Annotated in this window: 53 protein-coding genes (2 of these 53 running past the window's edge); 35 read left to right on the forward strand and 18 right to left on the reverse strand. The window is 67.6% G+C overall.

The window, feature by feature from the left end; translation table 11 throughout:
• Together ACZK4H_RS02065 and ACZK4H_RS02070 are read left to right on the forward strand one after the other, a co-directional pair.
• On the forward strand, positions 1-863 hold the 3' portion of the coding sequence (locus tag ACZK4H_RS02065; RefSeq protein WP_099552538.1) for a serine hydrolase domain-containing protein. It extends 316 nt beyond the left edge of the window; only the last 863 of its 1,179 coding nucleotides appear in the window; its start codon lies beyond the left edge, outside the window; its stop codon occupies positions 861-863.
• Positions 860-2,044, forward strand: a complete 1,185-nt coding sequence (locus tag ACZK4H_RS02070; RefSeq protein ID WP_099552539.1) for an MFS transporter — start codon at positions 860-862, stop codon at positions 2,042-2,044. Before ACZK4H_RS02065 ends, ACZK4H_RS02070 begins: the two co-directional genes overlap by 4 nt.
• Positions 2,045-2,365: 321 nt before the next feature.
• Here the strand turns inward: ACZK4H_RS02070 and ACZK4H_RS02075 are convergent, their stop codons facing one another.
• Complete coding sequence (locus ACZK4H_RS02075) at positions 2,366-3,982, reverse strand: EAL domain-containing protein (RefSeq protein WP_099552540.1); 1,617 nt, start codon at positions 3,980-3,982, stop codon at positions 2,366-2,368.
• Positions 3,983-4,213: 231 nt separating this feature from the next.
• Here ACZK4H_RS02075 and cycA point away from each other — a divergent pair, with 231 nt between their 5' ends.
• The gene (gene cycA, locus ACZK4H_RS02080; protein WP_099552541.1) at positions 4,214-5,587 is read left to right on the forward strand and encodes a D-serine/D-alanine/glycine transporter; all 1,374 of its coding nucleotides are present in this window, start codon (positions 4,214-4,216) and stop codon (positions 5,585-5,587) included.
• A 217-nt stretch (positions 5,588-5,804) separates the two neighbouring features.
• Positions 5,805-6,581: a lytic transglycosylase domain-containing protein gene (locus ACZK4H_RS02085; protein WP_099552542.1), complete on the forward strand. Its 777-nt coding sequence runs from the start codon at positions 5,805-5,807 to the stop codon at positions 6,579-6,581.
• 62 nt (positions 6,582-6,643) lie between these two features.
• Here ACZK4H_RS02085 and ACZK4H_RS02090 read toward each other — a convergent pair whose 3' ends face one another.
• Positions 6,644-8,164, reverse strand: a complete 1,521-nt coding sequence (locus ACZK4H_RS02090) for a tetratricopeptide repeat protein (RefSeq protein ID WP_099552543.1) — start codon at positions 8,162-8,164, stop codon at positions 6,644-6,646.
• A 165-nt stretch (positions 8,165-8,329) separates the two neighbouring features.
• On the opposite strand from ACZK4H_RS02090, the gene ACZK4H_RS02095 reads away from it, so the two are divergent.
• Entirely contained in the window at positions 8,330-10,411 is a 2,082-nt protein-coding gene (locus ACZK4H_RS02095) for an NHL repeat-containing protein (RefSeq protein WP_099552544.1), read from the forward strand.
• Here ACZK4H_RS02095 and ACZK4H_RS02100 read toward each other — a convergent pair.
• Positions 10,389-10,796, reverse strand: coding sequence for a YciI family protein (locus ACZK4H_RS02100; RefSeq protein WP_012479004.1), 408 nt, complete (start codon positions 10,794-10,796; stop codon positions 10,389-10,391). The genes ACZK4H_RS02095 and ACZK4H_RS02100 overlap by 23 nt on opposite strands.
• A 738-nt stretch (positions 10,797-11,534) precedes the next feature.
• Here ACZK4H_RS02100 and ACZK4H_RS02105 point away from each other — a divergent pair.
• The 12 genes from ACZK4H_RS02105 (at position 11,535) to ACZK4H_RS02160 (ending at position 23,620) form a co-directional block, all read left to right on the forward strand.
• Positions 11,535-11,948 carry a YciI family protein gene (locus ACZK4H_RS02105; RefSeq protein WP_099552545.1) on the forward strand — a complete coding sequence of 138 codons (414 nt, stop codon included), beginning with the start codon at positions 11,535-11,537 and terminating at the stop codon, positions 11,946-11,948.
• A gap of 67 nt (positions 11,949-12,015) precedes the next feature.
• Positions 12,016-12,438 (forward strand): VOC family protein, encoded by a 423-nt coding sequence (locus ACZK4H_RS02110; protein ID WP_099552546.1) that lies wholly within the window; start codon positions 12,016-12,018, stop codon positions 12,436-12,438.
• Positions 12,439-12,472: 34 nt separating this feature from the next.
• Complete coding sequence (locus ACZK4H_RS02115) at positions 12,473-12,883, forward strand: VOC family protein (RefSeq protein WP_005415091.1); 411 nt, start codon at positions 12,473-12,475, stop codon at positions 12,881-12,883.
• A gap of 23 nt (positions 12,884-12,906) precedes the next feature.
• Complete coding sequence (locus tag ACZK4H_RS02120; protein WP_099552547.1) at positions 12,907-13,263, forward strand: DUF1428 domain-containing protein; 357 nt, start codon at positions 12,907-12,909, stop codon at positions 13,261-13,263.
• A 45-nt stretch (positions 13,264-13,308) separates the two neighbouring features.
• Entirely contained in the window at positions 13,309-14,571 is a 1,263-nt protein-coding gene (locus tag ACZK4H_RS02125) for an RNA polymerase sigma factor (RefSeq protein ID WP_099552548.1), read from the forward strand.
• 107 nt (positions 14,572-14,678) lie between these two features.
• Positions 14,679-15,875, forward strand: a complete 1,197-nt coding sequence (locus tag ACZK4H_RS02130; protein WP_099552549.1) for a hypothetical protein — start codon at positions 14,679-14,681, stop codon at positions 15,873-15,875.
• Positions 15,866-16,966 carry a hypothetical protein gene (locus ACZK4H_RS02135; RefSeq protein WP_005407892.1) on the forward strand — a complete coding sequence of 367 codons (1,101 nt, stop codon included), beginning with the start codon at positions 15,866-15,868 and terminating at the stop codon, positions 16,964-16,966. The genes ACZK4H_RS02130 and ACZK4H_RS02135 overlap by 10 nt, the downstream gene beginning before the upstream one ends.
• Before the next feature lie 89 nt (positions 16,967-17,055).
• The gene (locus tag ACZK4H_RS02140; protein ID WP_099552550.1) at positions 17,056-17,733 is read left to right on the forward strand and encodes a hypothetical protein; all 678 of its coding nucleotides are present in this window, start codon (positions 17,056-17,058) and stop codon (positions 17,731-17,733) included.
• Between the two features lie 16 nt (positions 17,734-17,749).
• Positions 17,750-19,399 (forward strand): CsgG/HfaB family protein, encoded by a 1,650-nt coding sequence (locus ACZK4H_RS02145; RefSeq protein ID WP_099552551.1) that lies wholly within the window; start codon positions 17,750-17,752, stop codon positions 19,397-19,399.
• Positions 19,400-19,775: 376 nt separating this feature from the next.
• Positions 19,776-21,425, forward strand: a complete 1,650-nt coding sequence (locus ACZK4H_RS02150) for a M28 family metallopeptidase (RefSeq protein ID WP_099552552.1) — start codon at positions 19,776-19,778, stop codon at positions 21,423-21,425.
• A 175-nt stretch (positions 21,426-21,600) separates the two neighbouring features.
• Positions 21,601-22,860: a sensor histidine kinase gene (locus tag ACZK4H_RS02155; RefSeq protein ID WP_005407896.1), complete on the forward strand. Its 1,260-nt coding sequence runs from the start codon at positions 21,601-21,603 to the stop codon at positions 22,858-22,860.
• Positions 22,850-23,620, forward strand: coding sequence for a LytR/AlgR family response regulator transcription factor (locus ACZK4H_RS02160; protein ID WP_099552553.1), 771 nt, complete (start codon positions 22,850-22,852; stop codon positions 23,618-23,620). Before ACZK4H_RS02155 ends, ACZK4H_RS02160 begins: the two co-directional genes overlap by 11 nt.
• A 79-nt stretch (positions 23,621-23,699) precedes the next feature.
• Here the strand turns inward: ACZK4H_RS02160 and ACZK4H_RS02165 are convergent, their stop codons facing one another.
• Positions 23,700-24,314, reverse strand: coding sequence for a hypothetical protein (locus tag ACZK4H_RS02165; protein ID WP_049432369.1), 615 nt, complete (start codon positions 24,312-24,314; stop codon positions 23,700-23,702).
• 309 nt (positions 24,315-24,623) lie between these two features.
• Here ACZK4H_RS02165 and ACZK4H_RS02170 point away from each other — a divergent pair, with 309 nt between their 5' ends.
• Positions 24,624-25,553, forward strand: coding sequence for an oxygenase MpaB family protein (locus tag ACZK4H_RS02170; RefSeq protein ID WP_099552554.1), 930 nt, complete (start codon positions 24,624-24,626; stop codon positions 25,551-25,553).
• 111 nt (positions 25,554-25,664) lie between these two features.
• Here the strand turns inward: ACZK4H_RS02170 and ACZK4H_RS02175 are convergent, their stop codons facing one another.
• Entirely contained in the window at positions 25,665-26,252 is a 588-nt protein-coding gene (locus tag ACZK4H_RS02175) for a TetR/AcrR family transcriptional regulator (protein ID WP_099552555.1), read from the reverse strand.
• A gap of 133 nt (positions 26,253-26,385) precedes the next feature.
• Here ACZK4H_RS02175 and ACZK4H_RS02180 point away from each other — a divergent pair, with 133 nt between their 5' ends.
• Together ACZK4H_RS02180 and ACZK4H_RS02185 are read left to right on the forward strand one after the other, a co-directional pair.
• Positions 26,386-27,600: an MFS transporter gene (locus ACZK4H_RS02180; RefSeq protein WP_099552556.1), complete on the forward strand. Its 1,215-nt coding sequence runs from the start codon at positions 26,386-26,388 to the stop codon at positions 27,598-27,600.
• Positions 27,597-28,769 carry an MFS transporter gene (locus ACZK4H_RS02185; protein ID WP_099552557.1) on the forward strand — a complete coding sequence of 391 codons (1,173 nt, stop codon included), beginning with the start codon at positions 27,597-27,599 and terminating at the stop codon, positions 28,767-28,769. The genes ACZK4H_RS02180 and ACZK4H_RS02185 overlap by 4 nt, the downstream gene beginning before the upstream one ends.
• Before the next feature lie 141 nt (positions 28,770-28,910).
• Here the strand turns inward: ACZK4H_RS02185 and ACZK4H_RS02190 are convergent, their stop codons facing one another.
• Positions 28,911-31,022, reverse strand: a complete 2,112-nt coding sequence (locus ACZK4H_RS02190; protein ID WP_099552558.1) for a M13 family metallopeptidase — start codon at positions 31,020-31,022, stop codon at positions 28,911-28,913.
• A 176-nt stretch (positions 31,023-31,198) separates the two neighbouring features.
• Between ACZK4H_RS02190 and ACZK4H_RS02195 the strand changes: the two genes are divergently transcribed.
• Positions 31,199-34,261: a bifunctional diguanylate cyclase/phosphodiesterase gene (locus tag ACZK4H_RS02195; RefSeq protein WP_099552559.1), complete on the forward strand. Its 3,063-nt coding sequence runs from the start codon at positions 31,199-31,201 to the stop codon at positions 34,259-34,261.
• A gap of 95 nt (positions 34,262-34,356) precedes the next feature.
• Here ACZK4H_RS02195 and ACZK4H_RS02200 read toward each other — a convergent pair whose 3' ends face one another.
• Positions 34,357-35,238 (reverse strand): LysR family transcriptional regulator, encoded by an 882-nt coding sequence (locus tag ACZK4H_RS02200; RefSeq protein WP_099552560.1) that lies wholly within the window; start codon positions 35,236-35,238, stop codon positions 34,357-34,359.
• Positions 35,239-35,334: 96 nt separating this feature from the next.
• Between ACZK4H_RS02200 and ACZK4H_RS02205 the strand changes: the two genes are divergently transcribed.
• From ACZK4H_RS02205 to ACZK4H_RS02215, 3 genes are all read left to right on the forward strand, one after another.
• Positions 35,335-35,745 (forward strand): DoxX family protein, encoded by a 411-nt coding sequence (locus tag ACZK4H_RS02205; RefSeq protein ID WP_099552561.1) that lies wholly within the window; start codon positions 35,335-35,337, stop codon positions 35,743-35,745.
• Positions 35,746-35,776: 31 nt separating this feature from the next.
• Complete coding sequence (locus tag ACZK4H_RS02210; protein WP_099552562.1) at positions 35,777-36,568, forward strand: dioxygenase family protein; 792 nt, start codon at positions 35,777-35,779, stop codon at positions 36,566-36,568.
• Between the two features lie 118 nt (positions 36,569-36,686).
• The gene (locus ACZK4H_RS02215; RefSeq protein WP_099552563.1) at positions 36,687-38,336 is read left to right on the forward strand and encodes a Na+/H+ antiporter; all 1,650 of its coding nucleotides are present in this window, start codon (positions 36,687-36,689) and stop codon (positions 38,334-38,336) included.
• 81 nt (positions 38,337-38,417) lie between these two features.
• On the opposite strand, the gene ACZK4H_RS02220 is transcribed toward ACZK4H_RS02215, so the two are convergent.
• Positions 38,418-38,666 carry a DUF3297 family protein gene (locus ACZK4H_RS02220; protein ID WP_012509930.1) on the reverse strand — a complete coding sequence of 83 codons (249 nt, stop codon included), beginning with the start codon at positions 38,664-38,666 and terminating at the stop codon, positions 38,418-38,420.
• A 90-nt stretch (positions 38,667-38,756) separates the two neighbouring features.
• On the opposite strand from ACZK4H_RS02220, the gene ACZK4H_RS02225 reads away from it, so the two are divergent.
• The gene (locus tag ACZK4H_RS02225) at positions 38,757-39,299 is read left to right on the forward strand and encodes a DUF6630 family protein (RefSeq protein WP_099552564.1); all 543 of its coding nucleotides are present in this window, start codon (positions 38,757-38,759) and stop codon (positions 39,297-39,299) included.
• 122 nt (positions 39,300-39,421) lie between these two features.
• Here ACZK4H_RS02225 and ACZK4H_RS02230 read toward each other — a convergent pair whose 3' ends face one another.
• The 5 genes from ACZK4H_RS02230 to msrB form a co-directional block, all read right to left on the reverse strand.
• Positions 39,422-39,697 carry a DUF4031 domain-containing protein gene (locus ACZK4H_RS02230; RefSeq protein WP_099552565.1) on the reverse strand — a complete coding sequence of 92 codons (276 nt, stop codon included), beginning with the start codon at positions 39,695-39,697 and terminating at the stop codon, positions 39,422-39,424.
• A 13-nt stretch (positions 39,698-39,710) separates the two neighbouring features.
• Entirely contained in the window at positions 39,711-40,205 is a 495-nt protein-coding gene (locus ACZK4H_RS02235) for a hypothetical protein (protein WP_099552566.1), read from the reverse strand.
• 100 nt (positions 40,206-40,305) lie between these two features.
• Positions 40,306-41,274, reverse strand: a complete 969-nt coding sequence (motB, locus tag ACZK4H_RS02240; RefSeq protein ID WP_099552567.1) for a flagellar motor protein MotB — start codon at positions 41,272-41,274, stop codon at positions 40,306-40,308.
• A 3-nt stretch (positions 41,275-41,277) separates the two neighbouring features.
• Positions 41,278-42,132: a flagellar motor stator protein MotA gene (gene motA / locus ACZK4H_RS02245; RefSeq protein WP_099552568.1), complete on the reverse strand. Its 855-nt coding sequence runs from the start codon at positions 42,130-42,132 to the stop codon at positions 41,278-41,280.
• Between the two features lie 91 nt (positions 42,133-42,223).
• Positions 42,224-42,691 carry a peptide-methionine (R)-S-oxide reductase MsrB gene (msrB, locus tag ACZK4H_RS02250; RefSeq protein ID WP_049432331.1) on the reverse strand — a complete coding sequence of 156 codons (468 nt, stop codon included), beginning with the start codon at positions 42,689-42,691 and terminating at the stop codon, positions 42,224-42,226.
• Between the two features lie 140 nt (positions 42,692-42,831).
• On the opposite strand from msrB, the gene ACZK4H_RS02255 reads away from it, so the two are divergent.
• Both ACZK4H_RS02255 and ACZK4H_RS02260 read left to right on the forward strand, forming a co-directional pair.
• Complete coding sequence (locus ACZK4H_RS02255) at positions 42,832-43,203, forward strand: classical arabinogalactan protein 4 (protein ID WP_099552569.1); 372 nt, start codon at positions 42,832-42,834, stop codon at positions 43,201-43,203.
• Between the two features lie 119 nt (positions 43,204-43,322).
• Complete coding sequence (locus tag ACZK4H_RS02260) at positions 43,323-43,502, forward strand: lana protein (RefSeq protein WP_099552570.1); 180 nt, start codon at positions 43,323-43,325, stop codon at positions 43,500-43,502.
• Between the two features lie 107 nt (positions 43,503-43,609).
• On the opposite strand, the gene ACZK4H_RS02265 is transcribed toward ACZK4H_RS02260, so the two are convergent.
• Positions 43,610-44,089 carry a winged helix-turn-helix transcriptional regulator gene (locus tag ACZK4H_RS02265; RefSeq protein WP_005407919.1) on the reverse strand — a complete coding sequence of 160 codons (480 nt, stop codon included), beginning with the start codon at positions 44,087-44,089 and terminating at the stop codon, positions 43,610-43,612.
• Positions 44,090-44,238: 149 nt separating this feature from the next.
• On the opposite strand from ACZK4H_RS02265, the gene ACZK4H_RS02270 reads away from it, so the two are divergent.
• Both ACZK4H_RS02270 and alr read left to right on the forward strand, forming a co-directional pair.
• On the forward strand, positions 44,239-45,543 hold the full coding sequence (locus ACZK4H_RS02270; protein ID WP_099552571.1) for a D-amino acid dehydrogenase: 1,305 nt from the start codon (positions 44,239-44,241) through the stop codon (positions 45,541-45,543).
• A complete protein-coding gene (gene alr / locus ACZK4H_RS02275; protein WP_099552572.1) occupies positions 45,522-46,589 on the forward strand; it encodes an alanine racemase in 1,068 nt (355 codons plus the stop codon). Before ACZK4H_RS02270 ends, alr begins: the two co-directional genes overlap by 22 nt.
• A 169-nt stretch (positions 46,590-46,758) precedes the next feature.
• On the opposite strand, the gene ACZK4H_RS02280 is transcribed toward alr, so the two are convergent.
• Positions 46,759-47,325, reverse strand: coding sequence for a DUF3016 domain-containing protein (locus ACZK4H_RS02280; protein ID WP_099552573.1), 567 nt, complete (start codon positions 47,323-47,325; stop codon positions 46,759-46,761).
• Between the two features lie 243 nt (positions 47,326-47,568).
• Here ACZK4H_RS02280 and ACZK4H_RS02285 point away from each other — a divergent pair, with 243 nt between their 5' ends.
• Together ACZK4H_RS02285 and ACZK4H_RS02290 are read left to right on the forward strand one after the other, a co-directional pair.
• Complete coding sequence (locus tag ACZK4H_RS02285) at positions 47,569-49,557, forward strand: hybrid sensor histidine kinase/response regulator (RefSeq protein ID WP_099552574.1); 1,989 nt, start codon at positions 47,569-47,571, stop codon at positions 49,555-49,557.
• Between the two features lie 43 nt (positions 49,558-49,600).
• Entirely contained in the window at positions 49,601-49,891 is a 291-nt protein-coding gene (locus ACZK4H_RS02290) for a DUF3247 family protein (protein WP_099552575.1), read from the forward strand.
• Positions 49,892-49,973: 82 nt separating this feature from the next.
• On the opposite strand, the gene ACZK4H_RS02295 is transcribed toward ACZK4H_RS02290, so the two are convergent.
• Complete coding sequence (locus ACZK4H_RS02295) at positions 49,974-50,237, reverse strand: hypothetical protein (protein ID WP_005407925.1); 264 nt, start codon at positions 50,235-50,237, stop codon at positions 49,974-49,976.
• A 158-nt stretch (positions 50,238-50,395) separates the two neighbouring features.
• On the opposite strand from ACZK4H_RS02295, the gene ACZK4H_RS02300 reads away from it, so the two are divergent.
• Genes ACZK4H_RS02300 through ACZK4H_RS02310 form a run of 3 tightly spaced genes read left to right on the forward strand, consistent with a single transcriptional unit; the run spans position 50,396 to position 52,838 of the window.
• A complete protein-coding gene (locus ACZK4H_RS02300) occupies positions 50,396-51,460 on the forward strand; it encodes a class I SAM-dependent methyltransferase (RefSeq protein ID WP_099552576.1) in 1,065 nt (354 codons plus the stop codon).
• On the forward strand, positions 51,457-52,158 hold the full coding sequence (locus ACZK4H_RS02305) for a pseudouridine synthase (protein ID WP_004154003.1): 702 nt from the start codon (positions 51,457-51,459) through the stop codon (positions 52,156-52,158). The genes ACZK4H_RS02300 and ACZK4H_RS02305 overlap by 4 nt, the downstream gene beginning before the upstream one ends.
• A complete protein-coding gene (locus ACZK4H_RS02310) occupies positions 52,155-52,838 on the forward strand; it encodes an HAD family hydrolase (protein ID WP_099552577.1) in 684 nt (227 codons plus the stop codon). The genes ACZK4H_RS02305 and ACZK4H_RS02310 overlap by 4 nt, the downstream gene beginning before the upstream one ends.
• 132 nt (positions 52,839-52,970) lie before the next feature.
• Here ACZK4H_RS02310 and fabB read toward each other — a convergent pair whose 3' ends face one another.
• Together fabB and fabA are read right to left on the reverse strand one after the other, a co-directional pair.
• Positions 52,971-54,179, reverse strand: a complete 1,209-nt coding sequence (gene fabB, locus ACZK4H_RS02315; protein WP_099552578.1) for a beta-ketoacyl-ACP synthase I — start codon at positions 54,177-54,179, stop codon at positions 52,971-52,973.
• Positions 54,179-54,694 (reverse strand): 3-hydroxyacyl-[acyl-carrier-protein] dehydratase FabA, encoded by a 516-nt coding sequence (gene fabA / locus ACZK4H_RS02320; protein ID WP_005407930.1) that lies wholly within the window; start codon positions 54,692-54,694, stop codon positions 54,179-54,181. The genes fabB and fabA overlap by 1 nt, the downstream gene beginning before the upstream one ends.
• A gap of 191 nt (positions 54,695-54,885) precedes the next feature.
• Here fabA and dinB point away from each other — a divergent pair, with 191 nt between their 5' ends.
• Positions 54,886-55,084, forward strand: partial view of a DNA polymerase IV gene (dinB, locus tag ACZK4H_RS02325; protein ID WP_099552600.1) — the beginning only. It continues 890 nt past the right edge of the window; 199 of the gene's 1,089 nt are visible here — the first part of the coding sequence; its start codon is at positions 54,886-54,888; its stop codon lies beyond the right edge, outside the window.

Below are 55,084 nucleotides of genomic sequence, written 5' to 3' on the forward strand. Positions count from 1 at the left end.
ATGGCAGCACGCCGCCCATCAGCCTGCGCCAGCTGCTCAGCCACAGCAGCGGGTTGGGCTATCGCTTCCTCGAAGCCGATGCGGACGGCCCCTACGCGCGGGCCGGTGTCAGCGATGGCATGGACGCCAGGCCGTTGAACCTGGCCGAGAACGTGCGCCGCATCGCGCAGGCGCCACTGCTGTTCGCACCGGGCAGCCAGTGGATGTATTCGCTGGGCGTGGACGTGGCCGGTGCCGTGGCCGAAGCGGCGACCGGGGAAACGTTGCAGGCATTGTTCGCACGCTTGCTGGCTGCGCCCCTGGGCCTGCGCGATACCGCCTTCGCTACCCACGATGCGTCACGGTTGGCCACGCCCTATGTCACCGACACACCGCAGCCACACCGCCTGCGCGAAGGCGAGGTGGTCGCCCCGTTCGAGGGCACGGTGGGCATCGAGTACAGCCTTGCCCGCGCAACCGATGGCAGCCGGTTCCCTTCGGCCGGCGCGGGCCTGGTGGGTACCGCCGATGAAGTGGTGCTGGTGCTGGAGGCGTTGCGCGACGGGCAGCACGCCGGCCTGTTGCCGCCCCACCTCGTGGCAGAGATGGCCACCCCGCAGGTCGGCGAGCAGGGACCACCGGAGCCGGCTGGCTGGGGCTTCGGTCTTGGCTTTGCGGTGCTGCGCGATGCGGCCGCCAGCGGCACGCCGCAGAACACAGGTACATGGCGCTGGGGCGGTGCCTACGGCCATAGCTGGTTTGTCGACCCTGCGCGCGGCCTGAGCGTGGTGGCGCTGACCAACACGCTGTACGAAGGCATGGACGGTGCCTTTGTCGATCAACTGCGCGATGCGGTGTATGCCGATCTGGGGACTGCACGATGAGCGGCCATGCCATCGATGCGGCCAGCCCGGCCGGTGAAGCCACGCGTCTGCCATGGGCCGGCCTGCTGGCACTGGCCGGTGGTGGCTTCATCACCCTGCTGACCGAGACCTTGCCGGCCGGTGTATTGCGGCCCATGGGCGACAGCCTGGGTGTGAGTGATGCGGCGGTGGGGCAGTTGGTGAGCGTGTATGCGTTGGGCTCGGTGATGGCCGCGTTGCCGATGACCGCGCTGACCCAGCGCCTGCCACGACGCCCTCTGCTGCTGGCAGCCATCGCCGGCTTCGTGGTGGTCAATACATTGACCGCGTTGAGCGGCAGCTATCCACTGATCCTCGCCGCACGTTTCCTGGCGGGCGTGAGCGGCGGGCTGCTGTGGTCACTGGTGGCTGGCTACGCGGCGCGCATGGTGGTGCCCTCGCTGCAGGGCCGGGCGATTGCGGTGGCGATGGTCGGATCGCCGTTGGCGCTGTCGCTGGGCGTACCGGCCGGCACGTTGCTGGGCCAGCAGATCGGCTGGCGCTGGGCGTTCGCAGTGATGAGCGTGCTGGGCGTGGGGCTGCTGACGTATGCGCGTTGGGCACTGCCGGCCTTGCCCGCCGCCGGTGCCGGCCAGCGCACCTCGCTGGGCACGGTGTGGCGCACGCCCGGCGTGCGCAGCGCACTGCTGGTGATGGTGCTGTACGTGCTCGCGCACAATGTGCTCTACACCTACATCGAACCGCTTGCAGTGGAGGCGGGGGCGGGCCCGTGGCTGGATCGCCTGCTGCTGGCCTTCGGCCTGGCGGCGATCGCGGGTATCGGTATTGCCGGCTGGGGCGTTGATCGCCACCTGCACACGCTGGTGTGGGCAGCGGTGATCGGTTTCATCCTGCCGGTGCTGGCGCTGCTGATGTGGCCGGGCAACGCGACCGCACTGCTGCTGGCGACGGTCCTGTGGGGCGTGGCCTTCGGCGCGGTGCCGACCCTGTTCCAGACCGCACTCGCACGCCGAGCCGGGGCCGCAGCGGATCTGGCGCAGTCGATGCTGGTGACCGGCTGGAACCTGGCCATTGCGGCGGGAGGTGTGGCGGGTGGTGTGCTGCTGCAGACCAGTGGGCCCACCCAGTTGGGATGGTTGCCGTTGCTGCTGCTGGCGGTGACTGCTGCATGGTTGCTGGCACGGCCGAAGGCGTGGGCGTAGGCGCAGACCAGACGTTACGGTAGTGCCGGCCAGCGGCCGGCACTACCGTGGTCCACGCCATCCACGCATGGCGTGGATCTACCGGGCGCAGCGACCCGCGTTTGCCTTTGCTTTTGCCTTCTTCCGTTGATTCCGTGGCGGGACGCCGCCGGACCCTGTCAGAGGCCGGGGCGGTCGGGTTCGCGGGGGTGTCCGCGGCATGGATGCCGCGGCCAAGCCCCCATGGATGGGTTTACGGCGTCCCCCGCGAACCCGACCGCCCCGGCCAACTCCGGGATAGCTGTACGCGACCCACCACGAGGGGCTCCGCCGTTCGCCGTCCTATTCCACTGGCTCACGCTCGATCGGCACGCTGCGCGGGTTCTGCATGTCCTCCCGCGCTGCGCCATAGCGCTGCTGCCGTTTGTGATGGAACGCCACGAATTCATCGCGTGGCAACGGCCGCGAGAAAAGCCAGCCCTGTCCGAATTCCACCTTGCGGCTGTGCAGGTAGGCCAGCTGGGCTTCGGTCTCCACGCCCTCGGCCACCACCCATAGCCCCAGTTCCTTGGCCATGTCGATGATGTGCGGGGTCACCGGGCTGGTGGCGCTCTCGGTGCCGATCGCATCGATGAACGACTTGTCGATCTTCAACGCATCCAGCGGCAGCTGCTCCAGGTACTGCAGGCTGGAGAAGCCCACGCCGAAATCATCGATGGCCACGCTGTGGCCGGCGCGGCGTGCCTGCGCCAGCATCGTGCGGGCGCGGTCCAGATCGAGGAAGCCGCGCTCGGTGGCCTCCATCCAGATCTGTTGCGGCAGGATGCCGCTGCCGGCCATGTGCCTGGAGATCATCTTCAATGCACGACCGCTGCTGATGTCCTCGGCAGCGAGATTGATCGCGATGTGCGCGCTGCGATCGGCCACCAGCAGCTCGCGCATGTCGCGCACCACGTTCTCGATCACCAGGTCGGTGACGTCGGCGATCATTCCGGCTTCCTCGGCCAACGGAATGAACAGGTCCGGGCGCACCTGGGTGCCATCCGGGCGCTGCCAGCGGATCAACGCCTCGGCGCCGACGCAGATGCCGGTATCCAGTTCGATGATCGGCTGGTAGTGCAGGTACAGCTCGCGGCGGCGGATGGCGGTGGCCAGTTCGCCGCGCAGCGACAGGCGGCGCCGCGATAGCCAGATCACCAGGCCGGCACCGGCAGCGGCCAGCAGGACGCCCAGTGGCACGAACAACCACGCCTGCTGCCGGAACGTGGCAGCCAGTGCGGCGCGCGGTGTGGTGGCGATCGCCAGCCATTCCTCGTTGCGTGCGGTCGCGTACAGCGTGTTCTGGTCCAGGCCTTCGCCCGGTGTTCGCAGCAGCGCTTCCAGCAGCGCCGGTTCCATGCCCTCCTGCCTGGCCAGCAGGCGGCCGTCGGGGCTGGCCAGGGCCAGGCGCACGTGTGGATCGACGATGACGTCGACGAAGCGGCGTGGATCGACCAGTACATCGTAGTTGCCGTACAGGATGGCCAGCATCTGCCTCCGGCCACTGGCTTCGGGCCGGATATCCACCGCAATCCCCGCACCGTCACTGGTGACATGGTCGGCCTTGGGCTGGTTCACGTCGGATGGGAACGGCCCCCACGACGTGCACCGCAGCTTGCCGCCCTCGAAATAGCCCATCTGGTCGACCGACGACGTGGTCATCACCAGAGTCTGCATGCGCCGGATGTGGTCCGGCCCGCACGGATCGTAGGCGCCGGCCTCGGCGGACTTCAACGCGGCCAGCGCTTCCATGTAGGACTGGTCGGAACGGCGCAGGGTGCGGCCGGCGATGTCGCGCAGGCGCTGCTGCTCGACGCTGACCGCACGGTCCCAGGTGGCATAGGCCATCACCGCGATCGGCACAGCCGCAGCCAGCAGCGCCAGTGCGGTGGCGCCAATGATCACGCGCAGCCGGCTCATGGCCGGGGCTCCAGCAGGGCGGGCAGGGCAGGGTGCATGGACTGGGCCGATCCTTGGGCAGGTGCGGCTATCTGAGCATGGCGCCGGGCCGGGCGGAATGGGCGCGACCCGGCATTTCGTCACATTGTGATGAAAGCGGCCAAGTTTGACGGGATCGGCCCATCCAGCGCTGGCGCTCCGGCCTGTGGAGGACTACCGTCGAACGCTTCGCCCGCCCTTTTGCCCGCGCCCATGACCGAGCCCGCAACGCCCCCCGAGCACCTGCGCCGCAGCCTGTCCAACCGCCACCTGCAACTGATCGCCATCGGTGGTGCCATCGGCACCGGCCTGTTCATGGGGTCGGGCAAGACCATCAGCCTGGCAGGCCCATCCATCGTCTTCGTGTACCTGATCATCGGCGCGATGCTGTTCTTCGTGATGCGCGCGATGGGCGAGCTGCTGCTGTCCAACCTGAACTACAAATCCTTCATCGATTTCTCCACCGACCTGCTCGGTCCCTGGGCCGGCTTTTTCTGTGGGTGGACCTACTGGTTCTGCTGGATCGTCACCGCCATCGCCGATGTGATCGCGATTGCCGCCTATGCGCAGTTCTGGTTCCCCGGGCTTGAAGCCTGGAAACCGGCGCTGGCGTGCGTGATGCTTCTGCTGTCGTTGAACCTGGTGACGGTGAAGCTGTTCGGCGAAATGGAATTCTGGTTCGCGCTGATCAAGATCGTTGCGATCTGCGCGCTGATCATCACCGGTGCCGGGCTGGTGGCGTGGGGCTTCACCTCGCCCAGTGGCCACACCGCGGCGCTGTCGAACCTGTGGAATGACGGTGGCATGTTCCCGATGGGCCTGGTGGGCTTCTTCGCCGGCTTCCAGATTGCGGTGTTCGCCTTCGTCGGCATCGAGCTGGTGGGTACCACCGCCGCCGAAACCGCCGATCCGGAGCGCAACCTGCCCAAGGCGATCAATTCGATCCCGGTGCGCATCATCATCTTCTACGTGCTGGCGCTGATCGCGATCATGGCAGTCACGCCGTGGCGCCAGGTGGTGCCGGACAAGAGCCCGTTCGTGCAGCTGTTCGTGCTGGCCGGCATTCCCGCTGCCGCCAGCCTGATCAACTTCGTGGTGCTGACCTCGGCCACCTCGTCTGCCAACAGCGGCATCTTCTCCACCAGCCGCATGCTCTACGGCCTGGCCGAGGAAGGCCACGCGCCGCGCGGGCTGTCGCGCCTGTCGCGCGCGGCGGTGCCGGCCCGCGGCCTGCTGTTCTCCTGCCTGTGCCTGCTGGGTGGCACCCTGCTGATCTACCTGATCCCGAACCTGGTGACCGCCTTCACCCTGGTGACCACGCTGGCCACCGTGCTCTTCATCTTCGTCTGGTCGCTGATCCTGGTGGCCTACATGGTCTACCGCCGCCGCTACCCGGAGCGCCACGCTGCCTCGATCTTCAAGATGCCCGGCGGCGTTGCCATGTGCTGGGCCTGCCTGGTGTTCTTCGCCGGCGTGCTGGTGCTGCTGAGCCTGCAGGGCGACACCCGCCAGGCGCTGATCGCCAGCCCGGCGTGGTTCGTGCTGCTGGGTGTGGGGTATTGGGTGCGCCGGAGGACCGCGAAGTGATCCAACGTCTCCGTTCCATCGATTGGCCCATCGTCTCCAGAGAGTTACATCCACGCATGGCGTGGATCTACTGTCAGCCACAGGAAATCGGCCGTTGCCGTTGCTGTTGCTGTTGAGGTTGCCGGCCAGCGGCCGGCACTACCACGGGTGCAGGGCGCAGCCCTGCCGGCCCCCATTCACCCGGCGTTAGCGGGCGCGGCCGGATCATCCGGCCGCCATGTCCCGTCGCTCCCTCCTGCTCGCGCTGTCGCTGCTGTCCAGCCTGTGGCCGGGGCTGGCCGCCGCGCGCACCGTCTACCGTTGCGTGCAGGGCAACACCGTGAGCCTGGCCACCGCCCCGGAACCCGGTTCACGTTGCACCCCGAAGGAAATCGACGACAACGCCATCCAGGCCCCGAACCTGTGGGGCAACATGGGTGTGTTCAGTGGTGTGCTGTACGAGCGCGAGCAGGATGGCGTGCTGGTCTATTCCACCCGCAACCTGCCCGGTTCGCGGGTGTTCCTGAAGTTCACCGTGGCCACGCCGCCGGGTGAGCCCGCCCACGAGGGCCTTGGCAAGGTCGGCAAGCCGCAGCTGGCCCAGCATGCCAGGCAGTTCAAGGCCGCCGCCAAGGCCACCGGCGTCGACGACGCCTGGCTGCGTGCGATCGCCCATGCCGAGAGCAATTTCGATGCGCTGGCGGTCTCGAGCAAAGGTGCGCAGGGCGTGATGCAGCTGATGCCAGAGACCGCGCAGGAATTCGGCGTGCGCGATCCGTTCTCGCCGCAGCAGTCGATCGAGGGTGGCGCGCGCTACATGCGCGCGCTGCTGCGCCGCTACAACGGCGATCGGCCGCTGGCCGCAGCGGCCTACAACGCCGGTATCGGTGCGGTCACCCGCTACAAGGGGGTGCCGCCGTATGCCGAAACCCTGGCCTATGTGGACAAGGTGATGGCGCTGTACGCGCGTTACCGCGAAGCGATGGGCATCCGCACCGAGGTGCCTGCACGCTAGGCTGGCGGTGCTGGATGTGTCGTGTAGCGCCGAGCCCATGCTCGGCTCTACAAGGCGTCTGCTCAGCGCGAGGTCGAGGTGCTGACCAGTTCGTAGCGCTCGACGCGGCCCAGGCGGGCAACCTCGGCCTGCACGTCGGCACGTTGCTTCAGCGCACGCCAGGCTGCATCGATCTTCACGTCGCCCGGCAATGACGGATAGGTGCGCATGTCCTGCAGGCTGGCCAGCGTCTCGCCACGGTCGGTGGGGGAGCGCAGCTGTTCGATCAGCACTGCGGCTGCGCCGTCCAGGTTGCCTTCGTCCAGCAGCATCTCGCGATGGAACAGGCGCGCGTCGTCGCGCTGGGCAAGGATCACCGAGCGTGCGGCTTCCATTGCCTGGGCATCGCCGCGTTCGCGGGCGGCAGCGAACTGCACCAGGGCTTGTGCGGCTTTGCCGTAGCCACCGAGGTCGGGGAGATCTTTCACGGCCTGCGCTGCATCCTGCATGCGGCCGAGCGAGGTGAACACGAAGCCGACATTCAACCGGTGCTCGATGTCGTCCGGGCCGAGTGCTCCGATGCGGGCCGCCTGTTGCGCCGCCGCCAGGGCATCGTCGGTGCGGCCCAGCCGGCGCAATGCGGTGAACCGGCTGTTGAGCAGCCACGCCACCCATTCGGCTTCCTCCGCCGACGGCGATTCGCCTTCGGCAGCCGCCCGGGCCATGCCGTCGGTCAGTGCCAGCACTTCCTCATTGCGGTCCAGCATCAGCAGCGTGACGCTGAACTGGGCCATGCGCGCGTCCAGCTTGCGATCAAGCAGGCCGGACACCCGCAGGTCGTCCAGGTGCTTCTGCGCGACCTGTACCGGGTCGAAGCGCGGATCGGCGCGGTCGACATAGCGGTCGAAGCGCTTGTCGCTGCGCAGCTGGATGATCTCGGTTGGGCTGTCGATGCGGGCCAGCGTGGCCGGAATCGCGTCGCCGAGGCCGTTCTCGGCCTGCAGCGTGGCCAGCGTCAGCCACAGTCCGGTCGGTTCCAGGCCACCGCTCTTCCAGCCGTTGTCGAACAGCGCCTGCAGCAGGTCCATGCGCTGCCGCGGCTGATCGCGCAGGCGGTACTGCAGGTAGCCGATCGTCTGGTGTTCGAGCGGCAGCGGCGCTTCGGCATGTTTCAGTGCCTGCACCAGATGGCGGGTGGCCGCTGCAGGCTGGTCCTCGGACAGTTCAACCGACATCAGGGTGAGCAGGACCTGCGCATCCTCCGGCAGTGCCTCCTGCGCCCGCTGCAGGTAGCGGCGGGCCTGGGCCGGCTTCTTCTGCATCAGTGCGGTCCAGCCGGCCACCTGCGCGGCACGGCCGCGGTGCTCGGCATCGAAGTCGTCCAGCAGCGGGTCTTCCATCAGCCGCTCCATCGCGATCAGCGCGCCCAGTGTGTTGCCACTGCGCGACTGCTGGATCGCCTCATCCCATCGCGTGGCATAGGCCATGTGTACTGCGTCGCTGGTGACCGACGGCTTCTGCGGCGCCACCGTGATCGAGGCGGAGGCGGATGTGCTGGCCAATGCGGCAATCAGCAGGGCGGCGAGGGGGAGGATGCGGGGCATGGAGGATCTCCATCCGTGGGAACCGCATTGAACCTGCTGGAGCCAGCGAGAACAAGCGCGATGGATGGAACTCTGGCGTTTGACCGCACGATTGGCCATGGCGGATCGTGCGGTCAGCGTCTATTGTCGGTGCCTCTTCAGACAGCAGGCAGGCAGCGCAGCACGATGGCACGGTGGCAATGGATGGCGGCAGGCGTAGCGTTGGCGACGGTAGTGGCATTGGCCGCAACCTGGTGGGAGACACCGCTGCATACGCTGGCTGAACCGGCGGGTCCGGCTCCAACGCCGTTGGCGTGGACCGCGCAGATCGAACCACTGGCCGGCGATGGCCACCCGGGTGACCGCGATGGCGCGTCCGCACAGGCACGTTTTGCGGATCCGTACGCGTTGCTGCGCGGCGCCGATGGCAGCGTCTATTTCACCGATGCCGGTGACAACAACCGGATCCGCCGCCGCTTGCCCGATGGCCGCGTTGAAACGGTGGCCGGGCAGGGCGAGGGGCGCGTTGATGGCCCGGCACTGCAGGCCAGTTTCAATACGCCCTCGGGCATCGCCGCCGACGCGCAGGGCAACCTGTACGTGGCCGACACCGGCAACCATGCGATCCGCCGCATCGGCATCGATGGCCAGGTGAGCACGCTGGCCGGTGGCGAACAGGGCCACGCCGATGGCCCGGCCGCGCAGGCACGCTTCGATGCGCCGATGGGCATCGCAGTGGATGCGCAGGGCCAGGTCTACGTGGCCGATACCTTCAATGACCGCATCCGGGTGATCGGTACCGATGGCAACGTGCGCACCCTGGCTGGTGGTGATCGGCCGGGCTTTGCCGATGGCGTGGGCGCCGCTGCGCGTTTCGATACGCCGGTGGCGTTGGCCTTCGATGCGCAGGGCGCGCTGCTGGTGGCCGATCTGTTCAACAACGCGGTACGCCGCGTAGGCGCCGACGGCACGGTCAGCACCGTGGTCTCCGCCGGTGGCGTGATCAATGGGCCGCTGTCGCTGGCCACCACGCACGACGGTGTGCTGTACGTGGGCGATCTTGATGGCCGCATCGTGCAGGTGACGCCGCAGGGCCACCAGATCGCGCTGGTCGGCAATGGTCGCCTGCCGCGCCTGGCCCGGCCCAGTGGCCTGGCAATGGACGCCGATGGCAGCGTGCTGGTGGCCGACGCCGCCAGCTACCGTCTGCATCGCCTGCGCCCGCTGCCGGTGGGCGAACTGCCGGCACCGGCACTGGTCGGCCCGGCTGCCGATGCGGCGTTGCCGAAGACGGGCGGCCGCTGGCCGCTGGCACCGCAGGACGGTTGGCATGAGGTGGTCGGTACGTTGGGTGAGGTGCGCGGCAACTTCACCGGCGAGAGCCGCCACCACCTGCATGGCGGCTTCGACGTGCGCGGTGATGTGGGCCAGACCGTGCTGGCGATTGCCGAAGGCAAGATCAGCAGCCCGATGGCGGCATGGAGTCTGGGTGAACAGGCCGAGGGCCTGGCGGTGGACCGCCTCAAGTACATCCACATGCGGGTGGGCCGCACCCCGCGCAATGAACCGTTCGATGCGCGCTGGCAGGCGCTGTACGACGAGCAGGGCAAGCTGCAGCGGATGCGCGTGCGCCGCGGCATGCGCATCCACGTCGGCGATCGCCTGGGCAGCATCAACAACCAGGCGCACGTGCACCTGGCCGTGGGTACCGGTGGTTTCGAGACCAATGCCGTGGCGCTGGGCTTCCAGAACTACGCCGACCACTTCGCACCGCGCATCACCGATGTGGCGCTGCTGGACGACAACGACCAGTCGATGGCCGCCGGCAGCGATGGCGTGGTGATGGTGGCGCGCCAGGGGCGCGGCGTGCAGATCGTGGTGGAGGCGTGGGACCAGGTCGACAACAACCTGCCGCGACGCCGTCTGGGCATGTACCAGGTGGGCTACCAGATCCTCGATGCCGGCGGACAGCCGCTGCAGGGCTATGAACAGCCGCGCTGGAACATCGTGTTCAACCGCATGCCGCCGCAGAAGGAAGCGGTGCGCGTGGCCTACGCACCGGACAGCGGCATCACCGTGCATGGCAGTGCGATGACCCGTTTCCGCTACCTGGCCACCAACACCGTGCGTGATGGCCTGATGGAAACCGGGCGCTGGCAGCCGGCGTCGCTGCCGCCGGGCGAGTACACCGTGCGCGCCAGCGTGCGCGATTACAGCGGCAACGAAGGCGTAGGCCCGCGCGAGATCAGGGTACGGCTGCTGCCATAGCCGCAGCCGGGGCGCCGCAGCGTTCGCGCTCGGCGTCCATGTCTTCCAGCGGCCGCACCTCGATGCTGCCGAAGCGCGCCCACGGGAAGTCGCGGGCGATGCGCATGGCTTCGTCGCGGTCGCGGGCGACGATCAGGTTGAAGCCGGCCAGCAGTTCGCGGGTTTCGGCGAACGGGCCATCCAGTACACGGCTGTTGCCATCGCGCACGCGCAGGGTCTGCGCGGTGTCGACCGGCTGCAGCTTCTGCGCGGCCAGCAGTGTGCCCTCGGCCTGCAGCTTGTCGGCATGGGCGAGGCAGTCGCGCATCAGCGCGTTGAATTCTTCGATGGGCAGGGCCTGCAGCAGGGCAGGCTCGATATAGATCAGAAGCAGGTATTGCTGCATGGCACGGTCCAGGCGGGGACGGGTGCTCATGATGGCGCAGGATTGCGCGTGGGCATGTTGCAGCGCGGGAGGCGGCGCCTTTCGGCGGGGATCGGCGAAAGGCGGAGCCCCTCCGTGGTGGGGTTGGGTTGGTCGCTGAAAGCGGGTTTCCTGAGGGTGGGCCGGGCGGGTGGGATTGGCGGGGACGCCGTGAATCCGTCCTTGGAGGCTTAGCCGCGCCATCCATGGCGCGGATACCCCGCCAATCCCACCCGCCCGGCCCCAGACAGATTCCGGCGGCCGATCCACCACGGGAAATCAACAACAAGAGCAAAAGCGGGTCGCTTCGCTCGCAAAGCAGAGGCCGCCAGCCAGCCGCCGTTGCTGTTGCTTTTGCTGTTGCTGTTGCGTTTGCCTTTTCTCTTGATCTTCCCGTGGTGGGTACCGGAGGCAGGAAACTGTCCAGGGCCGGGTGGGTAGGCGGGGCGGGGGTGTCCGCGGCATGGATGCCGCGGCCAAGCCCCCATGGATGGGTTTACGGCGTCCCCCGACCCGCCTACCCACCCGGCCAAACCCATGAACCCGAGCTTTCAGCGACCAACCCAACCCCACCACGGAGGGGCTCCGCCGTTCGCCGACCTCCGCCGAAGGCACGCTTTCCGCGGAAGAAAAATTTCCAACAGACGTGTCGATTCCCAGCCCCCTGGTTCGTTGTACCCAGTGAAGGGCACGCACCACGCGTCCCCACGGGAGACTGCAATGAAAGTGATGGTGATCGTGAAGGCCAACGCCGACTCCGAAGCCGGCCGCATGCCCAGCGAACAGGAACTGTCCGAAATGGGCGCCTTCAACGAACAACTCGTGGCCGCCGGCATCATGCTGGCCGGTGAAGGCCTGCACGCCACCCAGCGCGGCCGTCGCATTCATTTCGGCAGCGGCGCACCCAGGGTCGAGGCCGGTCCGTTCGGCCCCGCCAGCGAGCAGATCGCCGGCTTCTGGCTGTGGGACGTGCGCTCGCTGGACGAGGCCGTCGAATGGGCCAGCCGCGCGCCGTTCGGCAGTGGCGGCACGCTGGAACTGCGCCCCCTGATCACCGCCGAAGACTTCGGTGAAGCCTTCACCCCCGACTTACAGCAGCAGGAACAGCGTCTGCGTGTACAGCTGGAAGGTTGATCCGATCCATTTCTCCGCCGGGCACTGCCCGGCGCTACCGTCCTGAAACCCTCAACGGAGCAATGCCATGAAACTGATTCCCTTCCTCGGCTTCAGCGGCCAGGCCCACGACGCGATGGCGTTCTACGCCAAGGCACTCGGTGGCCAGGTGACGTCGGAAATGAAGTACCGCGACATGCCGCCCTCCGATGGCTCGCCGGGCTGCAACGAAATGCCGCCGGAAACCCTCGACCACGTCGCGCACAGCCAGCTGGAGATCGGCAACGCCATCCTGATGGCCGCCGACGGCCCCGGCGGTGGCGAGGGTGGCTCGACCACCATCAATGTCGATGTCGACAGCATCGAGGAAGCCGAGCGCGTGTTCGCCGCGCTGGCCGAAGCTGGACAGGTGCAGATGCCGATCGCCGAAACGTTCTGGGCGCATCGCTGGGGCATGTTGATCGACCGCTACGGCAAGCCGTGGATGGTCAACTGCATGAAGCAGCCTTGATCCCTCTTCTCTTCATCCACAAGGAGCTTCACCGATGAGTGCACCACAACCGCAGATGATCTTCGTCAACCTGCCTGTGCAGGACCTGGAGAAGTCGAAGGCGTTCTTCACCGCGTTGGGATACAGCTTCAATCCAACCTACACCAATGACGATGCGGCTGGCATGGTCATCAGCGAGAGCATCTACGTGATGCTGCTGACCCAACCTTTTTTCCAGCAGTTCACCAACAAGCCGATTGCCGATGCGCACACCCACACGGAAGTGATCAATGCGCTCTCGGCACCCAGTCGCAAGGCAGTTGACGAGTTGGTGGACAAGGCGCTCGCGGCGGGTGCCAGCGAACCGCAGCCGGCTCGTGACTACGGCTTCATGTACCAGCGCGGCTTCCAGGATCTGGATGGCCATCTCTGGGAAATCGCACACATGGACGGCGAGCCGGGCTGACGGCCGCCGCAGGGAGAACCCTCATGGCTTACGTGGATGCTTACGTTCTGCCGTGCCCGCAGGACAAGGTGGCGGCCTACCGCCGCCTTGCCCGCAAGGCCGGCACGGTCTGGAAGGACCATGGCGCGCTGCAGTACATGGAGTGCGTGGCCGACGACGTGGAACCAGGCAAGAGCACGTCGTTCCCGCGCGCGGTGAAAGCCAGGCCCGGTGAAACGGTGATCGTCGCCTTCGTGCTGTTCCGCTCGCGTGCGGCACGCGACCGCATCAACGCGAAAGTGATGGCCGACCCACGGTTGGCGTCGCTGGGCCCGAAGGACATGCCGTTCGATACCAAGCGCATGTTCTGGGGTGGCTTCAAGCCCATCGTCGAAGCGTGAGCTGTGGCGCTTGTGCGGGCCGGGCGTGCGTGCTGTGATCGGCGCATGCTCGATCCCGCACTGACGCAGCGTCTGGAAACCCTCTGGCGGATGGAGTCGCCGGTGTTGATCGCGCGCCTGGCGCGGCTGCTCGGGGGCGATGTCGGCCGTGCCGAGGAGCTGGCCCAGGACACCTGGCTGGCCGCGCTGGAGCGCTGGCCGGAGCAGGGCATCCCGGACAATCCCGGAGCCTGGCTGATGACCACTGCGCGCAACCGCGCCATCGATGTGCTGCGCCAGCACCAGCGCGTGGCGCAGCAGCATGCGCAATGGGGTGAGGAACTGCATCCGGCACCCCTGCCAGCGCCGGATGACAGCCATGCGCTGGAAGATGACCTGGGTGACGATCTGCTGCGCCTGATGTTCGTGGCCTGCCACCCGGTGCTGCCTGCCGATGCGCGGGTGGCACTGACCCTGCGCCTGCTCGGCGGCCTGACCACCACCGAGATCGCGCGTGGTTTCCTGCAGCCCGAACCGACCATCGCCCAGCGCATCGTGCGCGCCAAGCGCACCCTGGCGCAGAAGCAGGTGCCTTATGAAGTGCCGCGCGCGGAGGCAATGCCCGAGCGGTTGGCTTCAGTGCTGGAGGCGATCTACCTGGTCTTCAATGAAGGCTATGCGGCCAGCGCCGGCGATGACTGGATGCGACCGGCGTTGTGCGAGGAGGCACTGCGGCTGGCACGCGTCCTGGCCCATCGGCTGCCGGTCGCGCCGGTTCTGGGCCTGCTGGCGCTGATGGAACTGCAGGCATCGCGCGCTGCGGCACGGACCGACGCGCAGGGCGCGCCGGTGCTGCTGGACCAGCAGAATCGAGCCCGCTGGGATTGGCTGCAGATCGAGCGTGGACAGCAGGTGCTGGCCCGCGCGCTGGCGGCCGGTGGAGGCAACGATCCCTATGTGCTGCAGGCGCGCATTGCTGCCTGCCATGCGGCTGCGCGTCGGGCTGAAGCCACCGACTGGCCACGTATCACTTCGCTCTATACCCAGTTGCTGCGGGTGATGCCTTCGCCGGTTGTCGCACTGAACCGGGTAGTGGCGGTGCTGCGCAGCGAGGGCGCGTTCGCTGCATGGGCACAACTGCAGCCGCTGCTGGTTGATGCACGCCTGCGCGACTATGCCCCTTTGCAGGTAGTCTGCGGGGAGGTACTACAGGCGCTGGGACGTGACCTCGACGCACGTCACGCTTTCGCCGAAGCCGCCAGACTCAGCCAGAACCAGGCGGAGCGGGGCCTGCTGCGGCGACGGGCCGGACTGCCACCCCAGGAGTGACTGCGACGAACGCAGCACTTGTCGGCAGGCGCGTGAGCGGCTATGTTTCGCGCCCAGTGGGCGCATGAGCGTCCACGTTCCGTGCGTATTGACCGAGGAGCGGTTGGATGTATTCAAGGACGAAGAGCGCATCGCGCGCTTTTGCGCGCCTGCTTGCCTGTGCCCTGTGCCTGGCCGTATGGCCGATGGCTGCGCAGGCTGCAGACAGATCGCAGCAGGCCTACTGGGCCGGTTTTGCCTATACCGCTGATGCCGCTGCCGTGCAGGCGACCACGCCGCATGCGCATGCCGTGCTGGAAAAGCGCGGCCTGATCCCGCTGAACCAGACCCTGGCGCAGGCGCTCAAGCGCCGGCCGCCGGCGAACCTGGAACTGATCGACCAGCCGGTGGCGATGCTCGACGGCACCACCAGCGCGACTGTGCTGGCAGCAGCGCTGGACCGCGAACTGGTCTCGGTCGAGCCGATCGGCAACCAGTACAAAGTACTGGTGGAAGTGGCCCTGCAGGCGCTGTTCTTCGATTTCCGCGAGCGCCAGGTGATCGCGTCCTATCCGCTGACCCTGCAGCGCATCGATGTGCAGGATTACCGTCCGGACAACGACGATATCGACGCGATCGTCGCCGATCTGCTGTACGGCAACGCTGCCACCAGCCTGTCCCAGGTCCTTGCCACCAGCCTCACCCAGGCCCGCCTGCCCGACGCGGCGGTGCGCCGCCTGCAGGTGGGTGGCGTGACGCTGTCCGATGCGGCACGCGGCAAGCTGCCGGATCCGAAGTGGGAAGGCCCGCTGCGTGCAACGCTGGCCCATGAGCTGTCCAAGACGCTGTCGTCCAACACCGGCGTCGGCCTGCTGCCGCCGGCCTCGGGCCAGGCGATCGGCGGTGCGATGGCCGCGCGCTTTGCCGACGGCAAGGTCTACCAGCTGAAGATTCCCGAGCCGGACTACGTCATCAGCGTGCAGGTCGATGCGCTGAAGAACGGCGTGATTGAAGAAACCCCGGCGATGAAGACGATGCTGTTCGGCGCCTTCTTCACCGCGAAGGTGATCGAACCGTTCTCGGGCAAGGTCTATTTCGAACAGCCGCTGCGCAAGGGGGCCACCAAGGTGGTTCCGGTCACGCAGTGGCAGGTCGACCAGTGGTCGGCCAGCTACGAAACCCTGCTGGCCGGCTTCGATGCCTTCGCCGGCGCCGCCGCCAAGCGTGCCGATTCGCGCGCATGGCTGGACGAACAGAAGCCGGGCGGCCGCCCGTTGCAGCAGCAGACCCAAGCCCTCCAGGAGTTGATCAAGTCATGTCGTTGATGCGTACCATCCTGCTCATCCTCATCGCCCTGGTGGTGGCCTCGCCGGTCGCCGCGCAGACCGCGAGTTCGCGTGGTACCGGTTCGGCCAGCTACGGCCTGCGCCTGAGTGCCGACACCCGCGCCCAGGCCTTGAACAAGGCCAAGGTCAATGCACTGGAGGCGTACATCGCTGAAACCGGTGCGGCCAAGCTGCGCCTGTTCGAAGCCCGCCGCGCCGAGTTCATCGGCGAGATCGACCGCTATGTGCTCAGCGCCGTGCCGCTGTCGGACACCGAAGACAAGAAGGCCAAGACCTACACCGTCACTGTCCGCGCCGAGATCAACACCACGCTGCTGCAGACCAAGCTGGATGCGGGTTCGGCCGTGGCCGGTGCCACCGCCGCGCAGCGCTCGCTGCTGACCTTCCTGTTCATGGCACGCTCGCAGGACACCGTGCAGTCGTTCCAGGACAAGGAATACCGCCGCGTCGACGCCAGCAGCAGCTACAGCGAGAACACCCGTGAAGGCGACAGCTTCCGCGGCAACTCGGTCAGCACCAACGGCAGCATCAACCAGAACGGTTCGGTGTCGGTCACCAGCGGCGGCAGCACCACCCAGCGCAGCGACAACATCAGCTGGAAGGTGGCCAACGCGGCCGAGGTCAACACTGCGATGACCGGTGCCTTCAGCGCCGCCGGCTACGAAGTGGTTGAGGCCGAGTACGTGGAAGGCGAATCGCGCGGCCTGCTGAGCATCGAGCGCATCCGCAAGGATTTCAGCACCGGCAACGACCTGTCTGCCGCCACCCTGCGTGACACCGCCAATGGCATCCGTGCGGCCAACATCCCGTACATCGCCGTCGGTACCCTCGACGTCGGCATGCGCGACCGCGACCCGGCCAGCGGCAACACCCGCGTGTTCGTCACCGTTACCGGCAAGGTGCTGGACGTGACCGGTCGCTTCCCGCGCACCGTGTCGTCGGTGGGCCCGGTGCAGTTCTCCGGCACCGGCCCGAATGAAACCGTCGCCCGCACCAACGCCCTGCAGCTGGCCGCCGAGAAGGCCGCCCAGCAGATGATCAACGAACTGAACGTCAAGGCAGTCCGCTGACCCCTGGCATACCGCGCCGGGCATGGCCCGGCGCTACCCGCGTGTTTCCACGTGCCGCATCGCGGCCGTCTCTCCCAAAGGAATCTTCCATGATCCGCAATACCGCTCTTGTCGTGGCCATCGCTGCCGCCACCCTGTCGATGCCGGCCCACGCTGGCCTGGGCAAGCTGAAGGACCTGGCCGGTGCCGCCACCGGTACCTCCAGCAGCAGCGCCTCCAGCGCCGCCGCTCCGGACGAAGCCGCGCAGGAAGCGCTGGTGCGCCGTTTCGTCAGCTCGCAGTCGCACTCGCTGCAGGCCCAGACCTCGTTCGCCCGCGCCTTCGGCCTGGCCGAGCAGGTGCAGCTGCTGGAAGCCGAGCGTCAGGCGCTGTCGTCGGGTTCGGTCAGCGTCGATGCAATGAAGAAGTCGGTGTCGGTCAGCGAAGCTGCGCAGGCCGCGATCAACGAGCGCCAGGCCGCACAGCCGGAACTGAACGCTGAATCCAAGCAGCACTACGCCGAAGGCCTGGTCTCGCTGCTGTCTTCGGCTGCCGAAGCACAGAAGCTGGGCGGCGAAGCCAGCAACTTCACCGCCGGCATGAAGAACCTGGGTGCGACCCAGCTGGCCACCGTCGGCCGCAAGCTGGCAGCGGGCGCATGGGTGGCCAAGGAATCGCCGGGCTTCATCCAGGGCCTGTACGGTTCGACCAAGTCGGCCGTGACCTTCGCCAGGAAGAGCAAGGTGAAGGTGCCGTCCAACGCCGACTCGATGCTCGACTCGATCTGATCCGAGGCGAATCTCCATGCGTACGACAACCCGTTTGATCGGCCTGGGCCTGGCCGCCGCGCTGCTTGCAGCCTGTGGCAAGCAGGACACCCCGGCCGCCGCGCCCGCACCCGCCAAGGACAAGGCAACCAGTGCGCTGGCCAGCAATGCGCCAGTGGAAGCAGCGCCCCTGCGTGGCACGCCGGATTTCGGCGGCACCACCCAGGTTGCGCGTGAAGCCGATGGCATCGGCAGCACCCCGGAACTGGCGGTGCTGGCAGCGCTGCAGTCGGCCGTGGCGCAGGTCAACGGCGTACGCGTGGCCAGCCAGATGCAGAGCCTGCGTGCGGGCCTGCATGTGGATGTGGATGGCGAACACGTCGGCGATATCCGCGCCGACGCGTTCACCCAGCAGATGATCGCCGGCTCGCAGGGCGCGGTGCTGGGCTATGAAATCCTGTCGCAGGATGAAGTGCGGCAGCTGGATGAGGAAACCATCGCCCGCGTGCGCGCCAGCGACGAAGGCTGGAGCTTCAAGGGCTCGGCGTCGGCCAATGCATCCGGCGAAGCCTCGGCCAAGAGCGGTTCGGCCTCGGCCAGCGTCAGGGAAAGCTACGACGAGAAGGTCAACGTCGATGCCAAGCGTGGCGCCAGTTCGTTCGATTCCGACGTGACCCATCGCAGCATGCGCAGCTACTGGAAGGTGCGCGTGCGCGCGCAGATCGCCCAGTACCGTGCGCCGGACGAGCAGGGCAAGCCGAAGATCGTGGTCGCCCTGCCGCGCACCAAGGCCGGCAGCTACGCCGTGGGCGATGGCCGCGTGGATGCCGATGAAGTGGCCGACGCGATCCGTGCGCGCCTGTCAGACACGCTGACCCAGACCCAGCGCTTCATCGTGCTGGACCGCGAGTTCGGTGACGAGCTGCAGGCCGAGATCGACCACATCAACAGCGGCAACGTGCGGCTGCAGGACACCGCACGCGTAGGCCAGCAGCTGGCGACCGACCTGATCCTGATCCCGACCATCGAACGCTTCGAGTACCCGCGCAGCGTGCGCAACCTGCGCATGTCCGACCGCCAGGTGACCTCGTACTCCGGTGGCGGCCGCATCACCCTGCGCCTGATCAACGCCACCACCGGCCAGGTGGTGATGTCCGACAGCTTCGACCACCAGTTGGCGTCGACCGGCCCCAGCACCCTGCCGCGCGTGGTCAACGGCCGCAACATGGCCGCAGCGATGATGGAATCGCTGTCCGGCCAGATCGGTACCACCATCGTCACCACCCTGTTCCCGGTGTCGGTGGTCTCGGTGGACGGCGACCAGGTGGTACTGAGCCAGGGCGGCGAAACGCTGCAGGCTGGCCAGCGCTGGCAAGCCGTACGCTTGGGCGAAGAACTGAAGGACCCGCAGACCGGCCGCTCGCTGGGCCGCAGCGAACACCCGTGCTGCACCATCCGCATCGACCGCGTGGCCGCACAGACCTCGTACGGCACCATCGAAGACGGCGTCGACGCGATGCGCGGCGGTTTCCGTCCGGGGCAGATCGAACTGCGCCAGAAGCTGGGCAGCAAGCCGGCTGCTGCTGCCGCAGGCGCGACTGCCTCGGCCGCTCCCGCAGCCGCACGCCCGGCGGCCAATCCGAAGCCCAAGGCCGCTGCAGCCCCGGCAGAAGACCCGAACTGGTAACAGACTCAAGCAACACACAGATGGGGTCAGAGCCCTTTCCTGCCGGGAAAGGGATCTGACCCCTTCGTGTTTCCGTCCGTGTCGACCAAGGTCGACACCTACCAACAGCGATGTGTCGACCAAGGTCGACATCCACCAACAGCAGCGGGAAGCTGTCGAAGGCGGGGCGGGTCCGGTTGCGGGGGTGTCCGCGGCATGGATGCCGCGGCCAAGCCCCCAAGGACGGGTTTACGGCGTCCCCCGCAACCGGACCCACCCCGCCATCCCACGGATAGCCCGCTGTTGCTGTTGCTTCGGCCCTGGCCTCTGCAGGTGCAGGGCGCAGCCCTGCCGAATCCCATTACACTCCAGAGAGATTTCCCTGCTGGAGAGAGCAATGAAACGAGTAGCACTGGGCCTGCTGGCCCTGTCAGTGTCGAGCGCACTGATGGCGGCCACCCCGAAATTCGACGGCGCGCGGATCTCCGCCGACGTCAAGGAACTGGCCTCCGACGCCTACGAAGGCCGCTCCCCGGCCACCGCCGGCGAAGAGAAGACCATCGCCTTCCTCAGCAAGCAGTTCGCCGACGCCGGCCTGCAGCCGGGTGGTGACCTCAAGGACGGCAAGCGCCTGTGGACCCAGGCCGTGCCGCTGCGCAAGGGCGACATCGTCGGCGCACCGCAGCTGGCGCTGCACCAGGGCGACAAGACCCTGCCGCTGGAGCAGGGCAAGCAGATCGCCGTGCGTGCCGCCATGAACGGTGCCAGCAACGTCGACATCAGCAAGGCGCCACTGGTGTTCCTCGGCTACGGCGTGAAGGCGCCGGAGCGCAACTGGGACGACTTCAAGGGCGTGGACCTGAAGGGCAAGATCGCCGTGGTGCTGATCAACGACCCGGACTTCGAAACCGGCCAGGGCGATTTCGACGGCAAGGGCATGACCTACTACGGCCGTTGGACCTACAAGTACGAGGAAGGCGCACGCCAGGGCGCGCTGGGCGTGCTGATCGTGCACGAGACCGCACCGGCGTCGTACGGCTGGGCCACCGTGGCCGGCTCCAACACCAACACCATGTTCGATGTGGTGCGCGACAACCCGTCCGAGAGCCATCCGCTGCTGGAAGGCTGGATCCAGCGCGACCTGGCGGTGGAGCTGTTCCGCTCGGCCGGGCAGGACTTCGAGGCGCTGAAGAAGAAGGCGCAGCAGCGCGATTTCACCCCGGTGGTGCTGAGCGGCGCCAGCCTGGACGCGAAGTACGCGGTGAAGACCGAAGTGATCACCTCGCACAACGTGGCCGCACGCCTGGAAGGCAGCAGCCACCCGGACGAGACCATCGTCTACAGCGCGCACTGGGACCACATCGGCGTGGGCGAGCCGGACGCACGCGGTGACCGCATCTTCAACGGTGCGCTGGACAACGCCAGCGGCACCGCTTCGCTGATCGAGCTTGCCCGTGGCTTCGCCAAGGCCAAGCGACCGGAGCGTTCGCTGCTGTTCCTGGCGGTCACCGCCGAGGAGAAGGGCCTGCTGGGCTCGGAGTATTACGCCACGCACCCGCTGTATCCGCTGGAAAAGACCGTGGCGGTGATCAACATGGATGGCATGGCGCCGTTCGGTCCGTCGCGCGATTTCGGCATTTACGGTGCCGCACGTTTCGAGCTGCTGGACCAGCTGAAGGACGTGGCCAAGGGCTGGGACATCCGCTACACCCCGGACCCGAAGCCGGAAGCGGGCCTGTTCTTCCGCTCCGATCACTTCCCGTTCGCCAAGCGTGGCGTACCGGCGCTGTCGTGGTCTGCCGGCCAGGACTGGGTGGACGGCGGCGTGGCCGCAGGCAAGAAGGCCTCCGAGGACTACACCGCCAAGCGTTACCACCAGCAGGGCGACGAATGGCAGCCGGACTGGGTGTTCGCCGGTGCCGCCCGCGACCTGGAAGTGCTGTACACGCTGGGCAACCAGCTGGCCAACTCGCGCAGCTGGCCGAACTGGAGCAAGGACGAATCGTTCCGCGCCGTGCGTGACGCCAGCGCCGACCAGCGCAAGTAACGGCGTTGGGTAGTGCCGGCCGCTGGCCGGCATTGCCGCCCCCAGAAACGCCGGGCCATGCCCGGCGTTCCGGTAACGGCTTCCATCCCCGCTTTCCGGCCCTTCGTCGCAGTCCGCTTGTTTGCCCGGCGGGCCGCCCTATGCTCGGCTCACCCCCTTCCTCCAAGGCGCCGCCGTGTTCGCCAGCCTCTCTCTCCTGATCCGCCACCTGCTGGCCTGGGCCGCCGCGCTGGTTGTCGCCGGCATGGTCTGGAGCGGCATCTTCAGCGGCATGAACGATGGCCCGGGCTGGGTGTTCGGCCTGCTGGCGATGTTCCTGATGATCTCTGCGCTGGGCAGCGCGATCACCCATGTACGCCGGGTCTGGCTGGTGGCTGGCCGGCTGGATTCGACCACGCTCTCGGGCCGCCAGCGCCGCCAGGTGGAACTGCCGATGGACGCCGGCCAGGCCTACGCCGTGGTGGAAGCGGCGATTGCCGAACTTCCGCGCGTGGAGGATGTGGAAAGCTCGGCCGGCAGCCTGCAGGTGCGCGCCTACGTGCGCCGGGTCGACCTCTGGAATGGCCGACAGCCCTCGCGCTGGAACCTGCCGGCGCGGCTGGCGATCAAGCGCAACAGCGTGCTGGCCACGGTCACGCCGGGGCAGGGCACCAGCACTGTCACCCTGTTGTTCGAACCGGATGCTGGCTGGTGGGCCGACCTGCTGGCGCTGGATGAGGGCAGCAACTTCGAGAACGCCGAAGCGGTCACCCGCGCGATCAGCCGCCGCGTGGCCGACCAGCGCCGCGATGAGCAGGCGGCGGCCGAGCAGACCCAGGTGGAGAAGGAACTGTCGGTCGCGCGCTTGAACCTGCTGCACGCGCAGGTGGAACCGCACTTCCTCTACAACACGCTGGCCAACGCGCAGGTGCTGACCCGCACCGATCCGGCGCGCGCCGAACAGATGCTCGGCCACCTGATCCAGTACCTGCGCAGCTCGTTGCCACAGGTGGATGAATCGGTGTCGACGCTGGGCGTGGAGCTGGAGCGCACGCGCGCCTACCTGGAGATCCTGCGCATCCGCATGGGCGCGCGGCTGGCGGTGGAAGTGCAGGTGCCGAATGAACTGCATGGCGTGCACCTGCCGGCGATGGCGCTGCAGACGCTGGTGGAGAACGCGATCAAGCACGGCCTGGAACCCAAGCCAGGCGGCGGCACGATCTGGATCCTGGCGCGCGGTTTCGATGACCACGTGACGGTAACCGTGGCCGACGATGGCCTCGGCTTCGGACAGGGCACCAGCGGCACCGGCATCGGCCTGAAGAACCTGCGCGAGCGACTGCGACTGACCTGTGGCGAGCAGGCTGGCGTGGCGATCGTCGCCAACTTCCCCAGCGGTGTGGCCGCGACCATGACCTTGCCGCAGACACACAAGGAGCGCAGCCATGCCGCTTGAAGCCCTGATCGCCGAAGACGAGGAACTGCTGCGGCAGTCACTGGTGGAACAGCTGCACCGGTTGTGGCCGGAACTGAAGCTGGTGGCCGAGTGCGAGGACGGCGCCAGTGCGCTGGAGCAGCTGGCCGAGACGCAGCCGGACATCGCTTTCCTCGACATCCGCATGCCCGGCATCAGTGGTATCGAGGTGGCGCGCTCGCTGTCCGAGCTGAGCCCGCGCACCCAGGTGGTGTTCGTCACCGCCTACGACCAGTACGCCATCGACGCGTTCGAGCAGGGCGCGATGGATTACCTGCTGAAGCCGGTCAGTGACGAACGCCTGCTGGCGACGCGTGAGCGCATCCTTTCGCGGTTGCCATCGACGCGTCAGGATGACGCCGTGCTGGAACGCCTGCTGCAGCGGCTGGGCCCAGCGCAGGGCGCTGCCGAACGCCCGCCGCTGGCCTGGATCACCGCCAGCAACGGCCGCGAGACGCAGTTGATCATGCTGGAGGACGTCGCTTACTTTCGTGCCGACAACAAGTACACCACCGTGGTGACTGCCGCAGGTGAGAGTCTGTTGCGCACGCCGTTGCGCGAACTGCTGGAAGTACTCGACCCGCAGCACTTCCGCCAGATCCACCGCTCGACCATCGTCAACATGAAGGCGGTGGCGGCGGTCAGCCGCGACGATACCGGGCGCGGTGTGCTGCGGCTGCGGGGTCGCACGGAAACACTGGTGGTCAGCCAACCGTTCATGAGCCTGTTCCGCGGCATGTGATCCACGCAGGCTGCTGAAAGAACAATGCCACCGTGATCGCGCACGGTGGCATTGTGGGTCCCCCCGCTTCCCTCAAGGCTCAGTAGGCAGGTTGCAGTGTCAGGTCGTGGTGGTGCTCGTTCTCGCCCACGTGGTTGAGGCGGCCGACCAGTTCGGAGTGCTGCTTCATGCGCCCGATCTCGGTCATGATGCGGATGTCCTCATGGCGCAGTTCGCGCTTGGCGGTGACCGCCTGCTTGTAATCGAGTACTTCCGGGTAATGCTCGGCCAGGTCCAGTGCCTCGGCCACGTGCTCGACACTGTCGGCCTTGGAGCTGATGCGGGCGCGGCTGTTGAAGGCCTTCATCCAACGCTCGAAACCGGCAGTGCGGTCGAACATGTTGGCCATGAACCAGATCACGAACAGGATCGAGATCCATGAGCCGAACACCACGACCACGCGCGTGAAGGTGATGTGGTAATCGTCGCGCCACAGGTAGTTGGTGATCAGGCCGAGGATCAGCAGCGAGGCCGCCTGCCAGCCGACGATCGAGGCGATCAACCACTGGCACTTGGCCTGGGCCAGCACAGCCACTTCATCGCGGATCTGCTGCTCGCTGAGGCTGCGCCAGTGCGCGACCTGTTTTTCGAACGGGCTGCTGTAGAGCTCGTTGTCGCGAAGCAGTAGTCCCAAACCCTTGAACAAAGCAATCATGGCTGGCTCCTTGTGGAACGTGCGTCGATCAGCGTTGGACGGTGTGGCGGGTTCAGTTCTAGCACTTCCAGCGAGCCGTGCAATGGGCGCAATGCCTAGCGGCATAAGGGTTTTGTCTGAATGGGTGAATGTTGGTGCATCGCAGCATCGCGGTCGCAGCCTGCGACAGGATGTCGCAGGGTGAAATGTGCTGCGGCCGCACATGAAACCGTGGCTGAGCGCGGAGACTCGCCGCCAGCGTCGTGATCGCCCAGAATCGGGGCCGACCGCGCAACGCGTGGCCGTACTTCCGCCTTTCCTGGACCTGTGATGCCTGCTCTGCTGCAGCGACTCTCCCGCCCCGTCACCGCGCCGATCCGGCGCTGGGTGCTGGAGGCGTTCCCGCGTGGCCAGAGTGGCATCGATTACGACCACCCCCTGGGTGACCGGGGCTGGTTCGGCCCGGACAGCGTCACCTGGCGGCTGCATGCTGAATTCCCTTCGATGCTGGCCGGTGGCCTGTGTGCGTTGATGCTGCAGACCCTGCATCCGCGGGCGCTGGCCGGGGTCTACGACTACTCCAATTTCCGCCAGGACCTGGTGGGACGCCTGCGTCGCACCACCGCCTTCGTTGCCGGTACCAGCTATGCGCCCAGCGGCGAGGTGGAAGCGCTGGTGGCCAAGGTGCGTCGCATTCACGCGCAGATCCGTGGCCAGACCGCGCAGGGCGAGCCGTATGCTGCTGATGATCCGCAACTGCTGACCTGGGTGCACGTAACCGAGGCCTTCGGTTTCCTGCAGGGCTTCCGCCGCTACGGGCGCGAGGTGCCGGAGCACATCGCCGATCGCTACTACGACGAGTACCGCTGCGTGGCCGAGGCACTGGGCGCGGTGGATGTGCCACGCAGCGAAGCCGAAGTGGCGGCGTACTTCTGTGCACGGCAGCCGGAACTGCGTGTGGACGAGCGCTCGCGGGAAGTGCTGGAGGTGTTGTCCGGGGTGCGCCTGCCGGTTCCGGTGCCAGGGCTGTCGCGCGAGGTGTTCCTTGGCGCGGGTGCGGCACTGCTGCCGGACTGGGCCGAGGGCATGCTGGAACGCAATGGCCGCCAGCGTGCGCAGGCCGCAGCCTCTGCGAAGCTGATGCAGGGCATGGCACCGCTGTTCCGCCGCGCGCTGCCCGATGGCCTGGCCAGCCGCGCCTGCGCACGCATGAGCGTGCCGGTGGAAGTCCTGCGGGAGTGGCCCGAAGTGCTCCGGTAGGTACCAACCTTGGTTGGCACGCGTTTCGCGCGATGCTTCAGAAGCGCCAACCGAGGTTGGCCTCTACCAGAGCGGATTCCGCCGTAGATCCACGCCATGCGTGGATGGGCCTTACCCGCCTACCTTCAACCCGCGCAACAGGATCTGCAGCGCGGCCGTCGCCTGCCGCAGGCGTGCATCACCCTCCTCCCCTTCGGCGATCCAGAACGCGGCCTCGGCCAGGCTGCCGTAGATCAATGACGCCAGCGCCTGCGCATCCACCGGCGCCACCACGCCCTGCGCGATCATCTGTTCGATCAGGCGCTGCATCGAATGCACGCAGTGGCGCTGCGATTCCGGTGAGGCGCCACCCAGCACCGCGCGCGCGTCGCGCAGCACGATGCGCTGGATTTCCGGTTCCAGCGCCATCTCCAGGTACGCGCGACAGCGCTGCACGAAACCCTCCCAGGCATCGTCGGCGCCGTCGCTGATCGCCTGCAGGCGCAGGTCGGTCTCCGCGTCCAGCTGGGCGACCACCGCTGCCAGCAGGCCCTTCTTGTCGCCGAAGTGGTGGTAGAGCGCACCGCGGGTCAGTCCGGCCTGGGCGGTCAGGTCGTCCATCGAGGTGGCGGCATAGCCATGTTCACTGAACACCCGGCGGGCGGTGGCCAGCAGGCTGGCGCGGGTTTCTTCCATCTCGGCGCGGGTGCGGCGGACCATCCTGAGCTCCTTACATACGCAGTGCATGATTATTTACATACGACACGTATGAATGTAGCCTCTTATTCATACGCTCTGTATGTATTGTCGTGGCGCCGGGTGCGCCAGGCAAGCCGCTGCCCTGGAGAACCTGATGGCCACCCCCTACCGCGACCTGTTCGCCGCCCCCGGCACCACCGGCCTTGCCCTGGCCGGGTTGCTGGCCCGCCTGCCGCTGCCGATGACCGGCATCGGCATCATCACCCTGCTGTCGCAGCTGCGCGGCAGCTATGCCCTGGCCGGTGCGGTGTCGGCCACCTTCGTGCTGACCTACGCGCTGCTGTCACCGCAGGTGTCGCGTTGGGTCGACCGCCACGGCCAGGGCAGGGTGTTGCCGTGGGCTACCGCGGCCAGTGCGGCCGGGCTGCTGGTGTTGCTGGTCTGCACTGTACTGCGGGCGCCGGACTGGGCGCTTTTCGTCGCTGCCATGCTGGCTGGGTGCATGCCGAGCGTGTCGGCGATGGTGCGCGCACGCTGGACCTCGATCCATCGCGGTCGCCCGCAATTGCAGACCGCGTATTCGCTGGAAACCGTATTCGACGAAGTCACCTTCATCGCCGGGCCGCCGCTGTCGGTCGGGCTGTCGGTGGCGGTGTGGCCGCAGGCTGGCGTGCTGGCGGCGGCCCTGTTGCTGGTGGTCGGCGTCGTCGCGCTGGTGCTGCAGCGGGGCACCGAACCACCGCTGCAGGCTCTCGATGCCGCAACACCGCGACGTTCCCTGCTGCGGCAACCGGAGATCCGCCTGCTGGCGTTGCTGATGCTGGCGATGGGCGTGATCGTCGGCACCGTCGACATCACCAGCGTGGCGTTCGCCGAGCAGCGTGGGCAGCCGCTGGCCGCCAGCGCGGTGCTGTCGGCCTATGCGCTGGGCAGCTGCGCAGCGGGCCTGCTGTTTGGTGCATTGAAACTGCAGGTGCCGTTGCGGCGCTTGCTGCTGCTCGGTGCAGCAGCCACTTCGATGACCACGCTGCCGCTGCTGTGGGTCGGCAGCCTGCCTGGACTGGCCGTGGCGGTGCTGCTGGCCGGGGTGTTCTTCGCGCCGACGATGATCGTGGCGATGTCGCTGGTCGAACAATGCGTGCCGGCAGCACGGCTCACCGAAGGCATGACCTGGCTGCTGGCGGGTCTGAACATCGGTGTCGCGCTGGGTGCGGCGGTGTCGGGCCAGGTGGTCGATGCCGCTGGCGTGCGCCCGGGCTTTCTGGTCGCGCTGCTCGCGGGCGCCTGCGTGCTGCTGATCGCCGTGCTCGCGCAGCACGCACTGCCTCGAACGCGTGTACCGGCCTGTGTTGCGGAGGCCACGCGATGAGCGCTGCTTCGCCTGCACAGCCCGCGACTGTGCTCCGTCGCCCATGGATGGCGGTGTCGGCGGTCGGCCTTGCGACCTTCGCAGTCGTCACTACCGAAATGCTGCCGGTCGGCCTGCTGACCCCGATCGCTGATGACCTTGGTGCGTCCATCGGCACCGCCGGGCTGATGATCTCGCTACCGGCCCTGCTGGCGGCGCTGTTTGCGCCGCTGGTGGTGATCGTTGCCGGTGGCATCGATCGTCGCCGCATCCTGTGCGTACTGCTCGGCCTGCTGATGGTGGCCAACATCGCCTCCGCGCTGGCGCCGGGCATCGCCTGGCTGCTGGCCGCGCGGGTGCTGGTAGGGTTCTGCATGGGAGGTATCTGGGCCATTGCTGGTGGATTGGCCGCGCGCCTGGTGCCGGCGCCTCGCATCGGCCTGGCCACCTCGATCATCTTCGGCGGCGTGGCCGCAGCGTCGGTGCTGGGGGTGCCGCTGGGTGCACTGATTGGCGACGCGCTGGGCTGGCGATTCGCGTTCGCGGCGATGGCGCTGTTCGGCGCGGCGGTCCTGCTGCTGCATCTTGCAGTGCTTCCCGCGTTGCCGGTGGCGGCGTCGGTACGGCTGGCGCAGTTCGTGCAGCTGCTTGGCCACCGTGGCCTGCAGCGCGGCCTGTGCCTGACCCTGTTGCTGGTAGCGGGTCACTTCACTGCGTTCACCTATGTACGCCCGTTGCTGGCCCTGCAATCGGGCGTGGATGCTGCCTGGATCGGCGCGCTGCTGTTCGCCTATGGCATGGCGGGCATCGCGGGCAACTTCATCGCCGGGCCGCTGGCCGCACGCCATCCACGCGGGGTGCTGGTGGCGATCGCGTGCGGGTTGCTGCTGACGCCGTTGTTGTTCCTTTGGCTGGGCAGCACGCCAACCGGCGGCATTGCGGTGCTGCTGCTGTGGGGCCTGGCCTATGGCGGTGTATCGGTGGGCCTGATGAGCTGGATGATGAAAGCGGTGCCGCAGGCCGTGGAGATCGCCACCGCCTTGTATGTGGGGGTGTTCAACATCGGCATCGCGCTGGGGGCGTGGGCCGGTGGCCGGCTGCTGGATGGCATGGGCCTGCACGCGAATCTGTGGGCTGCGGCCGGGCTTGCCATGGTCGCCACGCTGGTGATCGCCACAACGCGCCGGTAGATCCACGCCATGCGTGGATGGCTTGTAGGCTTGTAGATATGCCGACCAAGGTTGGCACCCACCAGAGCGAGGCATGTGCCAACCAAGGTCGGCCGCTACCGGAAATGAAACGGGCGCCTTGCAGCGCCCGTTCCGGTTACATCACCACACCTTGACCCGCTTGTCCGGGGCCAGGTACAGCTTCTGGCCTTCCTTCACTTCGAACGCCGGGTACCAGGCGTCGATGTTGCGCACGGTCAGTGCGCGGAACTGGCCCGGTGCATGCACATCGGTCAGCAGCGAGTTGCGCAGCGCCTGCTCGCGGCTCTTGCTGCGCCACGCCTGGGCGAAGCCGAGGAAGAAGCGCTGGTCCGGGGTGAAGCCTTCCAGGGTCTGGCCCGGCTTGCCCTGCAGCGACAGCTGGTAGGCATCGTAGGCAGTGCCCAGGCCGGCCACGTCGGCGATGTTCTCGCCCAGGGTCAGCTTGCCGTTCACATGCACGCCCGGGAACGGCTCGTAGCTGCTGAACTGCGCGGCCAACGCATCACCGGCGGCGTTGAACTGCTTCAGGTCCTCGGCGGTCCACCAGTTGTGCAGCTTGCCGGTTTCATCGAACAGCGCGCCGGCGTTGTCGAAGCCGTGGCTGATCTCATGGCCGATCACCGCGCCGATCGCACCGTAGTTCACCGCGTCGTCGGCGGCGCCGTCGAAGAACGGCGGCTGCAGGATCGCGGCCGGGAACACCAGGCGGTTCTCCAGCGGCACGTTCATCGCATTGATGGTCTGCGGCAGCATCGCCCATTCGCCGTGGTCGACCGGCTTGCCCAGCTTGGCGATGTTGCGCTGGTACTCGAACAGCTCGGCGCGCTGTGCGTTGCCCAGCGCGTCATCGCGACGGATCTCCAGGCCGGTGTAGTCGCGCCACTTCTCCGGGTAGCCCATGCCCACGGTCAGGCCGGCGACCTTGGCCTTGGCATGTGCCTTGGTCTGCGGCGACATCCACGACAGTGCGTCGATGCGCTTGGCGAAGGCGGCGATGATGTTCTTCGCCATCTCGTCCGCGCGCTCCTTGGTCTTCGCGTCGAAGTGCTTCTCGACGTAGCGCTTGCCGATGGCCTCGCCGACTGCATGGTTGGCATCATCCACGGCGCGCTTCCAGCGGTCGCTCTGCTGTGGCGTACCGCTCAGCGCGGTGCCATGGAAGGCGAAGCGGGCATCGGCGAACTTCTTCGGCAGGTAGGCGGCGGCACGGTCCAGTGCGTGGAAGGCCAGGTAGTCCTTCCAGACGTCCAGCGGCTCGGTGGCGACCAGCTTGGACAGGCCGGCCACGGCCTTGGGCTGCCACACGATGAAGTCCTGCTGCTTGCCCAGCGCGGCTGCATCGAGGAAGGCGTTCCAGTCCATGCCCGGCGCCTTGGCATTGAAGTCGGCCTGGGTCCACGGATTGGCACCCTTGGTCACGTCGTTGGTTTCTTCCTGGGTGGCATGCGCCTGCGCGATCCTGGTCTCCAGAGCGAGGATGCGCTGTGCCTTGCCGGCCGGGTCGGCAACGCCAGCCAGCTGCAGCATCTGCGCGATGTAGGCCTGGTATTGCTTGCGCAGCTCGGCCATGCGGCCGCCGCCCAGGTAGAAATCGCGGTCAGGCATGCCCAGGCCACCCTGGACCAGGTAGGGCGCGGTACGGTCCGGCTGCAGCATGTCCACCGACACCCACAGGCCGAACAGGCGGTCGGTGTAGAAGTTGGTGGCGTTGAGCAGGTCGACGTCGGCGCGCATGTCGCCGCCGAGGGTGCGGGCCAGGCCGGCCTTGTCGGCGATCGCATCGATCGCCTTCAGCTGCGGCTGCAGCGGGGCGATGCCGTGCTGCTCGATGCCGGCTTCGTCCATGTAGGCGGCGTAGTAGTCGCCGATCAGCTTGTCGTCACCGCTGGCCTGCGCGTTGCCGGCCGCGCCTTCGAGGATGGCGCGGGTGTCGGCCAGGGTCTTCTCGGCAATGACGTTGAAGCTGCCGAAGCGCGAACGGTCGGCCGGAATTTCGGTGTTCTTCACCCAGGTGCCGTTGGCGAAGCCGAAGAAGTCATCGCCGGCCGCGATGCTGCGGTCCATGCCGCTGGCATCGAAGCCGAAGCTGCCCAGCATCGGCTTGGCCGCAGCGGGTGCAGCTTCGGCGGGCTTGGCGGTGCCAGCGGCCGGATCGGCCGGACGGTCGCAGGCAGCCAGGGACAGGCTGGCAACGATGGCCAGTGCCAGGGTGGGACGGCGCAGCTTGGACATGGACTTCTCTTGCAGCGGAAAACCCCAAGTCTAATCCGACGCGGTCCGGCTGGCCGTCCCTGTGGCCGGCCGGTCCTGTGCAGGATCTGGCTGAACGCGCCGAAGCGATCTTCACGCCGTCACCGGGGTGGTGCATGCTGGGCCCTGGAGCCCTGCGCGGACACGGGGAGGTGGCCATGCAGGACGGGGTCAGGCGTCAAGAATGGCGTTCGCCGGCCGTTGAGGTCGGGGATGTGGAGGATTCGTTCGCGCATGAAGCCAGCCGACTGCACAAGGAAGATCGACCGATGCCCGCGTTGAAGCGGGCGTTGGCCCGTCCGTTGCGCGCCATCACCTGGGGCGGCGTGCTGCTGGGCCTGTTGCTGGTGGCCGGATTGGCCACCATGCTGGCCAATGACCATCACCGCCGCCTGGAGGCCGCGCAGCGGCAGAGCCGCGCGCTGGCGGTGGGCAGCGAGCGCCTGCTTGCGCTGGAGCTGCGCAACCTGGAGCGGGCGATGTCCGGCATCGCTGCCGATGCCGCTGAACTGTTCCGCAGCGTGCCGGCGCAGGCGCCGGCACTGCTGGATGCCGCTGTCGGTGGTGTGCTGCGCCGCCACGCTGAACTGCACAGCATCGTGGTGCTGGACAGCCATGGCCGCGCCCTGACGGCCGGCAAAGGTGACCTGAACCTGCCGCTGTGGACCGACCCGCAGCGCCGCGGCCTGGGCAGTTCGCTGTATATCGGCCCGCCGCTGCGCGCCAGCGATGGTGGCTGGGTGGTGCCGCTGGCGTTGCCGATGGCCGGTGACCGCTGGTTGCTGGCGCGGCTGCGCTGCGGCGAACTGCAGCGCATCGTCGGCGGGCTCGATGTTGGCCCGAACGGGCTGGTTTCGATCAGCGATGCGGAAGGCTACATGCTGGCCCGCGTGCCAGACCCGCACGGCACGGTCGGTCGTCGCTACGATCTTCCGCACCGCGACCTGCTCGGCAAGCAGGCCGTGGTCGAGCTCGGCAGCCTGCCCGGCGTGGTCGATGGTGTGCCGCGCATCACCACCATCAGCACGCTGGAACGCAGCCCGCTGGCGGTGCAGGTCGGCCTGGCCGACGAAGACGTGCTCGCGCCCTGGTGGCCGTACCTGCAGGCGTCGGTGGCGATCGTACTGGCCTATATCGCGGTGTTGCTGGTACTGCTGTACGCCGTGCGGCGCAGCACCCGCAGCCAGCAGGCGATGGCCGAGGAACTGAAGACGGGCCACGCCGAGCTGCGTCTTGCGCACCAGGTCGGTCGTGTCTGCACCTGGTACGTGGACGAGGACGCCGCACTGCTGCGCTGGTCGCCGCTGGCGCGCGAGATCTTTGGAGTGCAGACCGATGCCCTGCCGGTCGCCGATTTCTTTGCACGGGTGCATCGCGATGATGCCGCGCGCCTGCAGCAGGCCTTTGACCAGGCCTTCGCCGGCGGTGCGGTGCTCGACCAGGTGTTCCGCCTGGTGCTGCCCGGGGGTGAAGTGCGCTGGGTGGGGGCGCGCGGACAGCGGGTGGAAGTGGCCGACAGCGAACGGCGCATGATCGGCGCGCTGACCGACCTGAGCGAACGCTACCAGGCGCGCGAGCAGATGAGCGAAGTGGAGCGCCGCTTCCGCCTGTTGTTCGACCGCAACCCGGCGCCCTTCTGGGTGTTCGATCCGGACACGCTGCGCTTCATCGAGGTCAACGACGCTGCGGTGCGCCAGTACGGTTACAGCCGCGAGGAATTCCTGGCGATGAGCATCCTCGACATCCGTCCGCGCGAAGGCTGGGACGAAGTGAAGGGGGCGATCGCCAAGGCCCGTGTCGGCGAACTGCAGGACGCCACCGTGCGCCTGCACCGGCGCAAGGACGGCAGTGTGTTCGAAGTGCGCGCGCACCTGTCCAAGCTCGATTTCGATGGTCAGCCCGCCTGCCTGGTGCTGGCCGAGGATGTGAGTGAACGGCTGGCCTACGAACGCGACCTGGCCTACCAGGCGCGGCACAACCCGGCCACCGGCCTGCTCAACGTGCGTGCGCTGACCGACCAGCTGGATGAGCAGGACGAGGGCTATACCATCGCCTTCGTGCAGTTGCGCGGCCTGCAGCTGGTGGCCGATACGCTGGGACGCGAGATCGGTGATGCGGTGCTGCAGTCGATGGCGACCCGCCTGGGCGGGTTGGGCGCGCGTTGCGGCACGCTGGCCTTCCAGCCGGCGGAGGACTTCGTGTTCGCCATCGGTGCCGGGCACGATACCCAGCGCGTGCTGGACGACCTGCTGCAGATCGTGTCGGCGCCGATGCGCGGCAAGGATTCACTGCACCAGTTCGAGCCGCGCATCGGTGTGGCCGTGCACATTGCCGGCGACGGCCACAGCGCCGAGCAGGTGATCGGCATGGCTGCACAGGCCGCGCATGCCGCGCGTGCCGAGGGCAACGTGGTGGTCTGGTTCGACGCGGCAGTGACCACGCGCCTGGCCGACCGCCTGCGCCTGGCAGGGCGCATCCATGCGGCCATCGACAACGAATTCCAGCTGTATTTCCAGCCGATCCGGCACGCCAGCGATGGCAGCCCGGCGGCACTGGAGGCGCTGCTGCGCTGGCCACAGGCCGATGGCAGCTTCATTCCGCCCAACGAGTTCATCCAGCTGTGCGAGGAGACCGGGCTGATCCTGGCGCTGGGCCGCTGGGTGATCCGTGCGGCGGCCAAGGCGCAGCGGCGGCTGGTCGAGGCCGGCTGGGGCGAGCTGCCGATCGCAGTCAATGTGTCCGCCGTGCAGTTCTTCAACAGCGACCTGGTGGCCGAGTTCACCCGCGCCCAGCAGGAGTTCGGTCTGGCCCGCGGCGCGCTGCACGTGGAGTTGACCGAGAGCAGCCTGATGCGCAAGCCGGCGCAGGCGATGCAGACCATGCAGCGCCTGCACGAGCAGGGCATCAGCGTGTCGCTGGATGATTTCGGCACCGGCTATTCCAGCATGTCCTACCTGCAGCACCTGCCGCTGGACATCCTGAAGATCGATCGCAGTTTCGTTGCCGATGTGGAAACCAATCCACGCAATGCCTCGATCTGCCGCGCGCTGTTGTCGCTGGGCCACAGCATGGGCCTGACGATCATCGCCGAGGGCGTGGAGACGCCGGGGCAGCTGGACTGGCTGGCCGCACACGGCTGCGACCAGGTGCAGGGCTACCTGCTGGGGCGGCCGGCGCCGCTGGAACGGATCATCGATGCGCTGGATGAGGTGGCCGCCTAAGTGGTAGTGCCGGCCGCTGGCCGGCATTCGCCCAGGACCGGGATGTGTCTGATTGCCGGCCAGCGGCCGGTACTACCGGCAAACGCCAGGCTCGGCTACACCCCGGCCTCCACCAGGTGGTCGATGAAACTGCGCACCTTCGGTGCCAGGTGGCTGCGGCTGGCATAGACCGCGAAGATGCCGATCGGCGCGGCCTCCCATTCGGGCAGGATGCGCACCAGGCGGCCATCGGCCAACGCATCCTGCAACAGGAAGTCCGGCTGCAGGATCACCCCCATGCCTGCAATCGCCGCTTCGCGCAGCACGTCGCCGTTGTTGGCATGCAGCAGGCTGCTCACCGCCACCTTCACTTCTCCAGCGGGCCCCTGCAGCGGCCAGTGATCACCGGCGGCCCAGTAGCTGTAGCTCAGGCACGCGTGTGCCTGCAGGTCCTGCGGGGTCTGCGGGGTGCCGTGTGCGGCCAGGTAGGCCGGCGCGGCGCACAGGCTCACCCGCGATTCGCCCAGGCGGCGTGCGATCAGCGTGGGGCCGGGCTCGCGGGTGATGCGGATGGCCACGTCGTAGCCTTCCTCGACCATGTCCACCAGGCGGTCGGACAGCGCCAGGTCCAGTTCCACCTGCGGGAAGCGTTCGCGGTAGCTGGCCAGCAACGGGCCGAGGCGGGCAATGCCCCAGCTGACCGGCGCGTTGATGCGCAGCGTGCCCGAGGGCTCCAGCGCCTGCGCACCGATGCTGGCCTCCAGCGCGTCGAACTCGGCCAGCAGGCGCACGCACTGGGCGTAGTAGGCGGCACCGGCACTGGTCGGGCTGACTCGACGCGTAGTGCGGTGGAGCAGGCGGGTGGACAGGCGCTTCTCCAGCGCGGCGACCTGGCGGGTGACGCCGGCGGTGGACATGTCCAGGGCCAGGGCGGCGGCACTGAAGCCGTTGCGCTCGACCACCGCCACGAACACGCGCATCGCCTCGAGGGTGTCCATTGTTGCGCCTTTTGAAATAAATACGGTCAAACGATCGTATTTATCGGCCCGTGAAGGCGCAATAACCTGTACCCACTTCCTTCAAGGTGCTTCCCCATGCACAGCACGACCGCTCCTGTTTCGCCGCTGGCCCCCCATGGCGCCACCCTGCTGCGCCTGGCCCTGGGCGTGCTGTTCCTGGTCCATGCGCTGACCAAGCTGCTGGTGTTCACCCCGGCCGGTACGGCGGCGTTCTTCGAATCTCTGGGGCTGCCCGGCGTGCTCGGCTACCTCACCATCGGCGTAGAACTGGTGATCACCGTCGCGCTGCTGCTGGGCATCTATGCGCGCTGGGTGGGCCTGGTCGGTGTGCCGCTGCTGCTGGGCACCATCGTCACCGTGCACGGCGCCAACGGCTTCGGCTTTGCCAACGCCGGCGGCGGCTGGGAATACCCGGCGTTCTGGGCGCTGGCGCTGGTGGTGCTGTTCCTGGTCGGCGACGGCAAGTGGACCCTGCGTTCGCGCTGATCGTCGCCTGATCCTGCAACTGGAGAATTCCATGTCCCGCCTGCCTTCGCTGTACATCTCGCATGGTTCGCCGATGACCGCCCTGCATCCGGGCCAGGTTGGCGTGCGTCTGGCCGAGCTGGCGCGCGATCTGCCGACGCCACGCGCCATCGTGATGGCCTCGGCGCACTGGCTGGGCCGGCAGCCGCTGGTCGGTGCGCATCCGCAGCCGCCGACCATCCACGATTTCGGCGGCTTCCCGCGCGCGCTGTTCGAACTGCAGTACCCGGCGCCAGGTGATCCGGCGCTGGCCGAAGAGGTGGCCGGCCGCATCGCCGCCGCCGGCCTGCCGGTGGCGCTCGACCCGCAGCGTGGCCTCGACCACGGTGCCTGGGTGCCGCTGCGGCTGTTGCGCCCGCAGGCCGACATCCCGGTGGTGCCGCTGTCGATCCAGCCGCTGCTCGGGCCCGAGCATCAGTTCGCGCTGGGCCGTGCGCTGGCGCCGCTGCGCGAACAGGGCGTGCTGCTGGTCGGCTCGGGCAGCATCACCCACAACCTGCACGACTGGGGTGACTACCAGGACGGCAAGGAAGCGCCTTACGTGCGGCCCTTCATCCAGTGGGTGGAGCAGCGGCTGGCTGCCGACGACCGCCAGGCCCTGCTCGACTATCGCCGGCAGGCACCGTTCGCCGAGCGCGCGCACCCGACCGACGAGCACCTGCTGCCGCTGTTCTTCGCGATGGGCGCGGCGGGCGAGGGCGGCTTCGGTGCACGCCGCATCGATGCCGGCATCGACGCCGGTTTCCTGGCCATGGACCTGTACCGCTTCGATGGGGCGGCATGAGCCGGGGCTGACGCCGGGCCATCCCCGTCGTCGCGCCTGCAGCCGCATGTGGTAGTTTTTTCCGGGTTTCCGGCGCTGGCCTTCCGAGCCTCCCCACGCGCCGCTTCCTGGAAGAAGCATGCATACCATTGAAGTCGTCCTGGCGATGCTGGTGGCCGTTGTCGCCAGCGGCTACCTGGTTCGCGTCCTGCCGTTCTCGTTGCCGCTGCCGCTGGTGCAGATCGGGCTGGGCGCGGTCATCGCCGGGGTATTCAACCGCGGCCATGCGCTGGAGCCGGAAGTGTTCTTCCTGCTGTTCCTGCCGCCGCTGCTGTTCCTCGATGGCTGGCGCATTCCCAAGCAGGGCCTGTTCCGCGACAAGGGCGCAATCCTCGAGCTGGCGTTCGGCCTGGTGGTGTTCACCGTCATCGGCGCCGGCTTCCTGATCCATTGGCTGATTCCGGTGATGCCGCTGGCGGTGTGCTTCGCACTGGCGGCGATCGTGTCGCCGACCGATCCGGTGGCAGTCGGTGCGATCGCCTCCAAGGCGCCGATTCCCAAGCGCCTGATGCACATCCTGGAAGGCGAGTCGCTGCTGAACGATGCGTCCGGCCTGGTCTGCTTCCGCTTCGCGGTGGCCGCAGTGATGACCGGCACCTTTTCGCTGGCCACGGCCTCGCTGACCTTCGTGTGGGTGGCGGTGGCCGGCCTGGCGGTGGGCGTGGCGGTCACCCTCGGTGTGTCGACCTTCCAGCGCTGGCTGTGGCGCCGCTTCGGCGAGGAGCCGGGCGCGGCGATGCTGGTCAACCTGCTCATTCCGTTCGCGGCCTACCTGCTGGCCGAAGAGATCCATGCCTCGGGCATTCTCGCCGCGGTCGCCGCCGGCATCGCGATGAGCTATGTCGAGCTGACCGGCCGCGTTTCCGGCAGCATGCGCGTGCAGCGCGCCGGGGTCTGGAACATGCTGCAGTTCAGCTTCAACGGCATCATGTTCGTGCTGCTGGGCGAGCAGCTGCCGGGCATCGTCGAGCGCGCCACCACCACCATGAACGAGAGCGGCCACCAGAGTGCGTGGTGGCTGCTGGTGTACGTGGTGGTGATCAACCTGGCGCTGGTGGTGCTGCGCCTGTTGTGGGTGTGGCTGTCGCTGCGCTGGAACCTGCTGCGCGCGCGGCGCCGCGGCCTGGAGCGCGGCGAGGCACCGAACTGGCGCATCGTGGTGGCCACCTCGGTGGCCGGCGTGCGTGGTGCGATCACGCTGGCGGGTGTGTTGACCCTGCCGCTGTTCCTGCCCGATGGCAGTGCGTTCCCGGCGCGTGACCTGGTGATCTTCCTGGCCGCGTCGGTGATCCTGTTCTCGCTGCTGGGCGCCAGCATCGCGCTGCCACAGCTGCTGAAGGGCCTGCAGCTGCCGGCCGATTCAGGCGAACGCAAGGAAGAGGACCTGGCACGCCGGCTGTCGTCGAAGGCCGCTCTGGCCGGGGTCGAGCGCATGCGCCAGCAGCTGGTGATGAACCAGAACACCGAGAACGTGCAGCTGTACAACGACGCTGCGTCGCGGGTGAGCCTGCTGTACCAGCGCCACCTGGAGCGCGACAGTGATGGGCCCGACGTGGACCCGGAGAAGGTCCGGCGCATGGAAATGGGCTACCGCCAGCTGCGCAGCGCAGGCCTCAATGCCGAGCGCGAGGAGCTGTTCCGGTTGACCCGGCGCGGGGTGATCTCCGACGAGATCTCGCGGCGCCTGATCCGCAACCTGGACCTGCTGGAATCGCGCAAGCGCGAATGACGCTGCGGTCGGGCGGCGTCGATCGGGGTCAGATCCCTTTCCGCAGGAAGGGGATCTGACCCCAGGATCCGAGAGCCGCGCTTATTCCGGCTTCGTTTCCAGGAAATACGCCTCGACCTTGCCCTTGACCTTGATGGTCATCGGGTTTCCGCGGCGGTCGCGGGCCTTGCCGGCCTGAACGCGGATCCAGCCTTCGCTGACCGAGTATTCCTCGACGTTGTCGCGCTCGACGTCGTTGAAACGCACGCCAACGCCGCGCTCCAGCGCCTGCGCATCATGGAAGGGGCTGGCCGGGTTGATCGCCAGGTGGTCGGGAGGGGTATCGCTCATCGCTTCATTCACAGTGACGGCCACCAAGGCCGGCTTCAGCGGCACAGGATAAACCGTAGAATGCCGGCCTGCCCCAGAGGAAGTTCCACCATGCCCGACAACAGCGACTATTTCGACTTCGAGGAAGACATCCACGACTTCGACGAAGACGGCTTCGAGGCCCGGGTCTGGAACCTGCTGGTGCTGGTCAACCCGGGCGACGAAGAGCTGGCCCTGCAGCAGTTCAACCGCTGGCGCGAGCATCTGGCCGAGGACGGGCAGCCGCTGGAAGCGGACAGCGACTGGCTGCCGGCCCTGTTCACGGCCATTGCCTGGCAGTCCGGTTTCGAGGTGGAACGTGATGACCTGGAATCGCTGCAGTCGGCGGTGAACGAGCTGTCGGCGCGCTTCAACCTGCAGCTGGACTGGGGCGGTGACCTGGATGACGAGGACTTCGCCGAAGGCCTGGACGGCGTGCAGCTGATGTCCACCGCCTTCGACCGCCTGCGCGAGCACAACTACACGCTGTGGAGCGTGGATGCCGGCAGCGACGGCTTCACCGGGATGATGGCACTGACCCGCGACGACGACGCGATGCTGGCGCTGTGCTCGCTGCTGAACGTGGAAATCCGGCTGGGCAGCGACCCGTTCTGAGGCCGGTAGGTGGGTGCGGAGCCCGCCTATAGGTGGATGTCAACCTTGGTTGGCATGCCCTGTGCCGATGTGCGGACCAAGGTCCGCACCCACCACAGCAAGGGGTAGCCCCCAACGCCGGCCTATGGCCGGTACTGCGCCCGGGCGTTGGCGATCACCGCTTTGACCAGCTCGCGGTCGGCGTGCCGGGAAATGGCCCTTGCACCGAGCGCGATCGCCTGTGCGCGCAGTTCGGCAGTGACATCGTAGTGTGCACCGCTGGCCTTGTTCTGGAAGGCCCGCGCTGGAATGCCGAGCTGCGCCGCCATGGCGTGCAGCTCGGGCAGGGTATCGGCCATCAGGTGCGCCCAGCGCTGTCCGCGCCAGGGATGCACCGCGTCATCGACGTAGACCGTCACCGCCGCGGCCGGTTCAGGCCTGCGGCTTGCTGTCGCTGTCAGCGGCCGGCGCGGCCTCGGCGTCGGCAGCAGCGGCTTCGGCCACGTCGCCCTCGGCGGCTTCGCCTTCCTCGCCTTCAGCAGCGTCGACGCCTTCGAATTCGGCAACCAGCTTGTCCAGATATTCGTCAGCGGTCTGGCCGGATTCGGCCGCCAGGGTGTCCAGCAGCTTCTGCAGCAGTTCGGAGTACTCCAGGTTGACCTTGCGGCCTTCCTTTTCCTGCACGTTGGACAGGTGCTTGAGCATGGCCAGCATCGGCACCGGGTTCTCGGCGTTGCCCATGGTCTGGCCGCCGATGGCCAGCAGCCACTCACGGCCCTGCAGGCCGATGGCGGCGACCACCTGGCCGTCTTCGTTGGTCAGCACGGCATGGTTCTGCACCTGCTGCTGGGCGTTCAGGCGCAGGAACGGGCGCTTGGCCTGCTGCTTCTTGCGCTTGTCGCGCTTGGCCTTGGAGTTCTGGGACATGGGGTGGGGTCACCTGGAAACGGAAAGACCGCCATTGTAGCGGCCGCACGCAGATGGGGTCAGATCCCTTTCCATGGAAAGGGATCTGACCCCGGTTCAATCAGCGCGCCACGGCGGGCGCGGCGGCCTCTGCCGGTGCCTTGCCCTGCGCGGCCTGCACATCCGGGTCGACGGTCGGCGCCGACAGCCCCACCTGCGGGCCGGCACCGGCCAGGGCGGCCTCCTCGGCGGCCCTGGTCATTACTACGATGCTGATGCGGCGGTTGATCGGGTTCTGCGGGTCGGTCTTGTCGAACAGCACGGACGAGGACAGGCCGACCACGCGGGTGATCTTGCTGTCATCCAGGCCGCCATCGACCAGCGCGCGGCGTGCGGCATTGGCACGGTCGGCGCTCAGTTCCCAGTTGCCGTAGCCGCGTGCGGCGGAATAGGCGGTGATGTCGGTGTGGCCGGTCAGGCTGATCCGGTTCGGCACATGGTTCAGGTACTCGGCCAGCTCGTGCAGGATCTGCTGCGTGTAGGGCTTCAGCGTGGCACTGCCAAGGTCGAACATCGGCCGGTTCTGCTTGTCCACGATCTGGATGCGCAGGCCTTCCGGGGTCAGGTCCAGCAGCAGCTGGTCCTTGAACGGTTCCAGCGCCTGGCTCCTGCTGATCGCTTCCTGCAACTCCTTCATCAGCTGCTCCAGCTGCTGCTTGTCGCGCTGCTGCTGGTCCACCGGCTGCGGTACTGCTTCCTTCTGGTTCTGGAAGGGATCGTTGCTGTTGCCACGCGAAATGTCGGTGGCACCGCCCAGCTTGATCATCGAAGTACTGGCGCCGCCCGGGCCGGCCATGCCGGGCGCCGGCGTGGCGTTCTGGCCACTCAGCGGGCTGGGGTTGCGGAAGTACTCGGAAATGGCTGCACGGTCGTTCTTGTTGGTGGTGGCCATCAGCCACAGCACCAGGAAGAAGGCCATCATCGCGGTCACGAAGTCGGCATAGGCCACCTTCCATGAACCGCCATGATGGGCGGCGTGGCCGGCCTTCTTGACCCGGCGGACGATGACGGTGGGCTTGTTCTCGGCCATGGCTTACTTGACCGTCTTCAGGTGCTGCTCGAAATCGGAGAAGGCCGGGCGCACGTTCGACGGCAGCGTCTTGCGGGCGAATTCCAGTGCGATCTTCGGGTTGTAGCCGCGCAGGCAGGCCAGCAGGGCGGTCTTCACCGATTCGTAGATGCGGCTGTCCTGTTCGGCGCGCGCTTCCATTGCCGCTGCCATCGGGCCGACGAAACCGTAGCCCAGCAGGATGCCCAGGAAGGTGCCGACCAGCGCACCGGCCACGTGGCCACCTACTTCGACGATATCGCCGCCGATCGAGCCCATGGTGATGACGATGCCCAGCACCGCCGCCACGATGCCGAAACCGGGCAATCCGTCGGCGACCTTGTTCATCACCTGCGACGGTGCCATCGCCTCGGCGTGGTGCTTTTCCAGCTCCAGTTCCAGCAGCGGTTCCAGCTCGTGCGGCTCGATGTTGCTGCCGATCATCAGGCGCAGGCAGTCGGTGATGAAGTCGATCAGGTGGTGGTCGGCCTGCACCTTGGGGTAGTTGCCGAACAACGCGCTCTCGGCTGGGCGCTCGACATGGTCTTCCAGTGCCATGAAGCCTTCGCGGCGCGCCTTGTTCAGCAGTTCATAGAGCAGGCTGAGCACATCGATGTAGTCCTGCTGCTTGTAACGTGGGCCCTTGAACACGCCCACCATCGCCTGCAGGGTCTGCTTGACCGTCTTGGCCGGGGTGCCGACCAGGAATGCGCCGAGCGCGGCGCCGCCGATGATGACCAGTTCGTAGGGTTGCCAGAGGGCACCTAGGCGGCCGTGGGCACCGAGGTAGCCCCCGATCACGCTGATGATGACGACCAGGAATCCAACGATGATGAGCATGGCGCGACGCAAGGAGAGGGGATATCTCCTTGTCGGCCCGTCGCCTGGTTTTCTGAAGAGGGAATTCTGTGAAATCGGTCAGCGGGGTATTTCAGCCCGCCACGCCGGCCTCGGCACCGCCACGCTGCAGTGGATCGGGCCAGGGCTCGCCATTGCCGGTGAACGAAAGTGAGACGGAGTTCAGGCAGTGGCGCTCGTAGGTCGGCGGCGGGCCGTCCGGGAACACATGGCCCAGGTGGCTGCCGCAACGCGCACAGGTGATCTCGGTGCGCACCATGCCGTGGCTGGTATCGCGGATCTCGCGCACGTGCGCCGGGTCGAACGGGGCGAAGAAGCTGGGCCAGCCAGTGCCGGAATCAAACTTGGTACTGGAGCGGAACAGCGGCAGCGCACACAGCCGGCAGCAGTAGACGCCCTCGCGCTTGTTGTCGAGGAACACCCCGCAGAACGGCGCTTCGGTGCCGTGCTGCAGCAGCACGCGGCGCTCCTCGCTGCTGAGGCCGGCGACGAGTGCCTCGGTCTGGGTGGCGGTGGGGGGCGTCAGATCGAAGGCAGTCATGGCGGCGCTCCGTGGGGTCGATGGCCTGGGGATGCGGGAAAACGTGGGGGTGATGGAGCGACCTTGCAAGTGTGATGGCCGTTCATGGGCGGCACACAGGGGGGGGCGCATGGTGAAGACGATCCACGCCGGAGCGTGCCATGAAATCGCCCCTTCCCCTGTTGCTGATCGCCCTGCTGCCTGCGTTGGCGCTGGCCCAGGTGCCGACCGCCGATCCGACCGCCACCCGCAGCAGCACCACCGTGGCGCCCACCCCGGTGGCACCGCCACCACAGGCCGCGCGCCCGCAGCCGCAGGTACTGCCCTCACCGCAGCCGGCGCAGCCGATCAAGTCCACGGGGCCGGCCCAGGTCGCGCCGACGCCGGTGCCGAAGCCGGCCGACAAGGTCTACGACCGCAACGGTCGCATCATTCCCGGCGTGCGCCCGGCCGGTCCCAACCGCGTGTTCGATTCGCGCACCGGGCGTTATCTCGACAGCGTGCCGCAGGGCGACGGCCAGCAGATCCGGTAAGGCCGCGCCCGGCGGCGCAGCTGAACCTCCGAAAACAACACCTTCCCGATCACTGCTTTTTCGCCTGCGATTAACCGTTCCGGGACCACCGTGGCCCTGCGCCGGCATTCCGCCGCCGCATGTCCTTCGTCCACTGGATCGCGATCATGAAGAACCAGCAGAACCGTCATCCCGGCAAGGAACCGCAGGGCCGCAACCCGCAACAGCAACAGCAACAGCAACAGATGGAACCGCAGCAGTCGCACAAGGGCGGCAAGCAGCAGGAGCAGCGCCCGCAGAAGCATCCGCAGCAGCGCTGACGGATCCGGGGTCAGAGCCCGCGTTGCGGGATCTGACCTTCGCACGCAGCCCCCTGATCGGGGTCGGATCCCGCACAGCGGGCTCTGACCCCACCCCCGCAGCCAGCTCAGTCCGGAATCGGCAGGCTCAGCGTTTCCTTCACCTCTTCCATCACGATGTAGCTCTTCGATTCACGCACATGCGGCAGCGTCAGCAGGGTGCTGCCGAGCAGCTTGCGGTAGGAGGCCATTTCACTGATCCGTGCTTTCAGCAGGTAATCGAAGTCGCCCGACACCAGATGACACTCCAGCACGTTCGGCAGCTTCAGGGCGGCACGCCGGAACTCCTCGAAGATGTCGCCGGACTTGTAGGCCAGGCTGATCTCCACGAACACCAGCAGGCTGGCCTTCACCGCCGCAGGGTCCAGATGGGCGTGGTAACCGGTGATCACGCCCTCGCGCTCCAGCCGGCGCACGCGCTCGGTGCACGGGGTGGTGGACAGCCCGACCCGCTCACCCAGTTCGGTGAAGGAGATGCGGCCTTCGGCCTGCAGGATGCGCAGGATCTTGCGGTCGATCTTGTCCAGTTCGCGGGTACGGGTGGCCATGGCCGTCAACCTTGGGGAGTGAATCTCAGGAGAACATCCTGCCGGTTGATTGCAAATCAGGCAAATCAACTGGTATCGGCTGTCTATACTTCCCCAATTATGGTCCCGGCACGCTCCAGTGCAGGGAATGATCGGGTTGGAGAAGTCCCATGCGAGTCCTAGTTCTCGGCAGCGGCGTGATCGGCACCACCAGTGCCTGGTACCTGCGACAGGCCGGGTTTGAAGTCACGGTCATCGACCGCCAACCCGGCCCGGCGCTGGAGACCAGCTTCGCCAATGCCGGCCAGCTGTCGTTCGGCTACACCTCGCCGTGGGCGGCGCCGGGCGTGCCGAAGAAGGCGATCGGCTGGCTGTTCGAGAAGCACGCGCCGCTGGCGATCCGCCCGGGCATGGACCTGGCCCAGTACCGCTGGCTGTGGCAGATGCTGCGCAACTGCACCCACGAGCGCTACGCGATCAACAAGGCGCGCATGGTGCGCATGTCCGAGTACAGCCGCGACTGCCTGAACGAGTTGCGCGCGCAGATCGGCATCGAGTTCGAAGGCCGCGACCTGGGCACCACCCAGTTGTTCCGCACCCAGCAGCAGCTGGATGCCTCGGCGCAGGACATCGAGATCCTGGCCCAGTACGGCGTGCCGTACGAGGTGCTGGACCGTGCCGGCATCATCCAGGCCGAACCGGCCCTGGCCCACGTCGATGGCCTGGTCGGCGCGCTGCGCCTGCCGCGTGACCAGACCGGCGACTGCCAGCTGTTCACCCGTCGCCTGGCGCAGATGTGCGTGGACGCCGGCGTCGAGTTCCGTTTCGACCAGGACATCACCGGCCTGGAGTTCGATGGCGACCGCATCACCGGCGTGCGCATCGACGGCAAGCTGGAAACCGCCGACCGCTTCGTGGTTGCACTGGGCAGCTACTCGCCAGCGCTGGTCGCACCGCTGGGCATGCGCCTGCCGGTGTACCCGCTGAAGGGCTACTCGCTGACCCTGCCGATCACCGACCCGGCGATGGCACCGACCTCGACCATCCTCGACGAGAGCTACAAGGTGGCGGTGACCCGCTTCGACGATCGCATCCGCGTCGGTGGCATGGCCGAAGTGGCCGGCTTCGACCTGTCGCTGTCGCAGCGCCGCCGCGAGACCCTGGAACTGGTGGTCAGCGACCTGTACCCGAAGGGCGGCGACCTGTCGCGCGCGCAGTTCTGGACCGGCCTGCGCCCGGCCACGCCGGACGGCACGCCGGTGATCGGCGCCACGCCGTTCCGCAACCTGTACCTCAACACCGGCCACGGCACGCTGGGCTGGACCATGGCCTGCGGTTCGGGCCGCTACCTGGCCGACCTGATGAGCGCGCGCCAGCCGCAGATCAGCACCGAAGGTCTGGATATTTTCCGCTACGGCCAGTACGGTCACGCGCCGCAACACGAGAACCGCACATGCGTCCTGCCCGCGCGCTGATCGATCTGGGCGCCCTGCGCAGCAACTACCGGCTCGCCCGTGAACTGGGCGGTGGCAAGGCCCTGGCGATCATCAAGGCCGATGCCTATGGCCATGGCGCGGTGCGCTGTGCGCAGGCACTGGAAGGCGAGGCCGATGGTTTCGGCGTGGCCACCATCGAAGAGGCACTGGAACTGCGCCAGGCCGGCATCCGTGCGCCGATCCTGCTGCTGGAAGGCATTTTCGAACCCAGCGACATGGCGTTGGTGGCCGAGCATGATTTCTGGTTCGCCGTCGGTTCGCCGTGGCAGCTGGAGGCCGTCGCCGCCTTCGACAGCCCGCGCCCGTTGACGGTGTGGCTGAAGCTGGACAGCGGCATGCATCGCCTCGGCCTGGACGTGGACAGCTTCCGCGCGGCGCATGCGCGCCTGTCAGCGCTGCCCCAGGTCGAGCGCATCGTGCTGATGACCCACCTGGCACGTGCCGATGAGCTGGACAGCGAGCGCACCCACGAACAGGCGGCGACCTTCGCGCGGGCCATCGACGGCCTGGAGGGCGAGACCAGCGTGTGCAATTCGCCGGCGCTGCTGGGCTGGCCGGACGTGCGCAGCGACTGGGTCCGCCCGGGCCTGATGCTGTACGGCGCCAACCCGCTGCCGGAGGCTTCGGAGATCACCGCGCGCCTGCGCCCGGTGATGACGATGCAGTCGAAGGTGATCGCCGAACGCTGGATCGAGGCAGGTGAACCGGTGGGTTATGGCGCGCGCTTTGTCTCGAAGGCACGCACGCGCGTAGGCGTGGTCGCGCTCGGCTATGCCGACGGTTATCCGCAGTTCGCCCCGAATGGCACGCCGGTGCTGATCGACGGCCAGCCCGGTGCGCTGATCGGGCGCGTGTCGATGGACATGCTGACCGTGGACCTGACCGCGCATGCGCAGGCCGGCATCGGCAGCGTGGTGGAACTGTGGGGTTCAGCGCCGACGCTGTCGGAGCTGGCGCCGCGCTGCGGCGTGAGCGCGTACCAGCTGCCGTGCGCGGTCAAGCGCGTGGCGAAGGTGTACGTGTAGAGCCGGGCCCACGCTCGGCTTCGGTAGCGGCCGACCTTGGTCGGCGCTGTGAGTGCGTGTCGACCAAGGTCGACACCTACCGAGGGGCCTAGCGCGCAGCGGTCGCCATGCGCGGCCCTGGTAGCGGCCGACCTTGGTCGGCCCTGTGAATGCGTGTCGACCGAGGGGCCTAACGCGCGGCGGTGGCCTGGCTGGCCAGCTGGCGCTTGACCCAGTCATCGATCAGGCGCTTCTCGTAGCGCAGCGGATCACTTTCGCTCTTCAGCCCAACGTTGTGCAGGTAGCCGGTATCACTCAGGCGTGCGTCACCTTCACTGACGATGCGGCCGCTGGCGTCCTTCAACGTGTACTGCAGGGTGATCCGCGGTGGGTAGATGTCGCGCATGATGCGGATGTCGCGCCCGCGGGGGCCATGCCACGGCTCGTAGTCACCGGCTCGCTTGATGTCGACCAGGGTCACATCCAGGGTCTGCCCCGGTTGCAGTGGTTTGGCTGCGGTGGTCTGCACGTAGCGCGCCAGCTGCTGGACCCAGTCGCCGCGTTCGGCCTCGAAGCGGTTGCTGCTCTGGCGGATCTCGGTGAATTTGGCCGGATCGTCCCACTTCACGCTGACCGGGCCATCGGCCTGCAGCGCGCGCGGGGCTTCCGGATCGGTCACCGCGCGTGGCGCAGCATTGGCGCCGCCTGCCACGAGGGCACCGGCCAGCAGAAGGGCGGTAGCAAGTGAGCGGTTCATGACGGTCTCCTGCATCCCCTGAGGGGGACGATATTGATCACGGATCGAGTGTGATCCCGCTCCAGGGCAACGGCAATGGCCGAATGCGTCATGCGCAAGAGCGGTTGCCGCCAATTCATCGTCGTCAACCCTGACTGACGGCGCTTGACGCTGTGAATACGCTCTCTGGAAGATGCTGTGCCTCCAATCCGGCCCGTCCAGACGCCCTTGTCCACACTGCCGCCCCTAGTGGAGCGCCCACCGATGATGGTGCCGGCGCCCGAACCCGACCTGCATCATGGCGTGCTTGAGCGCATCAACGCCGGTTTCTGCGTGATCCAGGTGCTGTTCGAGGGTGACCGCGCGGTGGACTACCGTTTCATCGAGGTCAACGACGCGTTCGAGCGCCATACCGGCCTGAAGGACGCCCGGGGCCAGCGCATGACGGTGCTGGAGCCGCACCACGAGCAGGACTGGTTCCGCATCTACGGCGAGGTCGCACGCAGCGGCCGGCCGGCGCAGTTCGAGATGGAGGCACGGGCGCTGGGCCGTTCCTTTGCGGTCGACGCGGTGCGCGTGGGGCGACCGGGAGAAGACAAGGTCGGCATCCTGTTCTTCGACATCACCGCGCGCAAGCAGATGGAAGTGGAGCTGGGCGAAAGCGAAGCCCGCTTCAGCGCACTGGCCGATGGCCTGCCGATGCCGGTATGGGTGCTCGACGAGCGCGGCCACGCCCGCTTCGTCAACAGCGCCTTCAGCGAGTTCTTCGGTGGCGACGAAACGCGCGTGCCGGAAGATGTCTGGCGTGGCCTGGTACACCCGGACGATGCGTCCGTATTCGAGTACGAGCTGCAGGAAGCACTGAAGGCGCAGCGTTCGATGCATGCGCTGGTACGCGCGCGGCGCGCCGATGGCCAATGGCGCTGGTTGGAGATGAATGCGCGTCCGCGCTTCTCGCGCATGGGCCGCTTCATCGGCCTGGCCGGCAGCAGTCCGGACGTGACCGAGCGCCGCGAGATCGAACTGGCACGTGAGGAACTGCTGCAGTCCGAGCGCGCCGCGCGCAGTGCCGCCGAGAACATGGCGCGGCTGAAGGACGAATTCCTGGCCACGCTGTCGCACGAGCTGCGCACGCCGCTGACCACCATCCTCGGTTGGAGCGAACTGCTGCTGCAGCGGGTGGACAACACCAGCCCGCTGTACAAGGGCCTGAACGTTATCGCCAACAGCGCCGGCGCGCAGAAGCGGCTGATCTCGGACATGCTCGATCTCAGCAGCATGCTGCTGGGCAAGGTACAGCTGGAGGTGGAAGTGCTGGACCTGCGCACGCTGCTTGGCGAAGCCATCGGCGCGCAGGAACTGGTGGCCGAGGGCAAGGCACTGGACGTGCACCTGCAGTTGCCCGAGGAGCCAAGCCCCGTGCTCGGCGATGCCACCCGCCTGCAGCAGGTGTTCTGGAACCTGCTGTCGAACGCCATCAAGTTCACTCCGGCTGAGGGCCGCATCGACGTGCAGCTGCAGGCCGACGGCAACCACTGGGTGATTACGGTGCGCGATACCGGCGATGGCATCGCACCGGAGTTCCTCAACCACCTGTTCAGCCGCTTCCGCCAGGCCGATGGCACCACGACGCGCCGCCATGGCGGCCTCGGCCTGGGCCTGGCGATCGTGCAGCAGCTGGTCGAACTGCACGGCGGCACCGTTGCCGCCGCCAGCGAAGGCCATGGCCACGGCGCCACGTTCACCGTGCGCCTGCCCCAGCACCTGCCGGATGCCGAACGGCGGCCGCTGCGCGAAGTCATCAGCGGGCCGATCCTGGAGCCGGTGATCGTCGAGCCGTATCCGCTGCGGGGCATGCATGTGCTGGCGGTGGAAGACCAGCCGGAGGTGCTGGAATACCTGCGGCGCATGCTGGAAGAGCAGGGCGCCAGCGTGTCGGCGGCCAGTTCGGCCGGCGAGGCACTGGCATTGCTGGCCGACACCGGCCATCTGCAGTACCACGTGATGCTGACCGACATCGGCATGCCGGGCATGGATGGCTACGGGCTGGTGCGCACGCTGCGCGAGGACATGGGCGTGGACGCAGCAATGCTGCCGGCGGTGGCGGTGACCGCGCTGGCGCGTGCCGATGACCGCCGTCGTGCCTTGGCGTCGGGCTTCCAGGAGCATGTGGCCAAGCCGTATTCGGTCGCGCAGCTGGTGGCCGCGGTGCGCAAGGTGCAGGTGCCGCGCGCCGACAGCGCGCTGCACTGAGCATTCACGGCCGATCGGCGACCCTGCACGCAGGAGGTCGCCGATGTCCCGTACAGCTCCCCGCATCCACACCGACCCGGCGCAGATCGCGCGCCTGGAAGCCCTGCTGCCGCAGCTGGAAGGCGAAACGCAGGTGGAACTGACCCTGCACGATGGCCGGCGCCTGCTCGGCACGGTGGCGGTGAAGCCGACCGTGCAGCAGTACCGCAACGACGCCGGTGATGAAGGCAGCAACGGCCAGCTGCGCCTGGATGACTACGACACGCCGGTCCAGCAGCACCATGTGTGGCTGGACGAGATCGCCAGCATCCGCAGGTTGCCGCCGAGGGTTTGACGGCAACCTGCCGGGTCCATCCACGCATGGCGTGGATCTACCTGGGGTTGCAGTGGAGCCACGCCATGCGTGGCTGCTGCGCTCAGTGCTCGAACAGGGTCGGCGTCGCCTCGAACCGGCGCGCATAGGCGCGCTCCTCCGCAACCCGCGCCACCTCGTCGTCGGCCAGGTCCGGCGCACCATACACCGCGTAGGCCACGCTGCCGTCGGCGCCATGGCCGACCTGGTGCAGCCGGTAGCGCGAGTGGCCGCCGCCGGTGTCCTCGGGGTAGTGCACGGGCGGATGGCTGCCTTCCAGGTCCATTTCACTGTTGTCGACCACGCCACCGACGAACAAGGCTCGCATGCAGGTTCTCCTGGGTTTCCGGGGGGAGCCTCTACCCTGAACGTTCCAATGTTGCTGGCGGATCAAGGCCCCGTTCGGGTTTCGCAAAGCGGCCTGGCGGGGCCGGCCCGGCCAAGCCGGTACAATGGACGGCCCTCACGCTTGAAGTACCCGCGCCGATGGCCTCCAGCGACGACGCCCCCCTGCAGACCCTGTTCCTGCCGTTCTCCCAAGGTGCCCTGCGCTGGCCGGAGGGTCCGGTGGCCTTCCTGCGTGCCCGTGATGGCTGGCCGCTGCGCGAAGTGGCGGGCAACCGCGAGGTGCACTGCGAGCAGAGTTTTGCCCCGTTCGCGCAGCCGCTGCAGCAGGCCGCCGGCTGGACCGTCAGTGGCCAGCTGGACGATGCCGCCGGCAAGGGCCGCTATCCGCTGGTGCTGGTGCTGCCGCCGCGGCAGCGTGAAGAGGCCCGTGCGCTGTTCGCCCGTGCGCTGGCACTGGTCGCCGACGGCGGTCGCATCGTCGCCTGCCAGTCCAACAACGAAGGTGCGCGCTCGGGCGAGGGCGATCTCAAGCAGCTGGCCGGCCTCGGTGGCAGCCTGACCAAGAACCACTGCCGCGTGTACTGGACCGCCCCGTTGCAGGGCCAGCACGACGCCGACCTGGCCAGGCGTTGGTTGGCGCTGGATGCGGTGCGCCCGATCGTGGGCGGTCGCTTCCTCAGCCGCCCGGGCGTGTTCGCCTGGGATCGCATCGACCCGGCGTCGGCGCTGCTGGCCGAGCACCTGCCGGCCGACCTGGCCGGGCGTGCCGCCGATCTCGGCGCGGGCTACGGCTACCTGTCGCGCGAGCTGCTGGAGCGTTGCCCGAAGATCACCGCGCTGGACCTGTACGAGGCCGAGCAGCGTGCATTGGCGCTGGCCGAACTGAACCTGGCGCCGCCGCCGCGTCCGCTGCCGCTGCGCTTCCTGTGGCAGGACGTCACCGCCGGCATCGAGCCGGGCTACGACGTCATCATCAGCAATCCGCCGTTCCACACGCCGTCGCGTGCCGATCGCCCGGACATCGGCCAGCGCTTCATCGCCGTGGCCGCGCAGGCGTTGCGTCCGGGTGGGCGCCTGTACGTGGTGGCCAACCGCCACCTGCCCTACGAATACACGCTCAACGAGAGCTTCGGTGCCGTGCGCGTGATTGCCGAGCGCGATGGCTTCAAGCTGGTCGAAGCGGTGAAGGGGAAGGGCCGGTGAAGCTGGTCAAGCACATCGCCAACCTGGGCTACGGCAGCCGCAAGCAGGTGCAGTGGATGTTCCGCGAGGGACGCGTCACCGACGCCGACGGCGAGGTGCTGTACGCCGACGACCAGGTGCCGCACGAGGCCATCCGTGTCGATGGCGAGCCGCTGGACCCGCCGGTGGGACTGTCGATCGCGCTGCACAAGCCGGCCGGCTACACCTGCTCGACCAAGGACACCGGCCGCCTGATCTATGACCTGCTGCCGCCGCGCTTTCGCGACCGCGATCCGGTGCTGTCCACGGTCGGCCGCCTCGACCGCGAGACCAGTGGCCTGCTGCTGCTGACCGACGATGGTGGCCTGCTGCACCGGATCATCTCGCCGAAGTCGAAGCTGCCCAAGGTCTACGAAGTGGAGCTGAGCGACGACCTGCGCGGCGACGAGGTGGCCCTGTTCGCCAGCGGCACGCTGATGCTGGAGTCCGAGAAGACGCCCCTGCTGCCGGCTGAACTGGAAGTGCTGGATGCGCGCCGCGCGCGCCTGGTGCTGCACGAAGGCCGCTACCATCAGGTACGCCGCATGTTCGCCGCCACCGGCAACCACGTGCAGGCCCTGCATCGCAGCCGCGTTGGCGGGCTGGACCTGCAGGGGCTGGACGAGGGGCAGTGGCGGCAGCTCACTTCCACCGATCTGGATACGCTGTTCGCTCCATGACCACCATCGCTGCGCTGCCGTTCCTCCCCGACGCCGTCATCTTCGACATGGACGGCCTGATGATCGACAGCGAGCGGGTCTCGCTGGCCTGCTGGAGCCAGGCCGCCGACGAGTTCGGACTGGGCCTGGATGAGACGGTGTTCCTGCGCATGGTCGGCCTCGGTGACCGCGACACGCACGCGCTGCTGCGTGCGCAGGGCATCGAGGACAGCGTGATCGAGGCGGTGGCCGCGCGCTGCCACGAGCTGTATGAAGCACGCACGCAGACGGGCCTGCCGCTGCGGCCGGGCATCCTGGAACTGCTGGAACTGCTGAAGGCGCACGCGATTCCGCGCGCGGTGGCGACCACCACGCGGCAGCCGCGGGCCAACCGCAAGCTGGCGGCGGCCGGACTGCGGCCGTACTTCGATGCGGTGATCACCAGTGGCGACGTTGCGCAGCCGAAGCCGGCGCCGGACATTTACCTGCTGGCCGCAAGGCGGCTGGGCCAGGCGCCGGAACGCTGCCTGGCACTGGAGGATTCACCGGCCGGTACGCGCGCGGCGCTGGCCGCCGGCATGACGGTGATCCAGGTGCCGGACCTGATGCATCCGGATGAAGAGTTGCGTGCCCTGGGCCACCGCATCGTTGGATCGCTGGTGGACGCGCACGGGCTGCTGCTGCCGCTGTTGCCGAAATAAGGTGGGTGCCGGCCGTTGGCCGGCACACCCCAATGCCCCGGTGGGTGCCAACCTTGGTTGGCACTGAGCCGAGCATGGCTCGGCTCTACGTCCATTGGTGGGTGCCGACCGTGGGTCAGCACACCTGCCCCATCACACCCGCCCGAACACCAGCGCGGCGTTGGTGCCACCGAAGCCGAAGCTGTTGGACATCACCGTGTCCAGCTTCTGCTCGCGGCTCTGGCGCAGGATCGGGAAGCTCTCCACCTTCGGGTCCAGCTCGCCGATGTTGGCCGAACCGGCAACGAAGCCGTCGCGCATCATCAGCAGGCAGTAGATCGCCTCATGCACGCTGGCTGCACCCAGCGAGTGGCCGGACAATGCCTTGGTCGACGACAGCGGCGGTACCGCATCGCCGAACACTTCGCGGATGGCGTTGAGCTCGGTGACATCGCCCAGCGGGGTCGAGGTGCCGTGGGTGTTGAGGTAGTCCAGCGGGCGATCGATGCCCTGCAGCGCCATCTTCATGCAGCGCACCGCGCCTTCGCCGGACGGGGCAACCATGTCGGCGCCATCGGAAGTGACGCCATAGCCGATCAGCTCGGCATGGATGTGCGCGCCGCGCGCAACGGCGTGGTCGTAGTCCTCCAGCACCAGCATGCCACCGCCACCGGCGATGACGAAGCCGTCGCGGTCCTTGTCGTAGGGACGCGAGGCGCTGGCCGGGGTCTCGTTGAAGCTGGTCGACAGTGCGCCCATCGCGTCGAACATCACGCTCATCGACCAGTGCAGGTCTTCACCGCCACCGGCGAACATGATGTCCTGCGCGCCATGGCGGATCATGTCCGCGGCCGCGCCGATGCAGTGCGCCGACGTCGCGCAGGCGGCCGACAGCGAGTAGCTGACGCCCTTGATCTGGTAGGCAGTGGCCAGGCAGGCCGAGACGGTCGAGCACATCGTGCGCGGCACCATGTACGGGCCGACCTTGCGAACGCCGCGCTCGCGCAGCAGATCGACCGCGCCGATCTGCCATTCGCTGGAGCCGCCACCGGAGCCGGCGATCAGGCCGGTGCGCAGGCTGCTGACCTGCTCGGTGCTGAGCCCGGCATCGGCGATGGCATCGCGCATGGCCAGATAGGCGAAGGCCGCTGCGTCGCTCATGAAACGCTTCTGCTTGCGGTCGATCAGCGCGTCCAGGTCGAGATCGACGCGGCCGCCGACCTGGCTGCGCAGGCCCGCTTCGGCGTGGTCGGCCAGCGCGGTGATGCCCGAGCGCCCTTCGCGCAGCGCGGCCGAAACAGTATCCAGATCATTGCCGAGGCAGGACGTGATGCCCATGCCGGTGATGACGACGCGACGCATCAGAAGCTCCCGGTTTCAGTGAACAGGCCGACGCGCAGGTCGCGGGCGCTGTAGATTTCGCGGTCATCCACGTACATGCGGGCGTCCGACTGGGCCATCACCAGCTTGCGGTTGATGACGCGGCTGATGTCGATCTCGTAACGCACCAGCTTGGCCTCCGGCAGCACCTGGCCGGTGAACTTCACCTCGCCGCAGCCCAGTGCGCGGCCCTTGCCGGGGGCGCCCAGCCAGGTCAGGAAGAAGCCGGTCAGCTGCCACATGGCATCCAGGCCGAGGCAGCCGGGCATCACCGGGTCGCCGATGAAGTGGCAGCCGAAGAACCACAGGTCCGGGCGGATATCCAGTTCGGCGCGTACCATGCCCTTGCCATGCGGTCCGCCGTCCTCGCGGATGTCGGTGATGCGGTCGAACATCAGCATCGGGTCGTTGGGCAAACGGCCGGCGGCGGTGCCGAACAGTTCACCGCGTGCGCTGGCCAGCAGCTGTTCGCGGTTGAACGCGTGGAGACGGGTCATGAAGCACAATCCTGGAAGCGGGGAAACAGGGAAACAAGCGCTCGAGGATGCCCGTGGAAACTGTGCCGATCAAACATTTCAACCGTACGCAACCGTAGTGTTTTCAATGGAATACGCGCATCCTGTTGATGTGCAACGACCATACTTCGGCGTGTGGCCCGTTCGGCATGCCCCCGCCCTTTCCGCCTGACATGACCCGACTGCGCAAGATCATCCACGTTGACATGGATGCGTTCTACGCGTCGGTGGAGCAGCGCGACGATCCGTCACTGCGCGGCAAGCCGGTGGTTGTGGCATGGCGTGGCGCCCGCTCGGTCGTATGCGCGGCGTCCTACGAGGCGCGCGTATTCGGCGTGCGTTCGGCGATGCCCGCCGTACGTGCCGAGCGCC

This window comes from Stenotrophomonas sp. 78350_Sma (genome assembly GCF_056482105.1).

Coding starts and splice junctions, on each gene's coding strand:
- ACZK4H_RS02070 (WP_099552539.1), top strand. CDS start 860: ATGAGCGGCCATGCCATCGATGCGGCCAGCCCGGCCGGTGAAGCCACG.
- ACZK4H_RS02075 (WP_099552540.1), bottom strand. CDS start 3,982: ATGAGCCGGCTGCGCGTGATCATTGGCGCCACCGCACTGGCGCTGCTG.
- cycA (WP_099552541.1), top strand. CDS start 4,214: ATGACCGAGCCCGCAACGCCCCCCGAGCACCTGCGCCGCAGCCTGTCC.
- ACZK4H_RS02085 (WP_099552542.1), top strand. CDS start 5,805: ATGTCCCGTCGCTCCCTCCTGCTCGCGCTGTCGCTGCTGTCCAGCCTG.
- ACZK4H_RS02090 (WP_099552543.1), bottom strand. CDS start 8,164: ATGCCCCGCATCCTCCCCCTCGCCGCCCTGCTGATTGCCGCATTGGCC.
- ACZK4H_RS02095 (WP_099552544.1), top strand. CDS start 8,330: ATGGCACGGTGGCAATGGATGGCGGCAGGCGTAGCGTTGGCGACGGTA.
- ACZK4H_RS02100 (WP_012479004.1), bottom strand. CDS start 10,796: ATGCAGCAATACCTGCTTCTGATCTATATCGAGCCTGCCCTGCTGCAG.
- ACZK4H_RS02105 (WP_099552545.1), top strand. CDS start 11,535: ATGAAAGTGATGGTGATCGTGAAGGCCAACGCCGACTCCGAAGCCGGC.
- ACZK4H_RS02110 (WP_099552546.1), top strand. CDS start 12,016: ATGAAACTGATTCCCTTCCTCGGCTTCAGCGGCCAGGCCCACGACGCG.
- ACZK4H_RS02115 (WP_005415091.1), top strand. CDS start 12,473: ATGAGTGCACCACAACCGCAGATGATCTTCGTCAACCTGCCTGTGCAG.
- ACZK4H_RS02120 (WP_099552547.1), top strand. CDS start 12,907: ATGGCTTACGTGGATGCTTACGTTCTGCCGTGCCCGCAGGACAAGGTG.
- ACZK4H_RS02125 (WP_099552548.1), top strand. CDS start 13,309: ATGCTCGATCCCGCACTGACGCAGCGTCTGGAAACCCTCTGGCGGATG.
- ACZK4H_RS02130 (WP_099552549.1), top strand. CDS start 14,679: ATGTATTCAAGGACGAAGAGCGCATCGCGCGCTTTTGCGCGCCTGCTT.
- ACZK4H_RS02135 (WP_005407892.1), top strand. CDS start 15,866: ATGTCGTTGATGCGTACCATCCTGCTCATCCTCATCGCCCTGGTGGTG.
- ACZK4H_RS02140 (WP_099552550.1), top strand. CDS start 17,056: ATGATCCGCAATACCGCTCTTGTCGTGGCCATCGCTGCCGCCACCCTG.
- ACZK4H_RS02145 (WP_099552551.1), top strand. CDS start 17,750: ATGCGTACGACAACCCGTTTGATCGGCCTGGGCCTGGCCGCCGCGCTG.
- ACZK4H_RS02150 (WP_099552552.1), top strand. CDS start 19,776: ATGAAACGAGTAGCACTGGGCCTGCTGGCCCTGTCAGTGTCGAGCGCA.
- ACZK4H_RS02160 (WP_099552553.1), top strand. CDS start 22,850: ATGCCGCTTGAAGCCCTGATCGCCGAAGACGAGGAACTGCTGCGGCAG.
- ACZK4H_RS02165 (WP_049432369.1), bottom strand. CDS start 24,314: ATGATTGCTTTGTTCAAGGGTTTGGGACTACTGCTTCGCGACAACGAG.
- ACZK4H_RS02170 (WP_099552554.1), top strand. CDS start 24,624: ATGCCTGCTCTGCTGCAGCGACTCTCCCGCCCCGTCACCGCGCCGATC.
- ACZK4H_RS02175 (WP_099552555.1), bottom strand. CDS start 26,252: ATGGTCCGCCGCACCCGCGCCGAGATGGAAGAAACCCGCGCCAGCCTG.
- ACZK4H_RS02180 (WP_099552556.1), top strand. CDS start 26,386: ATGGCCACCCCCTACCGCGACCTGTTCGCCGCCCCCGGCACCACCGGC.
- ACZK4H_RS02185 (WP_099552557.1), top strand. CDS start 27,597: ATGAGCGCTGCTTCGCCTGCACAGCCCGCGACTGTGCTCCGTCGCCCA.
- ACZK4H_RS02190 (WP_099552558.1), bottom strand. CDS start 31,022: ATGTCCAAGCTGCGCCGTCCCACCCTGGCACTGGCCATCGTTGCCAGC.
- ACZK4H_RS02195 (WP_099552559.1), top strand. CDS start 31,199: ATGCAGGACGGGGTCAGGCGTCAAGAATGGCGTTCGCCGGCCGTTGAG.
- ACZK4H_RS02200 (WP_099552560.1), bottom strand. CDS start 35,238: ATGGACACCCTCGAGGCGATGCGCGTGTTCGTGGCGGTGGTCGAGCGC.
- ACZK4H_RS02205 (WP_099552561.1), top strand. CDS start 35,335: ATGCACAGCACGACCGCTCCTGTTTCGCCGCTGGCCCCCCATGGCGCC.
- ACZK4H_RS02210 (WP_099552562.1), top strand. CDS start 35,777: ATGTCCCGCCTGCCTTCGCTGTACATCTCGCATGGTTCGCCGATGACC.
- ACZK4H_RS02215 (WP_099552563.1), top strand. CDS start 36,687: ATGCATACCATTGAAGTCGTCCTGGCGATGCTGGTGGCCGTTGTCGCC.
- ACZK4H_RS02220 (WP_012509930.1), bottom strand. CDS start 38,666: ATGAGCGATACCCCTCCCGACCACCTGGCGATCAACCCGGCCAGCCCC.
- ACZK4H_RS02225 (WP_099552564.1), top strand. CDS start 38,757: ATGCCCGACAACAGCGACTATTTCGACTTCGAGGAAGACATCCACGAC.
- ACZK4H_RS02235 (WP_099552566.1), bottom strand. CDS start 40,205: ATGTCCCAGAACTCCAAGGCCAAGCGCGACAAGCGCAAGAAGCAGCAG.
- motB (WP_099552567.1), bottom strand. CDS start 41,274: ATGGCCGAGAACAAGCCCACCGTCATCGTCCGCCGGGTCAAGAAGGCC.
- motA (WP_099552568.1), bottom strand. CDS start 42,132: ATGCTCATCATCGTTGGATTCCTGGTCGTCATCATCAGCGTGATCGGG.
- msrB (WP_049432331.1), bottom strand. CDS start 42,691: ATGACTGCCTTCGATCTGACGCCCCCCACCGCCACCCAGACCGAGGCA.
- ACZK4H_RS02255 (WP_099552569.1), top strand. CDS start 42,832: ATGAAATCGCCCCTTCCCCTGTTGCTGATCGCCCTGCTGCCTGCGTTG.
- ACZK4H_RS02260 (WP_099552570.1), top strand. CDS start 43,323: ATGTCCTTCGTCCACTGGATCGCGATCATGAAGAACCAGCAGAACCGT.
- ACZK4H_RS02265 (WP_005407919.1), bottom strand. CDS start 44,089: ATGGCCACCCGTACCCGCGAACTGGACAAGATCGACCGCAAGATCCTG.
- ACZK4H_RS02270 (WP_099552571.1), top strand. CDS start 44,239: ATGCGAGTCCTAGTTCTCGGCAGCGGCGTGATCGGCACCACCAGTGCC.
- alr (WP_099552572.1), top strand. CDS start 45,522: ATGCGTCCTGCCCGCGCGCTGATCGATCTGGGCGCCCTGCGCAGCAAC.
- ACZK4H_RS02280 (WP_099552573.1), bottom strand. CDS start 47,325: ATGAACCGCTCACTTGCTACCGCCCTTCTGCTGGCCGGTGCCCTCGTG.
- ACZK4H_RS02285 (WP_099552574.1), top strand. CDS start 47,569: ATGATGGTGCCGGCGCCCGAACCCGACCTGCATCATGGCGTGCTTGAG.
- ACZK4H_RS02290 (WP_099552575.1), top strand. CDS start 49,601: ATGTCCCGTACAGCTCCCCGCATCCACACCGACCCGGCGCAGATCGCG.
- ACZK4H_RS02295 (WP_005407925.1), bottom strand. CDS start 50,237: ATGCGAGCCTTGTTCGTCGGTGGCGTGGTCGACAACAGTGAAATGGAC.
- ACZK4H_RS02300 (WP_099552576.1), top strand. CDS start 50,396: ATGGCCTCCAGCGACGACGCCCCCCTGCAGACCCTGTTCCTGCCGTTC.
- ACZK4H_RS02310 (WP_099552577.1), top strand. CDS start 52,155: ATGACCACCATCGCTGCGCTGCCGTTCCTCCCCGACGCCGTCATCTTC.
- fabB (WP_099552578.1), bottom strand. CDS start 54,179: ATGCGTCGCGTCGTCATCACCGGCATGGGCATCACGTCCTGCCTCGGC.
- fabA (WP_005407930.1), bottom strand. CDS start 54,694: ATGACCCGTCTCCACGCGTTCAACCGCGAACAGCTGCTGGCCAGCGCA.